The sequence below is a fragment of the Paeniroseomonas aquatica genome, assembly GCF_030409335.1.
GTDB classification, from domain to species: Bacteria; Pseudomonadota; Alphaproteobacteria; order Acetobacterales; family Acetobacteraceae; genus Belnapia; species Belnapia aquatica.
The window spans coordinates 1-54,587 of the sequence record NZ_JAUFPN010000180.1; the positions used below are offsets into that span (position 1 = coordinate 1).

Consider the following 54,587-nt stretch of genomic DNA (forward strand, 5'->3'; position numbering starts at 1 on the left):
GACCTTGGCGGCCTGGCCCCAGGTGCCGGGGGTGCCGAATAGGGCGGGGATGGCGCCGGTGCCGGTCGGCGGGGGCGGGGGCGCTTGGTTCACCGGGGGGGGTGCGGCGGCCTCGGTGAAGGCGAAGTCCATGGCCCCGGCGGAAAAAAGGGCGCCGGTGCCGCCGGCGACCGCCTTGCCGTTGTAGGTGATGCCGTCGACGTGGAGGTTGCGGTCGGTGGCCGCGGTGCCGCCCCAGGCGTCGTTGAGGAAGTCGATGGTGACCTTGTGGGCGCCGGCGGCCCAGTCGCCCTTCACGGTGATGACGTCGTCCTGGCCGGAGGCGGCGGAGGCGCCTGCGGTCAGCGTGCCGCCGATCCGGGTGCCGTCGACGCTGACGGTGTACTGGGCGCCGGCGAGGTAGACGTCCTGGCTGATCCTGAGCACCAGCGCATCGCTGCCGCTGCCGATGGTCGTGACCACCGGGGTCGTATCGACCGATGGCGGCGGGACCGGCGGGGGCTCCGGGACGCTTCCACCGGCGAGGCCGGCGACGGTATCCGCCATAGTGACCGCCAAGCGATCGGCGATGAGGATGGCATCCGCCTGGCCCATGTGGCTGCTATGCGCGTAGCCGTCGCCGTCCATGGCGATGTCGTCCATCGCCTTGTCGGCGAAGCTGGCGTTGAAGCCGCCGTCCGCCGACAGCTGGCGCATGCCGGCCTGGATCGCCTCGGGGCTGTTGCCCTGGGTGTAGTTGTACGGAACGTAGGTGAAGACGTAGGGCGTGGTCGCAGCGCCCTGACCGAGGGCCCCCCGCACCAGCGCGGCATCGGCCTTGACCTCGGAGACCCAGTGGTCGGTCGTCACCCCGGCCGTGTTGCTGTCGTACTCGTTGTGGATCCAGAGCGTGATCGTCGGATTGTCCCGGATGCTGGCGGGCTCGGCCTTCAGCACGTTCAGCAATCCCTGCTGCTCGCCATCGGTATCCCAGTTGAGGAAGGCGGTACCGGAGTAGATGGTGTTGTCGTCGCCGCCGTAGCTGGCGAGGACCTTGATGTCGACATCCGGCAGGCTCGCTTCGAGGCGCTGCTCCAGCTCGGAGGCACCGCCATCGGCCACGAAAAGCAAGGCATTGCTCTGGCCACGGATCAGCAGATTCACTTCTGTCGACATGGCGCACCCGATGCTGCCCGGGGGGAACGGCTGCCGTCGCCGGCAGGGGATGGCCCCAGGAAAAAAGCGTTCGGTGCACCCCAAATTGCTCACGACACCGTGAGAGGGTGTATATCGTATTCGGATGCGAGTGAAAAGATTAATCTACCTGTGGTTTTGTGGGCCCAGGTCGCAGACGGGTGACGGACTCAATATATCTGCGCGGCGATCCGGGCCTGGTAGTCCGCCTCATAGCGGTCCGGGTCGATCGAGGCGCCGGCCGTATGCGCCGCGATCATCTGCCCATTGGTCGGCAGGCCCGCCGGCCGCGGCCGGTCCCCCCAGAGCCGCGAGCGCATCACCGATTTGGCGCAGTGGGCGTAGATCTCCCGCACCGTCACCAGCAGCACCGTCACCGGCGGCTTGCCCTGCACGGCGAAACGGGCGCAGAGCGCCGGGTCGGCGGTGATCCGCGCCCGGCCGTTCACCCGCAGCGTCTCCCCGGCGCCGGGCACGACGAAGAGCAGCGCGACCTCCGGGTTCTCCAGGATGTCGTGGAAGGCATCGAGCCGGTTGTTGCCGCGCCGATCGGGCAGCGCCAGGGTGGTCGCATCGAGGGCGGTGACGAAGCCGGGCGCATCGCCGCGCGGCGTCGCATGGGCGCCCTGCGGGCCGCAGGTCGCCAGGATGCACCAGGGCGAGGCGGCGATGAAGGCCAGCGAGGTCGCCTCCAGCCGGTCCGTCACCTTGGCGAGGAAGCGCGGGTGCGGCGCCTCGTACAGCCCGGCCAGCTGCGCCGCGGTGGTGACCGCATGCGGATCCCCGCTCATCCCCGCAGCGCCTTGATCTGGGCCGGGTAGCTGCCGGGGTCCACCAGCACGTCGACCAGCGCCGGGCCGGGGGCGGCCAGGGCCTCGGCCAGCGCCGCCTGGTACTCCACCTCGTTCCGGGCGCGCAGGCCGAGGCCGCCGAGGGCGGTGAAGATGCCTGCGAAATCCGCCATCGGCCAGCCGAGCGCCGCCGGCGGGATCTCCCCCGCCTTCTTGATGTCGATGAGCGAGAGGGTGCTGTCGTTGAAGACCACGACGACGAGCTTCACCCCGAGCACGGCGGCGGTCGCCAGCTCGCCGAGCGCCATCAGCAGGCCGCCGTCGCCGGTGAAGGCCAGCGCGCCGCGCGCCGGGTCGTGCAGCGCCGCGGCGATGCCGGCCGGCAGGGCGAAGCCCATGGTGGCGAGGCCGTTCGAGATCAGCAGGTCGCCCGGCCGGCTGGCCTGCCAGAAGGTGGTGGCCGGGAACATGTGCGCCCCGGCGTCGACCGCGACGCGCGGATCGGCGCCGGCCGTGCGGCAGGCGGCCTGGGCCAGCTCGACCACCGCCTGAGGCGAGATGCCGCGGTTGCCGCCAGGCGCATTGGCCAGCGCCGTCCGCCAGCGGTCCCGGTGCGCCGCGATGGCCGCCGCGCTCCAGCCGCTGGGCATGGCGCCTTCCGCGAGGGTCGCCAGCGCCGGGGCCAGCGGCCCGTAGTAGGCCGCGGCCGGGGTCCGGTAGGCCAGCGGCCGCGGCGCCGTGCCGAGCTCGATGACCGGCGCGGCGAAGCGCCAGGGCTGCGGAATGAACTCCACCGGATCGGCCCCGGCCAGGATGATGCAATCGGCCTCGGCGAGGATCGGCGCCTCGGCCTGGCCGCCGGTGAAGACGCCGCCGAACAGCGGGTCGGCATCGGGCAGCACCCCCTTGGCCTTGTAGGTGACCAGCACCGGGCAGCCGAGGCTGGCGGCCAATTGCCGCAGCGCGGCGCAGACGGCCGGGTCGGTGGCCTCGAGCCCGGCGATCAGCACCGGGCGGCGGGCCCCGGCCAGCAGCCGGGAGGCCGCCGCGAGGGCCGGGCCCGCCACGGCGCCGGCGGCGGCGGTGCCGACCACCGGCAGGGCCATGGCCGGGGCCCGGGCGCCGGCGGCCGAGAGCTCGAGCAGCACCGGGCCGCGGGGCGCCGCCATGGCGGTCTGCAGCAGGGTGGCGGCCATCGGGCCGGCGGCCGCGCCGCTCTCGACCGCCCGCGCCGCGCCTTTCGTCACCGGCGCCAGCATCGCCACCTGGTCGAGGAACTGGTGGTTGGCATAGGCCCGTTCGGCGCCGCCGAAGCCATCGGCCAGCAGCAGCACCGGAGCCCGGTCGAGGCTCGCCTGGGCCATGCCGTTGGCGGCGTTGCTCACCCCGGGGCCGCGCGTCACCAGCGCCGCGCCCGGCCGGCCGGACAGCTCCGCCTCGGTCGCCGCCATGATGACCGCGGCGGATTCCTGCCGTGCCAGGATGAAGGGAATGCCGCGCGCGGCCGCCGCAGCGATGAGGTCGAGGCTGGAGCCGCCGCCCGGCACGCCGAAGATCCGCGCCACGCCGGCCATGGCCAGGGCCTCGGCCACGGCCTCGGCGCCGGTCATCGCGCCCGTCGTCCCGTCCCGCATCGCATCCGGCATCCGTCGCTTCCCCTGGTCGTGGCGGTCCAGCATAGCGGCGCTGTCGGCCGTCGCCAAAATCGGCGCTGCCCGTCCGAGTGGCGTGCCACCCCCGATGGCTGGGCAGGCGATGGGCAGAACGGTCGAGGCCTGGGCATTTCCCTGGCCCGCGGCGCTTGCGGGCAGGGCATGGTCCGTGCTGCTTTGCGGGTGCTGGGAACTAGTATGGGGGCCGCATCGTCCGTGTCGCAGGCAAAGACCGCCGCTTTCGACGAAATGCGGGCAGAGGAGGGCGTGCGCGCCGCCTATGCAGAGATCGACCGTTGGCTCCGCGCGACCCCGCGGGAACAGCTGGACAGCAAGCGGCACGAGGCCGAGCTGCTGTTCCGGCGCATCGGCATCACCTTCGCCGTCTATGGCGAAGGGGGTGACCCGGAGCGGCTGATCCCCTTCGACATCATCCCCCGCATCATCGCCCGCACCGAATGGGACCGCATGGCGACCGGCCTGCGGCAGCGGGTCCGCGCCCTGAACGCCTTCCTCGGCGACGTCTACGGCAAGCAGGAGATCCTGCGCGCCGGCCGTGTCCCCACCGCCCTGGTGCTCGAGAACGAGGGCTACCGGGCCGAGATGGTGGGGGTGGCGCCGCCGGGCGGGGTCTATACCCATGTCGCCGGCATCGACATGGTCCGCACCGGGCCCGACGAATTCTACGTGCTCGAGGACAATTGCCGCACGCCCTCCGGCGTCTCCTACATGCTGGAGAACCGCGAGGCGATGCTGCGGCTCTTTCCCAGGCTCTGCGCCCGGCACCGCATCGCCCCGGTCGGCCGCTACCCGGAGGAATTGCTGGAGACGCTGAAGGCCGTCGCCCCGCCGCGGGCCGGCGCCGATCCCTGCGTGGTGGTGCTGACCCCGGGGCCCTACAACAGCGCCTACTACGAGCACTGCTTCCTCGCCGACGAGATGGGGATCGAGGTGGTGGAGGGCGCCGACCTCGGCGTCGAGAACGACGTGGTGTTCATGCGCACCACCGCCGGGCCGAAGCGGGTCGACGTGATCTACCGCCGCATCGACGACGAATTCCTCGACCCGACGGTCTTCCGCGCCGACAGCATGGTGGGCGTGCCGGGGCTGATGGCGGCCTATCGCGCCGGCAACGTCGCCCTGGCCAATGCCCCCGGCGCCGGCATCGCCGACGACAAGGCGATCTATCCCTACGTGCCGGAGATGGTGCGCTTCTACCTCGGCGAGGAGCCGCTGCTGGCCAATGTGCCGACCTTCCTCTGCGAGCGGGAGGAGGACCGCAAATACGTCCTCGGCAACCTCGACAAGCTGGTGGTGAAGCTGGCCAAGGGCTCGGGCGGCTATGGCATGATGATCGGGCCGCACGCGACCTGGGACCTGCGCGAGGAATTCCGCACCCGCATCCTGGCCAAGCCTGGCGACTACATCGCCCAGCCGACGCTCGCGCTCTCGACCTGCCCGACGGTGGTGGACCAGGGCATCGCCCCGCGCCACGTCGACCTCAGGCCCTTCATCCTCTCCGGCGGCAAGGAGATCCGCATCGTCCCGGGCGGGCTGACCCGGGTCGCCATTCGCGAGGGCTCGCTGGTGGTGAACTCCTCCCAGGGCGGCGGCACCAAGGATACCTGGATCCTGGAGGACGAGGGCCCCGGCGAGGAGCCGCAGCCTGCCCAATCCCAGTCCCAGACGGCGGCGGGCTGATGCTCAGCCGCACCGCCGACAGCCTGTTCTGGCTCGCCCGCTACACCGAGCGGGCGGGCAACGTCGCCCGCGGCCTCGGCGTCGCCTCCCGGATGGCGGCGGTCTCCGCCCGCTTCGGCGCCGAGGCGGACGAATGGCGGTCGCTCATCACCGCCTCCGGCGGCGACGAGACCTTCTACAGGAAGTACGAGACGCCGGCCGCGGACTCCGTGGTGCACTGGCTGGTCTTCGACCCGGAGAATTCCTCCGGCATCATGTCCTGCATCGAGGCGGCGCGGCGCAACGCGCGGGCGGTGCGCACGGCGCTGACCGTCGACATGTGGGAGGCGCTGAACGACACCTGGAACCAGCTCCGCGCCATGCCGCCCGAGTCGATGGAAGGCGAGAAGCTGGTCGATTTCCTCGGCTGGGTCCGCGAGCGGGTGACGCTGTTCAACGGCGCGGCGCACGACACCATGCTGCGCAACGAGGCCTGGCGCTTCGTCCACCTCGGCACCATGCTGGAACGGGCGGACAACACCGCCCGGCTGCTCGACGTGAAGCACCACCTGCTGACCGCCGAGGCGGAGGGCGCGGTCGACTACGTGCAGTGGCAGGCGGTGCTGCGCTCGGTCTCGGCGCTGCGGTCCTACCAGTGGATCTACCGCGACCGGCTGCAGCCGCGGCTGATCGCCGAGCTGATGATCCTGCGGCCCGAGCTGCCGCGCAGCCTGATGGCCTGCTTTGCCGAGGTGGCCGAGACTCTGGAGGCGATCGCGCTCGGCCAGGGCGGCCGCCGCGGCGAATGCCACCGGGTCGCCGGCACCCTGCAGGCGCAGCTCCGCTTCGGCCGGATCGATGCCATCATGGAGGAGGGGCTGCATGGCTTCCTCACCACCATGATCGACCGCGCCGCGGCGCTCGGCGGCGAGATCGACGCCTTCTACATCCAGCACGCATGACCTATTGCGTCGGCCTCTACCTGCGGGAGGGCCTGGTGCTGCTCTCGGACACACGGACCAATGCCGGCGTCGACAACATCTCGACCTTCGGCAAGATGCAGGTGGAGGCGGTCCCCGGGGAACGGGTCCTGACCATGCTCTCGGCCGGCAACCTCGCAATCACCCAGGCGGTGTGGAACCGGCTGCAGGAGGGGGTCTGGCTGAACGGCGAGAAGCTGACCCTGCGCAGCGTCGATACCATGTTCCGCGCCGCGCAGCTGGTCGGCCAGGCGGTGCGGGAGGTCTTTGCCGCCGACGGCGCCTCGCTCTCGGCGCAGGGTGTCGGCTTCGATATCTCGCTGATGCTGGGCGGCCAGATCGGGGGCCAGGCCGGGGGCGGGCCGCCGCGGCTCTTCCTGATCTACTCGGCCGGCAATTTCATCGAGGCGACCACCGACACGCCCTTCCTGCAGATCGGCGAGCACAAGTACGGCAAGCCGATCCTCGACCGCGTGGTCGGCTTCGACACGCCGCTGATGGATGGGGTGAAGCTGGTGCTGATCAGCATGGACAGCACGCTGCGCTCCAACCTCACGGTCGGCATGCCGATCGACCTGCTGGTCTATCGCGCCGGCTGCTTCGCGGTGACGCTGCGCCGGCGGATCACCGAGGAGGATCCCTATTTCCGCTCGGTCGCCGAGGGTTGGTCGCAGGCGCTGCGCAACGCCTACCTGGCGCTGCCCCGGCCGAACTGGCCGGACCTGCCGGCCGCCGGCTAGCAGCCTTGCATCCGCGGGGCCCGGGGCCGATCCTGCGCCGGTAAGCCCGGGGAAACGCAATGCGCCGTCGGAGTCTCGCCGCCACACTGGCCACCCTGGGGGCCCCGCTGCGCGCCGTGGCGCAGCCCGCGCCGGCGGGGGCGCCCTGGCCGAGCCGGCCGGTCCGGATCGTGGTCCCCTTCGGCCTCGGCGGGTCCGCCGATGTCGCCGCCCGCTTCCTGGCCGACCCGCTGACCCAGGCGCTGGGCCAGCCGGTGGTGATCGAGAACCGGCCCGGCGCCGGCGCCGTCATCGGCACCGATGTCGTGGCGAAGGCGGCGCCCGACGGCCATACCCTGCTGCTGATGTCGAATACCCATACCGCGAACGAGACGCTGATCCCGCACCGGCCCTATGCGCTGCTGCGCGACCTGGTGCCGGTCGCCGCCATCAACATCGCCTTCCACGTGCTGGCGGTGCATCCCTCGCTCGGCGTGACGACGGTGCCGGCGCTGATCGCCAAGGCCAAGGCAGCGCCGGGCACGCTGGACTACGCCTCCTCGGGTCCCGGCACGCCCTACCACATCGCCTCCGAGGTCTTCGCCGCGCTTGCCGGGATCCGGCTGAACCACATCCCCTTCCGCGGCTCGAACGAGGCGCGGACGGCGCTGCTCGCCGGGCAGGTGCCGATCATGTTCGACGCCATCCCGACCATGCGCGAGCAGATCACCGGCGGGCGGCTCGTCGGCCTCGGCACCACCGGGCCGCAGCGCAGCCCACTGCTGCCCGAAGTGCCGACGGTGGTGGAGAGCCTGCCGGGCTTCGAGGCCTCCATCTGGCTCGGGCTGATGGCGCCCGCCGGGACGCCGCCGGCGGTGATCGAACGGGTCCATGCCGAGGTCGGCCGCATCCTGGCGGCCGGCCCGGCGCGGGACGCCATGGCCCGTGGCGGCGCCGAGCCCATGCCGATGTCGGTGGCCGGGTTCGGCGAGTTCCTGCGGCGCGACGTGGAGCGGCAGCGGGAGTGGATCCGCATGGCCAAGATCGAGCTCAGCTAGGGGCGCGGGCCCCGACCGAGGAGACGTCGCAATGGTGCAATTCACCCTGAACGGTGCCGTAGTGGCGCTGGAGGTGCCTGACGAGGCCTCGCTGCTGCAGGCGCTGCGCGGCCCCGGCGGGCTGTCCGGCCCGCGCTTCGGCTGCGGCAACGAGCTGTGCGGCTGCTGCATGGTCCTGGTGGAGGGGGTGCCGCGCTATGCCTGCACCCTCGGGGCCGGTGCCGTCGCCGGCCTGGCGGTGGTGACGGTGGAGGGGCTGGGTACGCCCGAGGCGCCGCATCCGCTGCAGGCCGCCTTCCTGGCGGAGCAGGCGGGGCAATGCGGCTATTGCCTCTCGGGCATCCTCGTCAGCGCGGCGGCGCTGCTGGAGCGCGACAGGTCGCCCGACGAGGACGCCATCCGCGCCGCGCTGGAGCCGCATCTCTGCCGCTGCGGCAGCCACAACCGGATCATCCGTGCGATCCAGGGGGCCACAACATGAGCCACGGTTTCGGCGCCGCCCTGAAGGTGGAGGACGGCAAGCCGCGGCTGCCGGGCAACCTGCATACCAACCGCCGGCTGTCGCAATGGCTGGCGATCCACCCGGATGGCCGCGTCACCATCACCCCGGGCAAGGTGGAGCTGGGGCAGGGGATCCTGACCACCCTCAGCCAGATCGCGGCCGACGAGCTGGACGTGGATTTCGCCCGCGTCACCGCACGGCCGGCGGCGACGCCGGACAGCCCGGACGAGGCGGTGACCAGCGGCAGCCTCTCGACCCAGGACAGCGGCAGCGCGCTGCGCCATGTCTGCGCCGCGGCGCGGATGATCTTCCTCGGCGTCGTGGCGCAGCGGGTCGGCGTGCCGCTGGAGACGATCCGCATCGAGGACGGCCGCTTCATCGGCCCGGCCGGGGAGATCGGCAGCTATTGGGCGCTGGCCGACCAGGCGCTGCTAGAGTGCGAGGCGCCCATCGCGGTGACGGCCAAGGCGCCGGGGGCGCGGCGCATCGCCGGCACCTCGGTGCCGCGCATCGACCTGCCGGACAAGGTCTTCGGCGCCGCGCGCTACGTGCACGACCTGCGGCTGCCGGGGATGCTGCATGCCCGGGTGGTGCGGCCGCCGGCGCGCGGCGCCGCCCTGGCGGCGCTGCGCGAGGGCCCGCTGCCGGGCGATGCGCGGCTGGTGCGGGACGGCAATTTCCTCGCCGTCCTGGCCTCGACCGAATGGGATGCGGAGGCGGCCGCCGCGCGCCTCGCCGCCCGCGCCGAGTGGGCCGCGACGGACACGCTGCCGGAGCAGGCGCTGCTGGCCGGTTGGCTGCGCGCGGCGGCGACGCGCGGCGAGCGCAGCGCCGTGGCGAGCCGCGCCGACCCGGCGCCGGCGGCGGCCAGGGCGCTGCGCCCCAGCTTCACCCGGCCCTACCTGGCGCATGGCTCCATCGCCCCCTCCTGCGCGGTGGCGCGGTGGGAGGGTGATGGCGTCGAGGTCTTCACCCATAGCCAGGGCCCCTACAACCTGCGCGCCGACCTGGCGAAGGCGCTGAAGTGCCCGCCCGAGAAGATCGTGGTGCGCCACCGCGAGGGGGCCGGCTGCTACGGCCACAACGGCGCCGACGACGTGGCGCTGGATGCGGTGCTGGTCGCCCGCGCGGCGCCCGGCGTGCCGGTTCGGCTGCTCTGGTCCCGGATGGAGGAGCTGGGCTGGTCGCCCGTCTCCCCGGCCATGCTGGTGGACATCGAGGCCGATCTGGACGCCGCCGGCAACCTCGCGGGCTGGCGCAGCCATATCGTCAGCAACGGCCATTCCTCCCGACCCGGGCGGGGTGCGGAGCCGACCCTGCTCTCGGCGGCGCTGCTGGCCGAGCCCTTCGCGGTCAAGCCGAGCATCAACCCGCCGATGGCGGCCGGCGGCGGCGCCCCGCGCAACGGCGTGCCCTTCTACCGCATCCCGGCACTGACGGTGGAGACCACGCGCCTGCTGGAGATGCCGATCCGCACCTCGGCGCTGCGCGGCCTCGGCGCCACCCTGAACGTCTGGTCGATCGAGAGCGTGCTGGACGAGGCGGCGGCGCTGGCCGGCGTCGATCCGGTCGAGTACCGCCTGCGTCACCTGGACGACCCGCGCGCGATCGCCGTGCTGGAACGCGCCGCCGCCATGGCCGGCTGGGCCGGGCGCTCCCGGCGCGAGGGCTGGGGCATGGGCGTCGGCGTCGCCCGCTACAAGAACTCCGGCGCCTGGGCCGCCGTGGTGGCGGAGGTCGAGGCCCGTGAGCGCATCCTCTGCCGACGCCTCTGGATCGCCGGCGACGTCGGCGAGGTGGTGAACCCCGACGGCGTCATGAACCAGTACGAGGGCGGCGCCATCCACGGCACCTCGGTCGCCCTGCTGGAACAGGTCGCCTTCGACCGCCGCACCGTCACCAGCGACACCTGGGAGAGCTATCCGATCCTGCGCTTCTCCGAGGTGCCGAAGGTGCAGGTGGAGCTCATCGACCGGCCGGAGCAGCCCTTCCTCGGCTCCGGCGAGGCCAGCATGGCGCCCACCATTGCCGCCATCGCCGGCGCCATCACCGAGGCGCTGGGCATCCGCCCCCGCGCCCTGCCCTTCACCCCGGACAACCTGGCAAAGGCCGAGGCATGAGCCGCATCCCGCTCACCATGGCGATGGCCGCCACCGACCGCACCCGGCCGGTGCTGGACGGCCGCGTCGCCATCGGCGGCGTCGACCTCAACCCCATCATCGGCGAGCCGGAGGACATCTTCCGCCGCGCCCTGCGTGACAAGGCCTTCGGGGTCACCGAGCTCTCGATGGGCAGCCATATCGTCACCACCGCGCGGGGCGACAGCGGCTATGTCGGCATCCCCGTCTTCCTCTCGCGGGCCTTCCGCCATTCGGCCATCTATATCCGCACCGACCGCGGCATCCGCACCGCGGCGGACCTCGCCGGGCGGACCATCGGCCTGCCGGAGTACCAGCAGACCGCGGCGCTCTGGGTGCGGGGGATCCTGCGGGAGCACTACGGCGTCGATACGCGCGGCATCCGCTGGCGCATCGGCACCGAGCGCATCGCCATCACCCTGCCGGCGGGCTTCGACGTGGCCCCGCTCGGCCAGGACCTGCCGACGGCGCTGGCGGAGGGGAGCATCGATGCGCTGATCGCGCCGCGCCCGCCGGCCTGCCTGACGGATGGCAGCGCCCCGGTCGCCCGGCTCTATCCGGACTACAAGGCGGAGGAGATCGCCTGGCACAAGGCCAGCGGCTTCTTCCCCATCATGCACTGCATCGCCATCCGGAAGGATGTGGCCGACCGGCATCCCTGGCTGCCGCTGGAACTGTTCCGCGCCTTCGCCAAGGCCAAGGCGCTGTCCCTGGCGGAGCTGCAGCTGGTCAACGTGCTGCGGGTCTCGCTGCCCTGGATCGCCGCGGCCTATGAGGAGCAGGCGGCGATCATGGGCGGCGACCCCTGGCCCTATGGCTTCGCCCGCAACCGGGAGGAGGTGGCGGCGATGATCCGTTACGCGGTGGCGGACGGCCTCGCGGCGCAGCCCATCCCGCCCGAGGCGCTGTTCCACCCGAGCACCCTGGCCGAGCCGGGCTGAGCGCCGCGGTCAGGCGCCGCTGTTGGTGCCGCCGGCATTGCCGCGGCCGTAGCTGGGCGGGCCGGAGGCCGGCTGGAGCGGGCCGCAGGCGGTAACGAAGGCGAGGCCGAGCAGGATCATCAGGCGGAGGAGGTGCATCCCGGCTGAACATCCGGGACCGGCCCGGGTGGCATCCCGGGCCCTTCAGCTTGGCGCGACCGCGGCCTCAGCCGGCCGCCGCCTGCCGCGCGCCGCGGGCGTATTGCCAGGCAATCATCGCCAGGGCCAGCGCCAGCGCCGGGAGAACAGCCAGGTTCAGCACCGCCCAGCCGGCCTGGGCATGCACCGCGCCCGAGGCGAAGGCGGTGCAGGCCACCGTGCCGAAGACGATGGTGTCGTTCGCGGCCTGGGCCCTGACCCGCTCGGCCGGGGAATGCGCTGTCGCCAGCAGGTTGGTCGCGCCGACGAACATGAAGTTCCAGCCGAGGCCGAGCACCCCGAGGGCGATGCCGAAATGGGCGAAGCTCTCCCCCAGCAGGCCGATGCCGACGCAGAGCGCGGTCAGCGCCGCCCCGGCGGTGATCACGGCGCGCACCCCGAAGCGGGTGATCAGCCGGCCGGTGAAGAAGCCCGGACCGAACATGGCGATGGCATGGATCTGGATGACCGTCGCCGAGGCGCCGACGCCGAAGCCGCAGAGCATCATCTCGACCGGGGTCGAGGTCATCAGCAGGTTCATCGTGCCATAGGCCACCATGCCGGTGACCGCGGCGGTGATGAAGGCCGGCCGCTGCATGATCTCCCAGACCGAGGCCCCGCCGGCATTGCGGGCCGGCGGCGGCGGCACCCGGACGAAGGCCAGCAGCGCCATGCAGACCAGCGGCAGGCAGGCCAGCACCAGATAGGTGCCGAGGAAGAGGAAGGGCGGCATGACGTCCCGTGTCGCCTTCACCAACTCGGGGCCCAGCGCCGCAGCGAGGATGCCACCGGTCATCACCAGGCTGATGGCGCGCGGCCGGTAAGCCGGGGTGGCGACCTCCGAGGCGGCGAAGCGGTAGTGCTGGGCGATGCCGAAGCCGAGCCCGGCCGGGATGGCGCCGATGCAGTAGAGGGTGAAATCGCCGAACCAGACCCCGGCGGCGAAGGTCAGCGACCCCGCCATGGCGCCGAGCGCGCCCAGGATGAAGCCCGGTTTCCGGCCGAGCCGGGCGAAGACCATGCTGGCCGGGATGGAGGCGGCCATGGTCGCGGTCATCTGGATGGCGACCGGCAGGGTCGAGAGCGACTTGTCCTCGGCCAGGGAATGGCCGATGAGCGCCGCCATCACCGCCTGGCCGACGGTGGCCGCCTGCATCAGGGCCTGGCAGCAGAAGAGCAACCAGACCTGCCGCTTCATGCGGCGTTCCTCGTCAGAAATGGCTCCATCCCCCCGCCGGCAGCGCCAGCGGGGCACCGTCCGGACCTTGGACCAGGACCTCTTCGGGTCCCTCGACGAATTCCCCGATCCGCGTCACCGGCGTGCCGGCGGCCGCGGCCCGGGCCTCGACCATGGCGGCCGCCCCGGGCGGCGCCACGAAGAGCAGTTCGTAATCATCGCCGCCGGTCAGCACCAGGGCCAGCAGCGCCGGGTCCGCCATGACCAGGGCGCGGGCCGCGGGTGAGAGCGGCACCGCCGTCGCCTCCAGTCGGGCGCCGACCCCGCCGGCGCGGCAGAGATGGCCGAGGTCCTGGACCAGCCCATCCGAGACATCCATCGCGGCGAGCGCAACCCCGGCCAGCGCCGCGCCGAGCGCCAGCCGCGGCCGCGGCAGCCGGTAGCGATCGGCGAGATGCCCCGCCGCATCGCCCGGCAGCCTGCCCTGCAGCACCCGCAGGCCGAGCGCCCCATCGCCGATGGTCCCGGAAACCCAGATGTCGTCGCCCGCCCGCGCCCCCTGCCGGCGCAGCGCCGCCCCGGGCGCCACGGTGCCGAGGATGGTGAGCGAGAGGCTGATCGGGCCGGGGATGGCGACGGTATCGCCGCCCAGCACCGCCAGGCCGTATTCGCGCTGGTCGGCGGCCAGCCCGGCGACGAAGCCGGCGATCCAGGCCTCCGGCAGGTCGCGCGGGAAGGCGGTCGTCATGAGGTAGCCGAGCGGCGCCGCGCCCATGGCCGCCAGATCCGAGAGGTTCACCCGCAGCAGCTTGCGGCCGATGGTCTCCGGCGGGTCGTCGGGGAGGAAATGCACCCCGGCGACCATGGCATCGGCTGCCAGTACCAGCTGCCGGCCCGGCGGCGGGTCCAGCAGCGCCGCGTCATCCGCCAGCCCGAGCGCTTCCGGCCCGGCGAGCGGCAGGAAGTGTCGGGCGATCAGCGCGAATTCAGCCGGTGCCGCCACCGGCTACCGGCCGCTGCCGGGGAATTCCTTCGGCCGCAGGCGGCGGGCGAGCGCATCGAGCATGCCATTGGCGAAGCGCGGCTCCTCGCCGCCGAAAAAGCCGTGGGCGATGTCGAGATATTCGTTGATCACCACCTTGGCCGGCGGGGCATTGGACTGGTTCTCGCCCTCGGCCGCCCAGAGCTCAGCCGTCGCGGCGCGCAGCAGGGCGCGCAGCACCGGGTCGAGCTTGCCCAGCGGCCAGTCGGCATCCAGCAGGCCTGTCAGGATCCCATCCAGCGTCTCGCCGTTCCTGGCGGCCTTGCGGACGATGGCGCCGAACAGCGGCAGGTCGGCCTCGGGGATCCAGCCTTCCTCGTAGCCGCCGCGGCCGGGCAGGGAGCCGATGCGGTGCTGCAGGAATTGCTGGATGACCGCCTCGGCGGATTCGCCGGTATAGTCGCTCTGGTAGAGCGCCTGCACCGCGGCGACCCGGGCGCCGGTGCGGGGGCGGCCCTTCGGCTTCGGCGCCGCCGGCTGCGGCCGGCCGCCCTGCTTCGGTCGGGGCGCCGCCGGGCCGGGCTTCGGGGCCGCCGGGGCGGCCTCCTGCCGCTGCTCGGCCTCCATCTCGGCGCGGAGCTTGTCGAGCTCGCTCTCGCCGCCTTCCTGGCCCATGGGCTTGAAGGTGCCGCTCACGACAGGCCCCAGCGGCGCCTCAGCGCCACCTGGCCAAGCAGCGCATGCGCCGCCTCGCCGCCCTTGTTGTGCCGGTCGGCGGCCGAGCGGGCCTCGGCCTGGCCGAGGTTCTCCACCGTCAGCAGGCCGAAGCCGATGGCGGCGCCCCGTTCGGTCGAGACGTTCATCACCCCCTGGCAGACCGCGTTGCAGATGAAGTCGTAGTGGTCGGTCTCGCCCTTGATGACGCAGCCGAGCAGCAGGAAGCCGTCGTAGCGGACCGGCTTCGGCCCCTTGGTCGGCTGGCTGATGGCCATGCGCAGCGCCGCCGGCAGCTCATAGGCGCCGGCGACATCCACCACGTCGACGGTGCAGCCTGCCGTCTCGAAGACCGCCTCGGCGCCGCGGCGCATGCCGGTGACCACCGCTTCGTAATAGGGCGCCTGGATCACTAGCAGGTGCGGCGCCGGCCCGGGTATCGGCTGGGCCACGCGCTCCGGCGCGTCGATCGTGCTCATCTGTCAATCCTTCTGGAGGAGTGCGCGGGTTTCCACCACGCGCAGCCCATAGCCCTCCAGCCCGACGATGGGCCTGGGGTTGTTCGATAGCCGCACCATGTCGCGCACCCCGAGGTCGGTCAGGATCTGCGCGCCGATGCCGTAGTCGCGGATCTCGGGCGGGGCGACCCGGCCGGCGTTGCGCTTGACCTGCTCGCTCATGTTGGTCAGCCGCCAGTCGCGGATGATGACCACCACGCCGCGGCCGGCCTCGGCGATCATGCGCATGCTGTCGTGCAGGTCGCGGGAGCCGGTGCCGACGACGGTGTCGTTCAGCAGGTTCGCGGCATGCATGCGCACATGCACCGGGCCGGGCGAGGCGACGTCGCCCTTCACCAGCGCCAGGTGCTCGGCGTATTCCAGGGTGTTGGTATAGACCACCAGCTTCCACTCGCCGCCGATGGCGTGGTCGATGTGGCCTTCCGAGACCCGCCGGACCAGCCGCTCGGTGCGGCGCCGGTGGCCGATCAGGTCGGCGATGGTGCCAAGCTTGAGGCCATGATGCTGGGCGAAGGCGACGAGATCGGGCATCCGGGCCATGGTGCCGTCGTCGTTCATGATCTCGCAGATCACCCCCGACGGGTTGAGCCCGGCCAGCCGTGCCAGGTCGACCGAGGCTTCCGTATGGCCGGCGCGGACCAGGGTGCCGCCGTCGCGGGCCACCAGCGGGAAGACATGACCCGGGGTCACGATCTGCTCGCGGCTCATCTCCGGGTTGATGGCGACGGCGACGGTATGGGCACGGTCGGCGGCCGAGATGCCGGTGGTGACGCCGTCCTTGGCCTCGATGCTGACGGTGAAGGCGGTCGCATGCCGGGTGCCGTTGGCCTGGGCCATCAGCGGCAGGCCGAGCTGCTCCACCCGGCGGCGGTCCATGGCCAGGCATATCAATCCACGAGCGAAACGTGCCATGAAGTTGATCGCGGCAGGCGTGGCGAACTGGGCGGGGATGACGAGGTCGCCCTCGTTCTCCCGGTCCTCGTCATCCACCAGGATGAACATCCGTCCGGCGCGGGCCTCCTCGATTAGTTCCTCGGTCGGGGAGATGAAGTCGGCGAAATTGACGGTCTTGGTCTCGATCGCGGGGGCGGACCCGGAAGCCGCGGCGGCAGTCATGCTCAGATCCCCTATGCGACGGTCCCGCGCGGCGGGGCCGGGCGGGCACTTGAATCACGGGCCATCGGGTCCGTCGACACCAGCCGGGCGACGTAGCGGGCCAGCGTGTCGATCTCGATATTGACGAAGCCGCCCGGCTGCAGCGTGGCGAAGGTCGTCACCGCCGCGGTATGCGGGATGATGTTGACCCCGAAGACGTCGCCGTCAACCTCATTCACCGTCAGGGAGACGCCGTCGATGGCGACCGAGCCCTTCTCGGCGACGAAGCGGGCGAGGCCGGGCGGCAGCCGGAAGCGCCAGCGGACCGAGCCATTCTCCGGCACCGCGGAGAGCACCTCGGCGACGCCGTCGACATGGCCCGAGACCAGATGCCCGCCCAGCTCGTCGCCCATGCGCAGCGGGCGCTCGAGGTTGATGCGGCTGCCGGCGACCAGCCGGCCGAGGGTGGTCTTGGACAGGCTCTCGGCCGAGGCATCGACCGCGAAGAAATCCCCGCCGAGCTGCACCGCCGTGAGGCAGCAGCCCGAGCAGGCGATGGAGGCGCCGATCACCGCCGGCGCCGGCTCGCCCAGGAAGGCCGGGGAGGTGCCGATGACGAGGCGCATGTCGCTCCCTTCGCCCAACGGCTGGATGTCCCGCACCGTGCCAAGGTCCGTCACGATTCCGGTGAACATGCTGCCTCCATTTCCTCGAATTCGCTGAGCCAGTCCTCACCCAGGGCACGGCTGGCGACCCTGCGGAATCTGGGCATGGCGGAAAGCAGGGCAAGCGGCAAGGGCTGGACGGCCGGAAGACCGTCGCCGCCCATGATCCCCGGTGCATGGAACCAGGCGAGCCGGTTGACGAAGCCGCCGCGCAGCAGCCCGGCGGCAAGCCCGGCGCCGCCCTCGGCGAGGACCCGGGTCACCCCCCGCTGCGCCAGCGCCCCGAGCAGAGCGCCGAGGTCGAGCCCGGCCCGCGCCACGCCGGGCCGGGCGCTGGGCACCGAGAGGATCTGCACCCCGGCGGCGATATAGGGCGCCAGCGTGCCGGGGCGCTGGTTGGTCCGGGTGGCGATCCAGGTCGGCACCTCGGCGGCGGTGGCGACCAGCCGGGAGGCGAGGGGGGTGCGAAGCCGGCTGTCGGCCACCACCCGGGCCAGCTTGACCCGGGCCATGCCGGGGATGCGGCAGGTCAGCTCGGGGTCGTCGGCCAGCACCGTGCCGCTGCCGACCAGCATGGCGTCGTGCCGGGCCCGCAGCGCATGCGCCTCGCGCCGGGCGGCGGGGCCGGTGATCCACTGGCTCTCGCCGCTGGCGGTGGCGATCCGCCCGTCGAGGGTGGTCGCCAGCTTCAGGGTGACCAGCGGCAGGCCGCGGGTGATGCGGTGGGCGAAGCCGGCATTCACCGCCCGCGCCTCGTCGCCCAGCAGGCCCAGCTCGACGATGACCCCGGCGTCGCGCAGGCGCTGCAGCCCGCGGCCGTCGACCCGGGGGTCCGGGTCGCCGGTGGCGACGACGACGCGCGCCACCCCGGCGCGGACCAGCGCATCGCAGCAGGGCGGGGTGCGGCCCCAGTGCGAGCAGGGCTCGAGGGTGACATAGGCGGTGGCGCCGCGGGCCGAGCCGGGGGAGGCAGCCTCGGCCCGGGCCAGCGCCTCGGCCTCGGCATGCGGCCGGCCGCCCGGCTGGGTCCAGCCCCGGGCCAGCACCTGGCCGTCCTTCACCAGCACGCAGCCGACCGCCGGGTTGGGCCAGGTATTCCCCAGCCCACGCCGCGCGACGGCCAGCGCCGCGGCCATGTGCTGGCGGTCCTCGGTGTCGCTCATGCGGCGGGACATGGGGGGGCAGGGCCGGTCAAGCTGGGTCGATGTCCTTGGGGGAGGGGGTAGGCCCCATGCCTTTACGGCAGATCGCGCCCGCTTGGTAAGGCGGCTGGAGGGATGGGCGCGGCGGCACCGGCCGGCCGGGGCGGGGCCGTGCCGGGCGGCGGCAAGGCCAGGGTGGCCTGCAGGCCGGGCCCGGCATCACCCAGCTTCAGGCGGGCGCCGTGCAACTCCGCCACCGCCGCCACCAGGGCAAGTCCCAGCCCGGCCCCGGGGCGGCTGCGGGCGGCGTCCAGCCGGTGGAAGCGCCGCAGCACCGCCTCGCGCGCTTCGGCCGGGATGCCGGCGCCGTCGTCGGTGACGGTGATCCGCGCCTCGGGCGTCAGCGCCACGGTGATGAGCCCTCCCTCCCGCCCGTGCTTCACCGCATTGTCCAGCAGGTTGGCCAGGGCCTGAGTCAGCAGCTCGCGGTCGCCGAAGACGGCGACGCCGGGGGCGAGGCGGGTCTCCAGCCGCTGGCCGCGCTCCTCCGCCGCCGGGGCATAGACCTCGGCGACCGTCACCAGCAGGGCGGAGAGGTCGAGCGGCGCGAAGCCGGCGCGGCGGGCGCCGCTCTCCACCTGGGCGATCCGCAGCAGGGCGGCGAAGATCTCCAGCAGTTGCTCGCAGTCGCGGATGGCGGCCTCGGTCGCCTCGCGCCAGCCGGCGTCGTCGGGCGCCCGCAGCGCCCCCTCCAGCCGCTGCCGCAGCCGGCCGAGCGGGGTGCGGAGGTCGTGGGCGATGTCGTCGGTGACCTGCCGCAGGGTCTGCATCAGGCTCTGCACCCGGTCGAGCGCGGCGTTGATCCGCCGCGCCAGCCGGTCGAATTCATCGCCGCCGGCGCGGATCGGCAGGCGATGGCCGATCTCCCCGGCCTCCACCCGGGCCAGGGCGGCATCCATCGCCGCCGCCCGGCGGGTGACGCCGCGGCCCATCAGCAGCCCGCCGGCCAGGCCGAGCAGCATGGCCGCGCCGCCGACCCAGCCGGCGGCGCCGAGCAGCAGTGATTCGAGCTGGCGCACCGGCGCCACGTCGCGCGCCACCACCAGGAAGCCGCCGCCGGGCAGGGCGGTGCCAAAGGCGAGCAGCTCGGTGGCCTGGGCCTCGGGCCCTTCCAGGCGCAGGTTCTCCCAGCCCGCGGCGCGCGGTGCCCGGGCCAGGTTGCCGGCGATGCGGCTGCCGTCGGGACCCGCCATCAGGTAGTACTGGGTCCCGCTGCGGTCCGCCGCCAGCCGCGCCTCGACCGAGACCGCGACCGAACGCGATCCGCCCAGCCGCGCCGCCTGGATCAGGACGCCGGCGTCCCGTTCCACCTCCTGCGCCAGTTGCCGCAGGGCGAAGCCGGTGGTCGCCCACCAGGCCACCGCCGAGAGCGCGGCGGTGCCGAGCAGGGTCAGCAGCAGGTGCAGCAGGGTGACCCGGAAGGCGGTGGTGCGCCACCAGCGGGTGGTGGGCTCCGCCGGCGCCACCGGCATGGGCGGCTCAGTCGGGGGCGCGGATGACATAGCCGGCGCCCCGCATGGTGTGGATCAGCGCCGGGGCCTCCTCGCCGCCGAGCTTGGCGCGGAGCCGGCTGACATGGGTCTCGACCACGCTGGTCCTGGGGTCGAAATGGAAATCCCAGACCCCCTCGAGGAGCATGGTCCGCGTCACCACCTGCCCGGTGCGGCGCATGAGGTATTCCAGCAGCCGGAATTCGCGCGGCTGCAGCTCGATGCGCCGGCCGCCGCGGGTGACCACCCGCCGCAGCAGGTCCATCTCCAGGTCGGCGACCCGCAGCGTGGTCGCCTCGGCGGCCATCGGCGGGCGGCGGGCCAGGGCGTTCAGCCGGGCCGCGAGCTCGGCGAAGGCGAAGGGCTTGCCGAGGTAGTCGTCGGCCCCGGCCTCCAGCCCCTCCACCCGGTCGCCGACGCCGGTGCGGGCGGTCAGGAACAGCACCGGCGTGCGCAGCCCGGCCGCCCGCAGGGCCCTGACCAGGCCGAGCCCGTCCAGGCGCGGCAGCATCCGGTCCACCACCAGCACGTCATAGCCTCCGCCGCCCATCGCCAGGTGCAGCCCGTCCGGGCCGTCGGCGGCATGGTCCACCACATGCCCGGCCTCGGTCAGGCCGCGCCGGATGAAGCCGGCCGTCTCCGGGTCATCCTCCACCAGCAGGATCTTCACGCAACCTCCGCCCACCATACGGATCGGTATGGTTCGGGGCAGGATGCGGGCAAACGCCATGCTGTTCCATGGCCCCCATGCCGATCCCCGCTTCGGGGACGACCTGAGGAGCCAGACACCGATGCCCCGCATCCAACCCCGCACCAAGATCCTAGCCGCCGGCGCCCTGGCCTTGGCCCTCGGCACCACCGCGCTGACCCAGTTCGCCCCCCAGGCCACCGCCCAGTCCGTGCCGGCGACGGCCGTGGCCCTGCCGCGCCCGGTCGGGCCGGACTTCGCCGACCTCGCCGCCCGCGTCGCCCCGGCGGTGGTGCGGATCAGCGTCATCGGCCATACCGAGGCGACCCCGGTCGACATGCCCCCCGAATTCCGCGGCACCCCCTTCGAGCGCTTCTTCCAGCAGCGCCAGGGCCCGCAGGAGCGCCAGGGTCCGCAGGGTAGCGGCCGCCGCACCATGGGCCAGGGCAGCGGCTTCATCGTCGACGGCGCCGGCTATGTCGTGACCAACAACCACGTGGTCGGCGAGGCCGATGCGGTGCGGGTCGAGCTGGCCGATGGCCGCCAGCTGCCGGGCAAGGTGGTCGGCACCGATCCCAAGACCGACCTCGCCCTGCTGAAGATCGAGGCCGGCGGCCCCCTGCCGACGGTCGCCTTCGGCAACAGCGATCAGCTCCGGGTCGGCGAATGGGTGCTGGCCATGGGCAATCCCTTCGGCCTGGGCGGCACCGCGACGGCGGGCATCGTCTCCGCCCGCGGCCGGCAGATCGGCGCCGGGCCCTATGACGACTTCATCCAGACCGATGCCTCGATCAACCCCGGCAATTCCGGCGGTCCGCTGTTCAACACGGCCGGCGAGGTGGTCGGGGTGAATGCGGCGATCTTCTCCCCCTCGGGCGGCAACATCGGCATCGGCTTCGCGGTGCCCTCCTCCCTGGCGCAATCGGTCATCGCCCAGCTCAAGGACAGCGGCCGGGTGGAGCGGGGCTGGCTCGGCGTCTCGATGCAGGCGATTGACCCGACGCTGGCCAGCGCGCTCGGCGTGAGCGACAGCAAGGGCGCGCTCATCGGCGCGGTGGAGACCGACGGCCCGGCCGCGCGGGCCGGGCTGCAGCCGGGCGACATCGTCACCGGCTTCAACGGCCGGCCGATCGTGGCGCCGCGCGACCTCGCCGAGGCGGTCGGCGCGGTGAAGCCCGGCGCCGCGGTCAGCATCGCCGTGCTGCGCGACGGGCATCAGCAGGAGCAGCGGGTCACGCTCGGCGACCAGCCGGACAGCCGCGAAGCCAAGGGCGGCCCGGCCGCCGCGGCGCCGGCGACCGGGCTCGGCCTGGCCCTGGCGCCGCGGGGCCGCGGCACCCCGGGCGGCGCCGGCCCCGGCGTGGTGGTGGCCGAGGTCCGTCCGGACAGCGTCGCCGCCGCCCAGGGCATGCAGCCCGGCGACGTGATCCTGCGGGCCGGCGACCGGGCCGTCACCCGTCCCGGTGACGTGGCCGAGGCGGTGACCGCGGCGCGGCGCGACAACCGCCCGGCGATCGCGCTGCAGATCGAACGGGACGGCGGCCGCGCCTTCGTCGCCCTGCCGCTCCGCGCCGGCTGAGCCTCTCCCGCCCCGGCGGTCCCCGCCGGGGCGGGCCTTGCCAGGCGGCACGGTGCTTGCTTCACAAACGGGCTCGCTTCCCCTACGGCATCCGGCCGAGGATCGTGGCGAGGCGGAGCGTGAGCGGCATGGGCAAGCCTGTGGCATGAGTAGGATGCGGCGGCTCGCGCGCCTGCTGCTCGGGGCGGTGGCGGGCGGCCTCGGGGGGGCCGGCTTCGCCGCCCTGCACCTGCCCTTGCCCTGGCTGACCGGCTCGCTGCTCGCGGTCGCGGCAGTGCGGCTCTGCGGTGCCCCGGCCGAAGCCTCCCGGCCGGCCCGCAATACCGGCTTCGTCGTGGTCGGCAGCGCGCTGGGCCTGTATTTCACGCCGGCCACCGCGGCGGTGCTGCTGGCCAACATGCCGCTGCTGGTCGCGGCGGCACTGCTGACCATCGGCCTCGGCGGCGGGCTGGCGCTGCTGCTGGCCCGCACCGGCCAGGTCGACCCGGCGACCGCCTGGTTCGCCTCCATCCCCGGCGGCGCCGCCGACATGGCCATGCTGGCGGAAGGCTACGGCGGCGCCGGCGCGCCGGTCGCGGTCGCGCAACTGCTCCGCGTCGTCTCCGTGGTGGTGCTGGTGCCCAATGCCATGGCGCTGACCGGCCTGCACGGCGACCATCCTCAGATCGCCGCCAGCCTGCCCTTCTCCATCCCCGGCTACGCCATGCTCTTCGGCGCCGGTCTCGCCGCCGCCTGGGTACTGCTGCGCTGCGGCCTGCGCGCCGGCTGGATGCTGGGGCCGCTCGCGGTGAGCGCCGCCATCACCGCCGCGGGCCATACCCTCTCGGGCGTGCCGCTCTGGCTGACGGCGGCGGCCCAGGTGGCGCTCGGCGCCAATCTCGGCGCGGGCTTCGACCGGGCGATGCTCGCCCGCACCCGCCGCTTCATCCCCGCCGCCCTGCTGCATGTCTGGCTGCTGATGGCCGGTTGTGCCGCCGCCGGCATCGGCCTCGCGTTGCTCACCGGCAAGCCGATGGGGGCGCTGCTGCTCGGCACCGCCCCCGGCGGCATCGCCGAGATGAGCCTGACCGCCAAGACCCTGGGGCTGGAGGTGGCGCTCGTCGTCACCATGCAGGTGACGCGGATTTTCCTGGTGGCGGCGCTGACGCCGCCGGTATTCCGGCTGGTGCACCGGCGGCACCTCGCCGCCGCGCCGGCCGCGGGGGACTGAGCGCGCGATGACCGACGACCCCTGCCTGCTCTCGGCCGCCGAGGCCGGCCGCCGCATCGCCGCCCGCCGGCTCTCGCCCGTGGCCTATGTGGAGGCCCTGCTGGCCCGCATCGCCGCGGTCGAGGACCGGGTCCATGCCTATATCACCGTGCTGGCCGAGCCCGCGTTGGCCGCCGCCCGCCGCGCGGAGGCCGAGATCGCCGCCGGCCGTTGGCGCGGGCCGCTGCATGGCGTGCCCTTCGCGGTGAAGGACAATTACTTTACCGCCGGGGTGCGGACCACCGCCGGCTCCCGGCTGATGCTGGAGACCGTCCCGGACAGCACCGCCCATATCGTCACCCGGCTGGAGGCGGCGGGCGCCATCCTGCTGGGCAAGCTGAACACCTGGGAATACGGCACCGGCAACGGCGGGATCTATTTCGACCTGCCCTTCGAGCCAGCCCGCAATCCCTGGGACCTCGCGCGCTTCACCGGCGGCTCCTCGACCGGCGCCGGGGCCTCGGTCGCCGCCGGCATCGCCCCCTTCGCGCTCGGCTCGGATACCGGCGGGTCGATCCGCCTGCCGGCCGCGGCCTGCGGGCTGGCCGGGCTGAAGGCGACCTACGGCCGGGTCAGCCGGGCCGGGGTGCTGCCGAATTGCTGGTCGCTCGATGTCACCGGCGCGCTCTGCTGGACCGCCGAGGACAGCGCCCTGGTGCTGAACGCCATCGCCGGGCATGACCCGGCGGACCCCGGCAGCGCGGCGGAGCCGGTGCCGGACTACCGCGCCGGGCTGCATGGCGGCGTCGCGGGGCTGACCATCGGGAGGGTCGCGGCCGAGGGCGTGACCACGGGCATCGACGCGGCGGCAGCGGTCCTCGAGCGGCTCGGCGCCCGGCTGGTGGAGGCGAGCCTGCCGGCGCCGCTGGCGGATTACCGCCGCGCCGCCAGCCTCATCAACTGGTCCGAATCGCTGTCGATCCACGAGCAGGACTTCCGGGAGCGCGCCTCGCTCATGGGCCAGGCGCTGCGCGACAAGATGACCTCCGGCAGCCTGGTGCGTGCCGCGGACTACCTCGCGGCGCAACGGCTGCGCCGGCAGCTGGCCCGCGGCATGGATGCGGTCTTCGGCGGCTGTGACCTGCTGCTGCTGCCCGGCGCTTTCGGCGTCGCGCCGCGGCTGGACGACGCCGCCGGCACCATGGCCTTCACCCGCGAGAGCGCCATGAACGTCGCCAACCTCTCGGGCCATCCCGCCATGTCCGTGCTCACCGGCTTCGATGCCGCCGGGCTGCCACTGAACGCGCAGCTCATGGGCCGGTACTTCGACGAGGCGACGGTGCTGCGCGCCGCCGCGGCGCTGGAAGCCGCCACCCCGCACCGCGCCCGCCGCCCGGCCCTCTAGGAGGACTCCCGTGATGACCGAACCGAGCCCCGAGGAAATCGCCGCCTTCGCCGCCCGGCACGGCCTGGCCGCATTGACGCCGGCGCAGCTGGCGCGCATGGCGGTGCTGGCCCGGACCGTTGCGGAGGCCGCCGCCGGCCTGTCCCGCGTCACCGACAAATTCGTCGAGCCGATGCCCGTCTTCCGGGTGCGCGGCTGAGAGGAGAACCGCCGTGGAACCCTGGCAACTTACCGCCACCGCCGCCACCGCCCTGCTGCAGGAGGGAAGGCTGACCGCCGAGGCGCTGACCCGTTCCTGCCTCGAGCGCATCGCCGAACGCGACCCGGTGACCAAGGCCTGGTCCTATCTCGATCCGCTGCTGGCGATCCGCAGCGCGCGGGAGGTGGACAAGACCTACGTGCGCGGCGTGCTGCACGGCCTGCCGCTCGGCGTGAAGGACATGATCGACACCGCCGACATGCCGACGACCCATAACTCCCCGATCTACCAGGGGCTGCAGCAAGGGCGCGACGCCGCCTGCGTCGGCATCGCGCGCGGCGAGGGCGCGGTGATCCTCGGCAAGACGGATACGGTGGAATTCGCCGCAGGCGGGCGCCGGGCGCTGACCCGCAACCCGCATGACGCGGCGCGCACCCCGGGCGGTTCCTCCTCCGGCTCGGCCGCCGCCGTCGCCGACGGCATGGTACCGCTGGCCTTCGGCACCCAGACCGGCGGCAGCACCATCCGCCCGGCCTCCTTCTGCGGCATCTATGCGATGAAGCCGACGCATGGGGTGGTGAATTCCGAAGGCGCCAAGCGCTATTCGCATACGCTCGACACCATCGGCTGGTACGCGCGGGCTCCGTCCGACCTGCGGCTGGTCGCCGAGGCCTTCCGGCTGTTCGGCATCGAGGCGCCGACCGGCAAGACCGTGCAGCAGCTGCGCATCGGCGTCTGCCAGGGGCCGAACTGGCACCTGGCCGAGGAGGAATCGCAGAACGCGCTGCTGCTGGCGGCCAAGCGTCTGGAAGCCGCCGGCGCCATCGTCGAGGAGCTGGCCCTGCCGCAGCCCTTCGAGGGCATCACCGAGGCCCAGCGCGTCGTGCTGCTCGGCGAGGGCCGCGGCGCCTTCCTGCAGGAATATCTCCAGGCCCATGGCACGCTGCATGCCGACTTCCGCGACCGGGTCGAGAATTTCGCGGATATCACCGGGCCGCAGCTGGCCGGCGCCTACAACCTCGCCGGCGACTGCCGCAAGCTCTGGGATGCGCTGTTTCCGCGCTTCGACGCGGTGCTGACCCCGGCGGCGGTGGGCGAGGCGCCGCTGGGCCGGCAGGATACCGGCAACCCGGTCTTCAACAGCATGTGGACGCTGCTGCACGTGCCCTGCATCGCCATCCCCGCCACCCGCGGGCCGCATGGGATGCCGGTTGGGGTGCAGATCGTCGGGCCGCGCTTCGGCGATGCCGCGCTGCTGGACGTGGCGGCGGCGGTCGCGCCGGTGATCGACGCCGAATAGGGCAGGGCCGGGGAGGCGGCTGCCTCCCCGGATCCGCCGCGCCCTCAGGCGAAGCTGCAGGCTTCCTCGAAGCTGAGCCGCGGCAGGCGGCCGAAGACGCCGCTCGGGTCGCCATGGCCGAGGTTCACCAGCCAGTTCGACTTGACCTTGGTGCCGGCGAAGAAGGCCTCATCCACCTTGGCCTTGTCGAAGCCGGACATCGAGCCGACGTCGAGCCCGACCAGCTTCGCCGCGATGGTGAGATAGGCGCCCTGCAGGGTGCCGTTGCGGAAGGCGGTCTCCTCGGCCAGCGCCGGGCTGGAGGTGAACCAGGACCGCGCATCGGCATGCGGGAACAGCTGCGGCAGCTTCTCGTAGAATTCCATGTCGGTGCCGACGATGACGCAGACCGGGGCGGCCATGGTCTTCTCGAGGTTCCCCGAGGAGAGCGCCGGGGCCAGCTTCTCCTTGCCTTCCTTCGAGGTGACGAAGACGAAGCGTGCCGGCGAGCAATTGGCCGAGGTGGAGCCGAATTTCAGGATGTCGTAGATCTGCCGCAGTTGCTCCTCGGAGACGGGCTGATCGGTCCACTTGTTCTGGGTGCGGGCGTTCAGGAACAGGGTATCAATGGCGGCCTGGTCGGTCATGCTGGTCTCCTTGGTCGATCTGCGATGGCATTACCGCGACGCGGGTGGCGAGACCAGCGCTCAGCCCTCGCCGGGCATGGCCGCGAGGCCGGCCAGCACCTCCGCCACCGGCAGGACATCGGCATACTTCACCGCCATGTCGTAGAGACTGGCGAAATGCGGGCTTTCGTGGCGATCCGCGACGGCTTCCTCCGGCACGATCATCCGGAAGCCGCAGGACAGCCCGTCCACCACCGTGGCGCGGACGCAGCCGGAGGTGGAGCCGCCGGTGATCACCACCGTATCCACCCGGTGGAAGGTCAGCAGGGAGCGCAGGTTGGTCTCGAAGAAGGCGGAGGCCATGCGCTTGTTGAACACGATGTCGCCCGGCGCCCGTTCCACCCGCGGGTCGAGCATGGCCCGCGGCGAGCCCTCCTTGATGTTCTGCAGGCTGTCCGGCGTATCCGACCGCGTGCCCCAGATTCCGCAATCCTCCCCGCTCGGGAGGTAGGCGACATAGGTCCAGACCACGGGGAAGGCCCGGGCCCGGCAGAGCGCGGCCAGCCGGTTCATGTGGCCGATCTGGTCGGGGTCGGTCTCATAGGCGGTCGGGTAGGCCGCCGGCTGGGTATAGGCGCATTGTACGTCGACGTTCACCAGCGCGGCGCGGCGGCCGAAGCCGAAGCGGCGGCGGCCGGGCGCCGCTTTGAGCGCGGCATAGAGCTGCCGCGCGGTCTGCCCGTCCTCGATCATCAGGCGGCCGCCTGGGTCACGTGCTTGCGGCATTGCATGAGCGGCTGGATGCGGGTGCCGAACTGGTCCATGCCGATGAGGAAGTCGTCGAAGGTCAGCATCACCCCCTGCAGCCCCGGCGTCTCCGCCAGCGCATCGAGCTGCTTCGCGATGGTCTCGTAGGAGCCGATGAGGCGGAGCATGTTGGTCGGCACCCGGTCGGAGCGGACCATGCGGCCGACGGTGCTGTGCGCCTCCGCCTTGGTGTCCGCCGCCGCCTGGCTGTCGCGCCAGGCCAGCGCCTCGAGGTCGGTGCCGGCGACGTAGTGGTGCCACTTGGCCATCGCCGCCGCGTCGGTCTCGTCGGCGATCACCATCATCAGCAGCATGGCGCCGCATGTGCGGCCCGAAGCCTTCGTCGCCGCCACCAGCCGCTCGGTATGCTGCGCCACCTGGGAGATGTCGTTGATGCCGCCGGCGCTGATGAAATTGTAGTCGGCGTATTCGGCGGCGAACTGCATCCCCCGGTTCGACTGGCCGGCCGAGATGATCTCGATCTTCTTCTCCGGCAGCGGGCTCACCCGGCAATCCGTCATCTGGAAGAAGTCGCCCTTGAGGTCGGAGCGGCCGGTGGCCCAGAGGTCCTGCATCACCTGGACGTATTCCGAGCAGTATTCGTAGCGCCGGGCGAAATGCGCCTCGCCGGGCCAGATGCCCATCTGCTCGTATTCCGCCTTCTGCCAGCCGGAGACGATGTTCACCCCGAAGCGCCCATGGCTGATGCTGTCGATGGTGACGGCCATCCGCGCCAGCACCGCCGGCGGGATGGTCAGCACCGCGACCGAGGCAAACAGCTTGATCCGCTTGGTCACCGCCGCCAGCCCGGCCATCAGGCTGAAGCTTTCGAGGTTGTGGTCCCAGTACTCGGACGGACCGCCGAAGCCGCGCAGCTTGATCATGGAAAGGGCGAATTCAAAGCCATAGGCCTCGGCCTTCTCGCACACGGCGCGGTTGAGGTCGAAGCTCGGCATGAATTGCGGCGAGGTACTGGAGATCAGCCAGCCATTGTTGCCGATGGGAAGGAAGATGCCGACGTCCATGAGGCCCGCTCCTGTTCCGGGAAATGGCAGCCTACCGGCTGGCCGGCCGGTGATGGAGGGGCGACGCCACCTGCCGTGCCACGAATCTCGCCCATGCCGACCGTTCCTGCGGCGCCCTTGGGCAGAGCCGCGCTCGAAGCCCAGAAACACGGCAATGGCACCCCTGCCGGCCTTCGCTCAAGGCGGCTGCGGGGCCTCTCCCCCGGCTCTGGGCTATGGTGCGGTGCAGCACGCGGTGGTAACCCGGCTGACCGCTGCCGGAGCCCCTGCATGCCACGCGTCTCCGCCCTCCTGCTGCTGGTCCTCGCCGCCATGTCCGCCTTTGGGCCGCTGGCGACCGACATGTACCTGCCGGCCTTCCCCGCCATCGCCGCCGGCCTCGCGGCCGATCCGGCCGCGGTGCAGAAGACCCTGGCGAGCTTCTTCGCCGGCATGGCCATCGCCCAGCCGGTCTTCGGACCGCTGGCCGACCGCTTCGGGCGCCGGCCGCCGCTGCTGGTGGGCCTCGGGATCTTCGTGCTGGGCTCGGTGGGCTGCGCCCTGACGCAGTCCATCGGCTGGCTCATGCTCTGGCGCTTCGTCCAGGGCTTGGGCGGCTGCGCCGGCATGGTGATGGCGCGGGCCATCGTCCGCGACGTCTCGGAAGGGCCGGCGACCATCCGGCTGATGTCGCGGCTGATGCTGGTCGTGACCTTGGCGCCGATCCTGGCGCCATCCCTCGGCGGCCTGCTGCTTGGCCTCGGCGGCTGGCGGGCGATCTTCTGGGCCCTGGTCGCCTATGGCGCCGGCCTGGCGGTGGTGGTCACCGCCATCCTGCCGGAAACCCTGCCGCCGGATCGGCGGCGGCGGGACGGGCCGCTCGGCATCATCATGGTCTATGCCCGGATGCTGGGCAGCCGGCGCTTCATGGGGCTGACGCTCTCGGGCGTGCTGCCGATGGCCGGGATGTTCGCCTACATCGCCGGCTCACCCTTCGTCTTCATGGAATTGCACCGGCTGCGGCCGGCGGATTACGGCCTGCTTTTCGGCGCCAATGCGATCGGGATCATGGCGGTCTCGCAGCTCAATGCCTGGCTTTCGACCCGGCAGCCGCCGGAACGGGTGCTGCTCTGGGGGCTCTGCTCGATGGCGACGGCGGGTGTCCTGCTGGTCGCCTTGGCCGGCAACGGCAGCTTCCTCGGCGTGGCCGTTCCGCTGTTCGTCTATGTCGCCAGTATCGGCATGGTGATGCCGATCGCCGCGGCGCTGGCCATGGCCTCCCAGGGGCGGACGGCGGGCAGTGCCAGCGCCCTGATCGGTACGCTGCAGTTCAGCGGCGGCGCCGTGGCGGGCGGGCTGGTCGGCGCCTTCTACGACGGCACGGCCATGCCCATGGCCATCGTCATCGCCCTTGCCGGGACAGGCGGGCTGCTGTCCCGGCTCTTCCTCCTGCGCTGAGGCCCGGGTAGGGGCGGCTTCAGGCCTCCGGACTGCGCTCGGCGGTCATGCCTTGCAGCGCCTCGCCCAGGGTCTTGACCTTGTCCGCGTTCTTGGAGTCGGCCTTGCCGGCGAGGGTGACGGTCTCCTTGCCGAGCTTGCCGACCAGCTTCTGCACGGCTTCGCCATCGATTGGCTCGGCCTGAAGCTGCTTCTTCAGGGCGCCGAGGTCGCGCAGGATGCCCTTGGTGCCGGGGGTGTCCATCTTCTCCAGGGTGGTCTCCCAACCCTCGATGTTCTTCACGGCGGCGCTGACGGTGAAGCCCTTCACGCCTTCCTGGATGTGCTTGATGGTCGCGGCGAACTGCGGCATGGACGCGGTCTCCTCGGGCGACGCGGGCTGCGCCGGTGCGGGAAGAAGGCGCGGCGCGCCGTCAGGTTGCGCGCCGAAATAAATAGCCCGGCAGGGTCTTGCCGGGCTTTTGCCTCGCCCAAAATCCCATGGTTACTCCGGCCGTACTTGCCGCCGGAGTACATGTTTCTGGATCTTGCCGGTGCTGGTCCGTGGCACTTCGGTGAATATCACCTGCTTGGGCGCCTTGTAGCCGGCGAGATGCGTCCGGACGAAGGCGATCAGCTCCGCCTCGGTCGCCTCGGCCCCCGGCTTCAGCTCGATGAAGGCGCAGGGGACCTCGCCCCATCTGTCGTCCGGCTTCGCCACCACGGCCGCCAGCATCACCGCGGGGTGCTTGTAGAGCGCATCCTCCACCTCGATGGAGCTGATGTTCTCGCCGCCCGAGATGATGATGTCCTTCGAGCGGTCGCGGAGCTGCACGTAGCCGTCCGGGTATTTCACCGCGAGGTCGCCGGTATGGAACCAGCCGCCGGCGAAGGCGGCCTCGGTCGCGGCGGGGTCCTTGAAGTAGCCCTTCATCACCACGTTGCCCTGCATCATCACCTCGCCCATCGTGGCGCCGTCGGCCGGCACCGGCGCGAGGGTGACGGGGTCGCGCACGTCGAGCGCCTCGAGCGCCAGGTAGCGAACGCCCTGGCGCGCCATGAGCCGCGCCTGGTCGCTGGCCGGCAGCGCATCCCAGGCGCCGTTCCATTCGTTGACCACGGCGGGGCCGTAGCATTCGGTCAGGCCATAGACATGCAGCACGGCGAAGCCCGCCGCCTTCATCCGACCCAGCACGGCTTCCGGCGGCGGCGCCCCGGCGACGACGAACTGCACCTGGTGCGACAGCGGCTTCTGCTCGGCCGCCAGAGTGTCCAGCAGCGTCGCCATGACGATCGGCGCGCCGCACATGTGGGTCACCCCATGCTCGGCCATCAGCGACCAGAGCGTGGCGCCGCGCACCGCCCGCAGGCAGACATGCGTGCCGACCACGGCGCAGACCGTCCAGGGAAAGCACCAGCCGTTGCAATGGAACATCGGCAGGGTCCAGAGATAGACCGGATGCCGCGCCATGCTGGCCGAGAGCACGTTGCCGGTGGCCAGCAGCTGCGCCCCGCGGTGGTGGTAGACCACGCCCTTCGGCCGCCCGGTGGTGCCGGAGGTATAGTTCAGCGCGATCGCATCCCATTCGTCCGCTGGCAGCGCCCAGGGGTAGGCCGGATCGCCTTCCGCCAGCAGCGCCTCGTAGTCCAGGCCGCCCATGCCCTGGGCGCGGGCCGCCTCGGGCGCCACGGGATCGTCCACCTCGATCACGATGGGCGCCGCGCCGCTGATCGCCAGCGCGGCACGTGCCACGGGGACGAACTCGCGGTCCACGATCAGGACCTTCGCCTCGCCGTGGTTCAGGATGTAGCCGATGGTATCCGCATCGAGCCGCGTGTTGATGGTGTTCAGCACGGCGCCGGCCATGGGCACGCCGTAGTGGCACTCCAGCATCTCCGGGATATTGGGCAGCAGCGCCGCCACCGTATCGCCCCGGCCGATGCCGCGCGCCGCCAGCGCCGAGGCCAGCCGGACGCAGCGGTCCCGCAGCTCACGGTACGGGCGGCGCAGCGCGCCATGCACCACGGCGACATGCTCCGGGAAGGTCGCCGCCGCGCGTTCGAGGAAGAGCAGCGGCGTCAGCGGCTGGTGGTTGGCCGCGACGCGCTCCAGGCCGATTGCGTAATCCCGTGCCGCCATGTCCCGCTCCCTTACCGATGCTGCCACTCCGGGCGGCGCTTGGCCACGAAGGCGCCGATGCCCTCGGCGGCATCCTCGGCCAGCAGGTTCTCTACCATCACCGCCCCGGCCGCGGCATAGGCTTCTGCCAGCGGCATCGCCTGCTGGGCGTTGAAGCCACGCTTGCCGAGCTGCACCGCGACCGCCGAGCGCGAGGCGATCTGCTGCGCCAGGGCGAGTGCGGTCGGCAGCACCGCCTCGGGCGGCATCACCCGGTTCACCAAGCCCATCCGCTGCGCCTCCCCGGCCGGGATCATCTCGCCCAGCAGCAGCATCTCCATGGCCGACTTGCGTGGCACCGCCCGGGCCAGCGCCACCCCGGGGGTGGAGCAGAACAGACCGATATCGACGCCGGGCGTGCAGAATTTGGCGGTGGTCGAGGCCACCACCAGGTCGCAGCTCGCCGCGAGCTGGCAGCCCGCCGCGGTGGCGATGCCCTGCACCGCGGCGACGACCGGCTGCGGCAGCGCGACCACCGCCTGCATGACCGTCCCGCAGGCCGCCATGATCCCGGCGAAGAAGGCCGCGCCGCCATCGGCGTCGGCGCGATGCGCGGTCACCTCCTTGAGGTCGTGCCCGGCGGAGAAGGCGGGGCCCTCGGCCGCCAGCACCACGGCGCGGATGTCGCGATCGGCCGCGACCTCGTCCAGCGCCGCCTGCAGGGCCGCCAGCATCCCGGTCGAGAGGCTGTTGCGCGAGGCCGGCCGGTTCAGGGTGAGGATGGCGACGGCCCCCTCATCCCGGCGCAGGACTGGTGGTGCATTCTCGTGCATGATGTGCCTCTCCATGCGCGGCAGTATCCGCCCGCGGTTGACCCGGCCGCAAGGGCAGGGGAGCCTGCCGCGATGCAGCATCCCGACCCCATCACCCCAGATCCTATAACGGTGGAGGTCATCGGCTCGGCGCTGGCCTCGATCACCGAGGAAATGGGCGAGGCCCTGGTCCGAGCCAGCTTCTCGACCAACATCAAGGAGCGGCGGGACTGCTCCACCGCGCTGTTCGACCGGCAGGGCCGCACCCTCTGCCAGGCCGAGCACATCCCGATCCACCTCGGCAGCTTCCTCGAGGCGCTGCCCGCCATCCTGGCCCGGCACGCGGAATCCGGCATCGCCCCCGGCGACGTCTTCGTCTTCAACGACGCCTATGCCGGCGGCGGCACCCATCTGCCGGACATCGTCCTGGCCGAGCCGATCTTCGTCGATGGCGCGATCCGGGCCTGGGCGATGAACCTGGCGCACCACGCCGACTTCGCCGATCGCGGCCATGCCCACATCTTCCAGGAGGGGCTGCGGATCCCGCCCGTGCGGCTGTATCGCGCCGGGGCGCTGCAGCCGGACATCCAGGCGCTGATCCTGCTGAACTGCCAGGTCCCGCGCGAGCGCCTGTCCGACCTCCGCGCCCAGATGGCGGCCAACCGGCTCGGCGTCCGGCGCTTCCAGGGACTCTGCGCCCGCTACGGCACGCCGGTGGTGCTGGCGGCATCCGAGGCGCTGCTGGACTATGCCGAGCGCCGCATGCGCGCCGGCATCGCCGGCATCCCCGACGGCACCTACGGATTCACCGACCGGCACGACGGCCCCGAGATCGACGGCGAGCTGGAGCTGTCGCTACGCCTGACCGTCGCCGGCGACGCCATGACGCTGGACTTCACCGCGCCGCCGCAGCTCCGCGCCGGGATCAACATGACGATGACGGCGCTGCTGGCGACCGTCTACTACGCCGCCCGCGCCGTGGTGGACCCGGAGGTGCTGCCCAATGCCGGCCTCGCCCGGCCGCTGACGGTGACCGCCACGCCGGGCAGCGTGCTGAATTGCCTGGCCCCGGCCGCGGTGCATTCGCGGCTCTCGACCTGCCAGCGGGTGGTGGACTTGGTCTTCGGCGCTCTGGCCCAGGCGGTGCCGGGCCGCGTCACCGCCGCGCACAACGGCGCCTGCACCATGCTGGCCTTCGCCGGCACCCAGCCCGGCAGCGGCGACCCCTGGGTCTACCTCGAGACCGTCGGCGGCGGCTTCGGCGCCCGTGCGACCAAGGACGGGCTGGACGGGGTGCATGTCCATACCACCAACACCTCCAACCTGCCGGTCGAGGCGCTGGAGCCGGAATACCCGCTGACCCTGGTGGAGTATGCGCTGGTCGACGGCTCCGGCGGCGCCGGCACCTGGCGCGGCGGCATGGCGCTGCGGCGGACCTACCGCGCCGAGGCGGCCTGCCGGATGGAGATCGACATCGCCCGCACCCTCTCGGCGCCCTGGGGCCTGGCGGGCGGCGAGGCGGGCGGCCGCGGCCGGATCGACTACGGCCCCGGCGTCGCGCCCTTCGTGAAGGGGCAGGGGAGCCTGGCGCCGGGGCAATGGATCGCCATCACCACCCCCGGCGCCGGCGGCTACGGACCGCCGGAAGCCCGCGATCCCGCGCTGCTGGCGCGGGACCGGCGGGAGGGCCGGGTCAGGCCGGGTTGAGCTAGGCCGGGGTGAACATCGTCGCCGGCGGGCTGTCGCCCGTCGTCGGCTTGAACACCACCTTCACCTTCTGGCCGATCTTGAGCGCATCCATGTCGCAATCGACGATGTTGGTGAAGATGCGCACGCCCTCGTCGAGCTCGACATAGGCGACGCAATAGGGCTCCTTCGTCCGCATCACCGTGTAGGTATAGATCGTGCCGGTGCCCTTGGCCGGCACCATCTCGACGTTGTTCGACAGGGTGAAGGGCGAGCAGCCCCGCGGATACCAAAAATGCTTGTTGGTATCCTTGCAGAGCCCGATCAGCAGCTTGCCCTCACGCGCCGCATCGAAATACGGCTTGTTGGTCGGGTCCACCTGGATGGCGGGCAGCGCCCGGTTGGAGGCCATGGTTGCCATGGGTCAGACCCTTTCCAGAACGACGGTTGCGCTGCCATGCCGGGTGCCGAGTAGCCCGCCCGTGCCATGCGCCAGCGCCAGGGTGCAGCCGGGCACCTGGACCTTGGGATGGGCCTCGCCGCGGAGCTGGCGGACCGCCTCGATCACCTTGGTCATGCCGCCGCGGTTCGCCGGATGGTTGTTGCAGAGCCCGCCGCCATCGGTGTTGAAGGGCAGCTTGCCGACGCCCGAGATCAGGTTGCCGTCGGAGACGAACTTGCCGCCCTGGCCCTTCTCGCAGAAGCCGAGGTCTTCCAGCTGCATCAGCACGGTGATGGTGAAGCTGTCGTAGATGCTGGCATATTGGATGTCGCTCGGCTTGACGCCGGCCTCCTCGAAGGCGCGCGGGCCGGAATAGCGGGCGCCGGAGAAGGTCAGGTCGGTATAGCCGGCATTCTGGTTCTTGGTCGCCTCGCCGGCGCCCTTCACCTTCACCAGCGGCCGCTTCAGCGACTTGGCGATCTCCGGCGTGGTGACGATCAGCGCGCCGCCGCCATCCGAGATGACGCAGCAGTCGAGGCGGTGCAGCGGGTCGGAGACCATCGGGGAGTTGATGACATCCTCGACGGTGACGACCTTCCGCAGCATCGCATGCTCGTTCCACTGGGCATGGTGGCTGGCGGCCACCTTGATCCAGGCGAGCTGCTCGCTGGTGGTGCCGAACTCATGCATGTGCCGCATGGCACAGAGCGCATAGGCATTGGCGACGGTCCGGCCATAGGCCATCTCGAAGGGATCGTCCGGGACATTGGCGCCCCAGGTGCGCGGCGAGGTGCCGGTCGCCATCGCCTCGGCCCGCGGCCGGCCGGCCAGGGTGATCAGCGCGATGCTGCACTTGCCCAGCGCGATCGCCTCGGCAGCATGGCCGACGTGCATGACATAGCTGCTGCCGCCGACATCCGAACTGTCGAGGTGCTTCAGCTTGGTGAAGCCGAGATAGTCGGCCATGTTCAGCGGTCCGAGGCCGGGGGCGGCGCCGGTGCAAAAATAGCCATCGATGTCGTCGTGGCTCAGCCCGGCATCCTGCAGCGCGCCATAGGCGACCTCGGCATGCAGCTGGGCGACGGATGCGTTGTCGGCCTTGCGTGTCGGGTGCTCATAGGCCCCGACGATATAGGCCTTGCCGTTGATGCTCATGGGGCTGGGCGCCCTCCCTCTCGATTAGATAGCAAGCGAAGGGTTAAGCCAAGCCGCCCCGCAGTCAAGCCGGGGGCGGGCTATTTCAGCCCGCCGCCCAGGAACTGGCGCAGCTCCGGCGTCTCCGGCGCGGAGAAGATCCGCTCGGAGGGGCCCTGCTCCCAGATGCGGCCCTGGTGCATGAAGACGGTGGTGGTGGCGACCCGCCGGGCGAAGGCCATCTCGTGCGTGACCAGCAGCATGGTCATGCCGTGCAGGGCCAGCCGCTCCATGGTCTGCAGCACCTCCCCGGTCAGCTCGGGGTCGAGCGCGCTGGTCACCTCGTCGAACAGCATCACCTTGGGCTGCATCGCCAGCGACCGGGCGATGGCGACCCGCTGCTGCTGGCCGCCCGAGAGGTTGTCCGGCCAGGCCTCGAAGCGCTCGGCCAGGCCGACCTCGGCCAGCGCCGCCTCGGCCCGGCGGCGCGCTTCCGCCTTGCCGACGCCGAGCACCACGCGCGGCGCCAGCATGATGTTCTCGCCGACCTTCAGGTGCGGAAAGAGGTTGTAGCTCTGGAAGACGATGCCGACGTCCTTGCGGAGGTCGCGCAAACCCTTGGCCGAGGCATCGAGGCCATGCCCCGCCACCTCGATCCGCCCGGCCTGGATCTGCTCCAGCCCGTTGATGCAGCGCAGCAGCGTGGACTTGCCGGAGCCGCTGCGGCCGATGATGGCGATGACCTGACCGCCCTCGACCGTGAGGTCGATGCCCTTGAGCACTTCCACCGCGCCGAAGCGCTTGTGGACGCCCTCAACCCGTACGACCGGCATTGAGCTTTCCTTCCAGGCGCCGGGCCAGCAGAGAGATCGGCCAGCAGATCATGAAGTAGATCAGCGCCACCGTGCCGAAGACCTTGAAGGGCTGGAAGGTGGCGTTGTTGATGAGGTTGCCGGCCCGCGCCAGCTCGACCACGCCGATGATCGAGACGATGGAGGTGTTCTTCACCAGCTGCACGATGAAGCCGACGGTCGGCGGCACCGCGATGCGCATCGCCTGCGGCAGCACGACGTAGCGGTACTGCTGCGCCCGCGACATGGCCAGCGCCGCCGAGGCCTCCCACTGCTGCCAGGCGACGGACTGGATCGCGCCGCGCCAGATCTCGCCGAGGTAGCCGCTGGCATAGATCGCCATGGAGACCGAGGCGGCGAAAACCGGGGGCATGTCGAAGCCGGCCAGCGACAGACCGTAGTAGGAGAGGAACAGCAGCATCAGCACCGGGATGCCCTGGATCATGCCGATCCAGCCCGCCGCCAGCGCCCGCACCGGAGCCAGGCGCGAAGCCCGGGCAATGGCGACGACGAAGCCCAGAACCCCGCCCAGCAGCAGCGCCAGCACGGTCAGCAGCAGGGTCCAGCGCGCCGAGGCCAGGATGAACAGGAATTCGGACTGGGAGAATTCGCGGATCATCGGCTGGCCTGGGTCCGCAGCCGGCCGAGCCCCGAGCCCTTGGGGAACATCACCGCGCCCAGCACCGCGAGCAAGCCACGCATCACCAGCGCCAGGCCGAGGTAGATCAGGGTGACGGTGATATAGACCTCAAAACTGCGAAACGTGTCGCTCTCGACATTGGCCGCCGTCGCCGAGAGTTCCTGCACCGAGATGAAGGAACAGACCGAGGTCGAGAGCATCATCAGCACGAACTGGCTGGACAGCGCCGGCCAGACCCGGGCGATGGCGGGGGCGATGACGACGTAGCGGAAGACCTGCCAGCGGGTCATGGCCAGCGACAGCCCGGCCTCGATCTGGCTGCGGTGCACGCTCTCGATCCCGGCGCGGACGATCTCGGTGGAATAGGCGCCGAGGTTCAGGATGATGGCCGAGAGCGCCGCCTGCTCCGCGGTCAGCCGCACGCCGATGGAGGGCAGGCCGAAGAAGATGATCAGCAGCTGCACCAGGAAGGGCGTGTTCCGCACCAGCTCGACATAGGCATCCACCGGCCAGCGCAGCGCCGGCGGCGAGAGGCCGCGCAGCATGGCCAGCAGGATGCCGAGCAGCGCGCCGAACAGGATGCCGATGCCCGAGAGCTGCAGGGTCAGCAGCGCGCCTTCGAGCAAGACGTCGCTGCGGGCGAAGACCGGGGCGAACTGGAACTGGAAACCCACGCCCTCAGAAGACCGGCAGGTCGGCCGGGATCGGGCTGCCGGTCCACTTTTGCGCGATGTCGTCCAGCTCGCCGCTGGTCTTCATGAAGTAGATGGTGTTCTGCAGCCACTGCCGCAGCTCGAACTGGTCCTTGCGGGTGGTCATGCAATTCGGCTGGTTGAACAGGTGGAACTTGCTCTCGATGCCGGCCTCGGGGCGGGTCTTGGCGATGTCGCCGCCGATGGTGTCGGGGATGCCGATGGCATCCACCTGGCCGACGATCAGCGCCTGGGCGCTGGTCGCGTCATCCTCGAAGCGCACCACGTTGGTCCCGCGCGGGGCGCGGCGCAGCAGCGCCTGTTCCTGCGGCGTGCCGCGCGGCACGCCGACGCGCTTGCCGGCCAGGTCCTCGATCTTGCCGATGGTGCTGTCCTTCTTGGCCATCACCACCATGCGGAAGGCGCTGTAGGGCATGGTGAACATCACCGCCCGGGCGCGCTCCGGCGTGGCGCCGAGCGTGGCACAGAGGAAATCGACCCGCCCGGCCTCGAGCGCCGGAATGCGCGACGGCGGGGTGAGGGAGGAGATCTCGGCCGGCACGCCCAGGTACTTGGCCAGCAGGTTGGCGACATCGATGTCGTAGCCGACCGGCGTGCCCTGGGCATCGACCATGCCGAAGGGCGGCGCGCCGGTGACGACGCCGATGCGGGCCTTGCCGCGCTTGACGATATCCGCTGTCGTGATCGGCCCGGCCTGCTGCGCCTGGGCCCCCCGCGTCAGGACGGCGAGGCCCGGCAGGGCGGCGGCGGCGGTGAACAGGCCGAGGCGCGAGATCATTCGTGTTTCCCCCTAAAGGATTGCTCTTGGCGCGGTCAGACCACGCTTGTCAGCCCGCCGTCAACATAGAGCAAATGACCATTTACATAGGTTGATGCCTCGGAGGCGAGGAAGATCGCCGCGCCGACCAATTCGGGCAGTTCCCCCCAGCGCCCGGCCGGGGTGCGCTTGCAGAGCCAGTCGTTGAAGGCTGTGTCGGCCTGCAGCGGCGCGGTCAGCTCGGTGCTGAAGTAGCCCGGCGCTATGCCATTGGCCTGGATGCCGTGCTGCGCCCAGTCGGCGCACATCGCCTTGGTCAGCATCCCGAGCGCGCCCTTGGTCGCGGTATAGGGGCCGGTGCCGGGGCGGCCGAGCATGCTCATCACCGAACAGGTATTGATGATCTTGCCGCGGCGGCGGGGAATCATCCGCTGCGCCACGGCGCGGGCGCAGAAGAAGGCGCTGTTCAGGTTGGTGGCGATGACCGTGTTCCAGGTCTCGACCGGCATCTGGTCCAGCGGCCCCCGCAAGTTCACCCCGGCATTGTTGAAAAGGATGTCGATCGGCCCGATCTCCGCCTCGATCCGGGCGACGCCGGCCTCGACCGCCGCCGGGTCGGTGACGTCGAAGCTGGCGATGTCCACGGTGAGCCCGGCTGCCCGCAGGCCGGTAGCCGCCGCCTCCAGCTTGGCCGCGTCGCGCCCGTTCAGCACCACCGCTGCCCCGGCCTCGGCCACGCCGCGGGCCAGCGCCAGGCCGATCCCCTGGCTCGATCCGGTGACGAGGGCCCGCCTTCCGGTCAGGTCGAATAGCTTGAGCGACATGCATCCATCCCCTAACAGCAGCCGCGAGATGAGCAGGGGAGGGGCGCTTGGACAAGCCGAAGGTTCTGGTCATGGGCATCCTGCCGGATTGGGACCTGCAGCCCATGGCCACCGATTTCGACCTCTGCCTGCTGTATGAGGCGGCCGACGAGGCCGCCTTCCTGGCGGAACACGCCCCGGAGATCCGCGCCATCGTCACCAAGGGCGAGATCGGCGCCTCCGCCGCGCTGATGGACCGGCTGCCGAGGCTGGAGATCGTCGCCTGCTACGGCGTCGGCGTGGACGCCATCGACCGGCCCTATTGCGCCGCCCGCGGCCTGCCCGTGACCAATACCCCGGACGTGCTGACCGAGGATGTCGCCGACCTCGCCCTCGGCCTGCTGCTGGCCGCGGCGCGGCGCATCCCGGCGGCCGATGCCTGGGTCCGGGACGGCTCCTGGGTGGCGCAGGGCTCCATGCCGCTGACCTCCCGGGTCTGGGGCAAGCGCCTCGGCATCGTGGGTCTCGGCCGCATCGGCCGCGCGGTGGCCCAGCGGGCGGAGGGTTTCGGCATGGCCATCGCCTATAGCGGCCGCACCCCGCAGGACGACGTGCCCTATGGCTTTCACGCGACCCCGGCCTCGCTGGCGGCCAATGTCGATATCCTGGTCTGCTGCGCCATGGGCGGGCCGACCACCCAGGGCCTGATCGACCGCGCCGCCCTCGAGGCACTGCCCGCGGGCGCCATCTTCGTCAACGTCAGCCGCGGCTCGGTGGTGGACGAGCCGGCACTGCTCGAGGCGCTGCGCTCCCGCCGGATCGCCGCCGCCGGGCTCGATGTCTTCTGGAACGAGCCGGCCATCGACCCCGAATTCGCCACCTTCCCCCACGTCGTGCTCGCTCCGCATGCCGCCAGCGGCACCGAGGAGACCCGGCGTGCGATGGGCCTGTTGATGCGGGACAATCTCGCGGCACACTTCGCCGGCCGGCCGCTGCCGACGGAGATCAGGCCATGAAGTCCATTGTCATCCACGCCCCGAAGGACCTGCGCGTCGAGGACCACCCGGAAGCCAGCCCCGGCCCCGGCCAGATCCGCATCCGCATCAAGGCCGGCGGCATCTGCGGCTCCGACCTGCACTACTACCTGCACGGCGGCTTCGGCGCGGTCCGGCTGCGGGAGCCGATGGTGCTGGGGCACGAGATCGCGGGCCTGGTGGATGCGCTGGGGGAGGGGGTCTCGGGCCTGGCGCTCGGCCAGCCGGTCGCGGTCAATCCCAGCCTGCCCTGCGGCGCCTGCAGGCAGTGCCTGGCCGGGCGGCCCAACCACTGCCTCGACATGCGCTTCTACGGCAGCGCGATGCGGCTGCCCCACGTCCAGGGCGGCTTCTCGGAATCCTTGGTCTGCGAGGCGGCCCGCGCCGTGCCGCTGCCCGAGGGCATGACGCCCGAGCTCGCCGCCTTCGCCGAGCCGCTCTCGGTCTGCCTGCATGCCGCCCGCCAGGCCGGGCCGCTGCTCGGCGCCCGCGTGCTGGTCACCGGCGCCGGGCCGATCGGCAACCTCGCCATCGCCGTCGCCCGCCATGCCGGGGCGCGGGAGATCGTGGTGAGCGACCTGCACTCCACCCCGCTGCTGACCGCCCGCCGGATGGGCGCCGACCGCACCCATTCGCTCACCGAGGATGCCGATGCGCTGCTGCCCTACGGGCTCGACAAGGGGCATTTCGACGTGGTCTTCGAGGCCTCCGGCAGCGGCGCGGCACTGGGCGCCGCCATCCATGCGGCGCGGCCCCAGGCGACAATCGTCCAGCTCGGCCTCGGCGGCGACGTCAGCCTGCCGCTGTCCTCGCTCGTGGCGAAGGAGATCACCCTGCGCGGCACCTTCCGCTTCCACGCGGAATTCGCCCTGGCGGTCGAGGTGCTGGCCCGCGGCGGGATCGACCCGACCCCGCTGCTGACGGCGACCATGCCGGCCGCCGAGGCGGTCGCCGCCTTCGAACTGGCGGCCGACCGTGGCCGGGCGATGAAGGTGCAGCTCGCCTTCTGACCCCGGCGCGGCTGGACGCGGCCGCGGTCCGTTGCGTACACCAGCGGGATGACCATCCCCCCCGCTGTCCGCGCCCATGCCGGGCTGATCCTCGCCGATACCATCGGCGCCATCATCGCCGGCCATGCCCAGCCGGAGGTCCAGGCCATCGCCGCCCGCCACGCCACCGGCGGCGTCCCGCTGCTCGGCAGCCGGCTGGCCGCGCCGCCGCCGATGGCCGCCTTCATCACCGGCCTCGCCGGCACCGCCTGCGAGCTCGACGAGGGCAACTACCCCGCCGGCGGCCATCCCGCGATCCATGCCATCGCCCCGGCCCTCGCCGAGGCCGCCGCCGGCGATGCGACCGGCGAGGCGCTGCTCACCGCCGTCGTCGCCGGCTACGAGGCCGGTGCGCGCGTCGGCCATGCCATGGCGCTGCGCCCGGCCGCGCATCCGCACGGCACCTGGGGCGTCATCGGCGCCGCGGCCGCGGTTGCCAGCCTGCGCGGCCATGACGCCGCCCGGACCCTGGGTGCGCTGGAGGTGGCGGCAAGCCTCGGCCTCGCCACCAGCGCCACCGCCTCGCTGCGCGGCGGCTCGGTCCGCAATGCCTATGCCGGCGCCGCGGCGCAGAACGGGCTGCTCGCGGTCGATCTCGCCGAGGCCGGCATCACCGGCGAGCCCGGCGGCATCGCCGTGGTCTTCGGCCAGGTCGTCGGCAGCGCCTTCGATGCCGCGCGCTACCAGGCCTCCGCCGGCCGCTGGTTCATCCTCGAGAGCTTCCTGAAGCAGGCGAGCTGCTGCCGCGAGACCCAGGGCGCGCTGGAAGCCATCGAGCTGCTGCTGGCCGAGGCCCCGATCGACCCGGCGGCCATCGCCGGCATCGAGGTCGCCACCTTCGCCTCCGCCGCGACGCTCGCCGAGACCGCGCCGGCCGCGCCCATCGCCGGCCGCTTCTCCATCCCCTTCACGGTCGCCACCCGCATCATCGCCGGCCATGCCTGGATCGAGGCCTTCGGCCCGGCCGCCATCGCCGACCCCGCCACACGGGCGCTGGCCGCCAAGGTCAGGGTGGTCGAGGACCCCGGCTACACCGCCCGCCAGCCGGCGGACCGGCTCTGCCGCCTCACCCTCCGCCTCGCCGACGGCAGCCGGCGCGAGCGGATCGTCCGCGGCACTCCCGGCGACCCCGACCGGCCGCTGCCGGAGACGGCGATGCGGGAGAAATTCCGCCGCAGCGTCGTGCCGGTCCTCGGCGAGCGCTGGGCCGGTCTCTGGGACATGGCCCGCGCACCCGATCGCCTTGCCCGGACGGCGGCGCTGTTCGACGCCTGCCGCCCCGGCTAGGCCGTGCCGGCCATGGTGGCCTCCATCTCTCGGCGGATGCGCACCGGCTCGCTGGCGGCGTCATAGGTGACATCGGCCCAGCCCACCGTCTCGCCGCGCTTCACCGCCCGGGTCAGCCGCACCCCATGCGCCAGCCCGATCGGCAGGGCGCCGAGGGCGAGCGACCGCGCCGCGGGGATGCATTTGCCCCAGACCATGGCGCCGCCCTCGCCATCCAGCACCTCGCCCTCGGCCAGGTCGCGCTTGGCGGTGCTGGCCACGTCGCCGCGCCAGGCCTCCGGCTGCCCGGTCGGCTCGCCGCGCAGCGCCGCGCTGGCGACCGAGACGCCGAGCTCCAGCCCGATCAGGTGGTAGGGCCGCCATAGCGCCGCGTAGCGGCCGGAGGGGTCGGTGTGCACGCCGTATTCGGCGAAGCACCGGCGGATGTAGTCGGTCTCGCCCTCGAAGACCGCATAGACCCCCCAGCGCAGGTCGCCGACCACCTGCCGGCCGTCCCGCTCCAGCGAGGAGATCACCTCCACCACGCCGCCCGCACCCGCGAAGACCTGCGGCAGGTCGTGCGTGGCACAGGGCGGGAAGCGCAGCCCGTCCTCCGGCGGCGCCAGGCCGGTGGCATTGGCGATGGCCGCCATCTCGATCCCCGACTTGGTGCCGTCGAGGAAGCTGTTGAACATCTGCGGATTCATGCCGCCGAGCCGCGCCTGCTCCTCGGTCAGCCCGTAATGGCCCCAGACGGTGGCCGGCGTGCTCTCGTGGTAGGTCGGCAGGTACTTGGTGCCCTTGCCGGCGGCGACGATGGGCAGGCCCATGGCGCGGATGGTGTCGACCAGCTCGCAGACCAGCGCCGGCTGGTCGCCGTAGGCCAGCGAATAGACCACCCCCGCCGCCCGGGCCTTGGCCGCCAGCAGCGGCCCGGCCAGCACGTCGGCCTCGACGTTCACCATGACCACGTGCTTGCCGTGGCGGATCGCCGCCAGCGCGTGGCGGATGCCCGCCGCCGGATGGCCGGTGCATTCGATGATGACCTCGATCCGGGGCTCGGCCATCAGCGCCAGGGCATCCTCGGTCAGGTGGGTGGCGCCGCCGGCCAGGGCCGCATCGAGCGAGGCGGCGGCATATTGCTCCGCTGGCCAGCCGATGCGGGCCAGCGCCTCCCGCGCCCGCGGCACCGAGAGGTCGGCGATGCCTGCCACCTGGATGCCGGGCGTGCGGGCCGCCATGGCCAGGAACATCGAGCCGAATTTGCCGGCGCCGATGACCCCGACGGTGACCGGACGGCCCTCCGCGGCGCGGCGTTGCAGCATCCGGTGCAGGTTCATGGCGTGCCCTCCCAGGCCCATTCGATGGCCGGCAGGCTACGGACACCCCGGGCCCCGGTCCATGGCCGATCCCATGGCCGATCCGGCTTGACGCCATCCGCGGCGGGGCGGATGGCTGAGGGCGGAACAGGGCAGGGGAGGGACGCCATGCGCGTCGGGGTGATCGGGCTGGGCAGCATGGGCATGGGCGCCGCGCTGAACCTGCTGAAGGCCGAGGGCATGCAGGTCGCCGGGGTCGACCCGCGCCCCGGCGCGCAGGCGGAATTCACCGCCGCCGGCGGCACCGGCCTCGGCCGCGCCGCCGACCTGCCGGAGGGGACCGAGGCGGTGCTGGTCCTGGTGGTCAATGCCCAGCAGGCGGATGCCGCGCTGTTCGGGCCGGAGGGCGCCGCGCCGCGCCTGGCGCCCGGCGCCGTCATCGTCGTCTCCTCCACCATGGCGCCGGAGGATGCCCGCAAGCTGGCGGCGACCGCCGAGGCGCATGGCTTCCTCTACGTCGATGCGCCGGTCTCGGGCGGTGCGGTCGGTGCCCGGGCCGGGGCGATGACGGTGATGGGCTCCGGCTCCGCCGCTGCCATGGAAAAGGCCGCGCCGCTGCTCGGCGCCATCGCCAAGAAGGTCTGGAACCTGGGCGAGGCGCCCGGCCTCGGCAGCACCATGAAGGTCGTTCACCAGTTGCTGGCCGGCGTGCACATCGCGGTGGCGGCGGAAGCCATGGCGCTCGGCATCAAGTCCGGCGTCGATCCGCGGATGCTGTTCGAGATCGTCACCGGGGCGGCCGGCAATTCCTGGATGTTCGAGAACCGGATGCCGCATGTGCTCGAGGGCGACGAGACGCCGCGCTCGGCGGTCGACATCTTCGTCAAGGACCTCGCCCTGGTCGGCGACCTCGCCCGCAGCGTCGCCTTTCCGGCGCCGCTGGCGGCCCAGGCGCACCAGCTCTTCGTCTCGGCGCGCGCTCAGGGGCATGGCGGCAAGGATGACGCCTTCGTGATCCGGGCCTACCAGGCCTTGAGCGGCATCGCCTTGCCCAAGGACACCTGACCCAGGCGGGCCCGGACAAGAACAGGGCACGAACATTAACCCTTGATTTCGGGTTCGGTCTTTGTTCTCCTCGGCGCCATGCCGATGACCTTTCACGGGTTCGACCCGCAGCACATCCCGCCACCGCCGCATGGGCCGAGGTCCCGTCCGCCGGCCCGGCCCTTGGGGCGCAAGGACAGGGGCGGGCTCAGGATCACCGTGGTCGGCCTCGGGCCGTTCCAGGAGGCCTGCCTCGCCGGCATGCTCGCCCTGGTGCTGTCCTGGGGATCGGCGGAGGTGCTGTTCCGGCTGGCCGAGGCGCGGGCCGCGCGACCTGAGGCGATTATATCGGCCTCCGTGCAACCCTGAATTGTTCACGGTTTCGCGTGTGGCCGGGCTTCCCGTAATCATCCATCACGGTTCCGAGCGCGTCAGGTAATGACACGTATCAAATGAAACCGTGAGGACAATCTGTGGAATTGAATATCCTGCTACGCGGCCAGTCGAATGCCCAGTTGATGGGCGATTACAATGGCGGCGCTCAGGCAATGGCAACGAAAGTCGAGTCTTTGCTTGGTTTCGACGGTGTCGGCGACAAGGTCAGCCTGGAGTATTCCAGCAGCAGCGCCACCGGCAATACGGTTTACAGCGGCACCTCCTTCCTGACGGAATGGCTCAACGCCAAGGGCGGCAACTGGCAGAACGGCTGGAGCGTGGACGAGCATGAGCAGAGCCTCCTCGACTTCGTCGGCCGCCTCTCCGCCGCCGACAAGGCCGAGCCCACCGCCGTGGTCTGGCTGCACAGCGAGTACGACAGCGGCAACGCAGGCCTGACGCCGGCGGAATTCGCCAGCGCGGTGCGTTTCGACGCGGCGCTGGTCCGCCAGGCCTTCGGCCAGGCCGCCACCAGCCTGCCCTACCTCTTCGTCAGCGCCATCCCCTATTCCGAGGGAACCGACGAGGGCCATCAGGCGATCCGCACCGCCATGGAGCAGCTCGCCGCCGACCCCGCCTTCAATGGCCGGATCGCGGCGCGCGCCCTCGACACCGACATGAATTTCCAGGACGTCACCGGCGACGGCAAGAACGACTACGGCGGCCCGCACCAGTCGAACGAGGACGGGCAGCAGACCGCCGACCGCATCGCCCTCTCCCTGGCGCAGACCTGGGCGCAGTACGCCAAGCCGGGCTCGCCGGTGGCGCTGCGGGCGGGGCAGATCGACGACCTCGGCCCGCAGGTCCTCTCGGCCGCCCCGGTCGGCATCAGCCAGATCGCCGTCAAGGTCGGCTTCGATTCCGCCCAGAAGCTGGCGGCGCTCGACGCCACCGCCGCCGCCGGCACCGGCTGGACGGTCCTCGGCAGCAACGGCGCCAAGCTCGATGCCACCGCCGCCAGCCTGACCGGCGCGGATACCCTGCTGCTGACCTTCGGCGCCGCGGTCCCGGCCGGCGGCACGCTCCACTACGGCCATGGCTACGGCCGGCTGGAAGCCGCCGACGGCTCCGGCCGCGGCCATGCCGTCTACGACAACGAGGGGCTGCCGGTCTGGACGGCGGCCCAGGGCGTCGCGGTGGGCGGCGCGGCCGTCGCCCCGGCCGCCGCCCTGGTCTCGCCGGCGGCACCGGCCGCCACCGGCCATCCGCCGGCCCTGTTCGGCAGCGCCGCCACGGGCTGGGACCATGCCGCGCAGGTCTGGACCGGCACCCAGGACTTCGGTGGTGCCAGCTACCAGACCTTCGGGTCGACGGCGCCCTGGGGCAGCCTGGGCGGCGTGCACCTCGCCCCGGCGAGCTGGAACCCGGGCTGGTCCACCCACCTGGCCTTCGACAACCTGCCCAATGCCGCGATCGACCTCCATGCCGCGGGCAGCCTGCCGCTCGACGTACTGCTGGTCTCGACCCGCGGCGGCGCCGTCACCCTGGGGGCCGGCAGCGACACCCTCACCTGGGTCGCCCAGAGCGACGCCCCCGGCGCGGGCAATACGCTGGTGGTGCAGGCCGGCGCCGGCAACGACGTCATCCACGCCACCGCTGCAGGCCTCTCCGGTCTGGACCGCTCCGACATCGCCAACGGCGGGGGCTACGACGGCCATGATTCACTGGCCCAAGTCCACCTGGGCGCCGGCACCGCGACCGTCACCGCCGAGGGAGCGGTGAAGCTGCTGGTCTTCGGCGGCACCGGGGCGGCGACCGTGGCCGGCGGCAGCCAGACCGACATCGTCCAGGTCAATGCCGGCGGCGGAACCTTCACCGGCGGCGGCGGCGGCGACAACTGGATCCTCGCCCCCGGCTCCGGCCATGCGGTGATCACCGACTTCACCGCCGGCCAGGACTGGCTGACCTTCACCGGCCTCACCGCCGCGCAGCTGACCATCCAGGCGGCGACCGAGGGCGGCGTCGCCGGCACGTCCATCATCTACGATGCGGCCGGCGACAGCGTCTTCCTCGCCGGCGCCGCGCCGGGGCCGCAGGACATCCTCTTCGCCTGAGGACCGGGCCGGGGCACCGCTGTCTTGGTGCTCCGGTAACCCGGGCGGGTGCAGGCTGGCCGCCTGCAGCCGGACGCTCCGCCATGGATCTCATCGAACACGCCACGCCCGTCCTCGCGGCACCGGGCGCCAACGGGGCGCCCGGACTGCTCCCCGCCATGACCGGCGCGGAGCAGTCGCTGCTGCGCGCCGCCGCGGAAGGGCGCCGCGCCGGGCTGGAATTCGGCTGCGGCGGCAGCACCGGGCTGCTGCTGCAGGCCGGGCTGCCGCGCCTGCTCTCGGCCGACAGCGACCTCGCCTGGCTCGGCCGGGTGCGGGAAGACCCGCGCTGCGGCGAGGCCGCGGCGGCGGGCCGGCTGCGCCTGCTGCATGTCGACATCGGCCCGACCGGCCCCTGGGGCTGGCCCACCGACCCGGCGGCGATGCCGCGCTGGCCGGCCTATTGGCGCGACCCCTGGGAGGCGGCGGGGGCGGTGGATCTGGTGCTGGTGGACGGCCGCTTCCGGGTCGCCTGCGCCCTCGCGGGCGTGCCGCGGCTCGGCGCCGATGCGGTGCTGCTGGTGCACGACTTCTGGCAGCGCGCCAGCTACCAGCCGCCCGTGCTGCGCCACTTCGACCTGCTGGGCAGCGCCGGCACCCTGGTGCTGCTGGCCCCGCGGCTGCCGATCGACGTGGCGGCGCTGGCGGTCGACCTGGCCGCGCATGGCTTCGATCCCGGCTGATGCCGGCGCCGGCCGATAAATCCGGGCCGGCTTAACCCGGTCTTCATCCCGCGGGAGGAGACTGGTCGCATGGTTCCGGACGAGCCGGGCCAGCGATCAGAGGGAAAACCCGAATGCCGCTGAACTCAGTCATCACCAACATCGGTGCCCAGGTGGCCTTGGCCTCCTTCAACCGAACCGTCGAAGACCTCACCGTCACCCAGAAGCGCATCTCCACCGGCTATCGCGTCGCCGACGCCACGGACGACGGCGCCGCCTTCGCGGTGGCGGAACGCATCCGGGGCGAGGTGGCCGCCAATACCTCGGCCAACGAGCAGCTCGGCGGTGCCAAGGGGCTGCTGGACGTTACCTCGGCCAGCCTGCAGAACGTCTCGAACGCCCTGCAGGAACTCCAGGCCGTGACGGTCAAGCTGGCGGACGGCACCATCACCGCCGAACAGCGCACCCAGTACCAGGCCAAGGCCGGCGAGCTGACCAAGAACGTCCAGTCCTTCATCAACGATGCCAACTACAACGGCAACAACGTCCTGAAGGACCCCACCACGCTGGCCAACAAGGTGGTCCGCAACGGCGCCGGGGACACCTATACCTTCAGCGGGTACAAGGCGCTCACCAACATCTTCAACACCGTCTCCGCGGCGAATACCTGGACCCGCGGCGATGCCTCCTCGGCCCTGACGAAAACCGGGGCGGTCGGCAAGGCCATCACCAATACGCTGACGCAGCTGAACAACTTCGGCAGCTACTCGAACTTCGTCGACGCCCAGGTGAACTACAACAAGGCGAAGATCGACGCGCAGCAGACCGGTATCGGCGCGCTGATCGATGCCGACCTCGCCAAGGAATCGGCGAAGCTGCAGTCCCTGCAGATCCGCCAGCAGCTCGGCACCCAGGCGCTGAGCATCGCCAACCAGGCGCCGCAGACCCTGCTGAGCCTGTTCCGCTGACCCGTCGCGCGTCCCTTCGCCACGTCCCTTAGGCGGGCCGCGGTGAGGCTGGCAGGAGGCCGGCCGACGCTGCACTCCGATCCCCCGCGCACCCCTCCAGGAAGGACCGCTGCGCATGAGCCACGATCCCGAGACCCATACCGCCTCGCTGTCCCCCGCTGCCCAGGGTGCCGCCGCCTATCGCCGCCGCCTCTCCGGCAAGCAGATGGAAGCCGAGGTCTTCGCCCGCGCCAACCGCGCCATCCGGGAAAGTGCCGCCGGCGGACCCCTGGCCCATGCCCGCGCCGTGGCGGACAACCGCCGTCTCTGGGATGCCGTCCAGGCCGCGGTGCTCGACCCCGCGAACGGCCTGCCGAAGGAGCTGCGCGCCCAGATCGCCGGCGTCGCCATGGCGGTGCTGCGGGAATGCGCCGCCGAACGGCCCGACCTCGAATTCGTCGCCGAGATGAACGACCACTTCGCCGCCGCGCTGTGGCGCTGACCGCCATGAGCGACACCTCCCAGGCCGCCCCGGAGGCCAGCCTCGGCGCCCGCCTGCATGCCAGCGCCCGCCAGCTGGTCCGGGACCACCGCCCGGCCGAAGCCCTGCCGATGCTCGACCGGCTCGCCCGGCTCCCCGGCCTCGACGCCGCCGCCGCCCTCCTGCGCGCCGAGGCCCTGGCCGCGCTCGAGCAGCTCCCCGCGGCGGAGGCTGCCGCCGATCTTGCCCTGGCCGCCGACCCCGCCTGGTCCGCGGCGCTGCAGCTCCGGGCCCGCATCCGCCTGGCCCGCGGCCAGGCGCGCGGCGCCATCGACGATGCCGCCGCCGCGGTGATGGCAACCCCCTGGGACGCCGGCGCCAAGGCCCTGCTCGGCACCGCCCTGCTGGAGGACCGCTGCTTCGACACCGCCATCTGGTTCCTCGGGGAGGCGATGCGGGCCGATCCCGCGAATCCCGGCACCCAGTCGCGGCTCGGCCAGGCCTTCATGCGGGCCGGCCGGCACGAGGCGGCGGCCGAGATCCTGGCGCATTGCGTGGCCGCCAGCGGCGGCGCCCCGGCACTGGTGGCGCTGCAGGCGCAGAATGCCCTGCTGGCCGGCGATGCCGCCGGGGCGGAGGCGATGCTGCGGGCGGCGCTGGCCGCCGGGGCGACGGATGCGGCGCTGCACAGCGTCCTCGCGCATGCGCTGCTGACGCATGGCCAGATGGCGGACGCGGCCCCGCATTTCACCGCCGCCGCCCGGCTCGCGCCGCGCGACGGCTACCTCGCCCATCTGGCCGCCGCCGCCAATGGCATCGGCACCGACCGGGCGACCGACAGCTACGTCACCGCGCTCTTCGACGGCTATGCGCCACGCTTCGAGCATTCCCTGCTGGCGCTCGGCTATCGCGTCCCCGGCCTGTTCCGCCGTGCCATCGAGCGGGCCCTGCCGGAGGTCGCGGCCGGCCGCGCCAGGCTGGGCCCGGTGCTCGACCTGGGCTGCGGCACCGGCCTCGTCGGCGTCGCCCTGGCGGATTACTTGGGCGGCCCGCTCACCGGCGTCGACCTCTCCCGCGGCATGCTCGAGCAGGCGGCGGCCAAGCATCTCTATGCCGAGCTGCTGCAGCTCGAGATCGGGGCGGCGCTCGACCGCGCATGGCCGCCGCAGGCGGTCGTCACCCTGGCCGATGTCCTCATCTACCTCGGCCAGCTCGAGCCGGTGATCGGTGGCTGCCGCCGCGCCCTCGCCGCGGACGGGCTGCTGGTCTTCAGCGCCGAGAGCTTCACGCCGGCGGATCCGGCCGGGCAGGGGTGGCGGCTGCTGCCGTCCGGCCGCTATGCCCATGCGCCGGCCTACCTGCGCCACTGCCTCGCCGCCGCCGGCTTCGCCATCCTGGAATGGCGGGAGGAGGACCTGCGGCTGGAGGCGGACGGCCCGATCGGCGGCGTCGTGGTCGTCGCCCGCCCGGTTGGTCACTGACATGACGGCCGAGGCCTACCGGGCCGGCCTCGAGGCCCTCGGTGCCGGCCAGCCGGCGCGGGCGGTCCCGCTGCTGACCGAGGCCCTGGGCGACCCGGAGCGGGGGGGCTATGCGGCGCTGAACCTCGGCATGGCGCTGCAGGCGCTGGGCCGGCTGGCCGCGGCGGTGCCGCCGCTGCAGCAGGCCATGGCCGCCCTGCCGGACCACGCCGAGCCGCCCTTCCGCCTCGGCACCATCGCCGGGCTGCGCAACGATGCCGCCGCGGCCGCCGCCCTGTTCCGATCGTCCCTGGCGCGCGACCCCGCCCATGTCCCGGCCCTGGCCGCCCTGGCTGCCCTGGCCGAGGAAGCCGGCGACACCGGCGAGGCCCGCGCCCTGCTGGCCCGCGCCCAGGACTGCGACCCGGCGGAGCCGGAACTGGCCCTGGCGCTGGCCCGGCTCGACCTGGGGCAGGGCGAGGCCGCCGCCGCTGCCGGCGGGGCCGGCGCGGTCCTGGCCCGCCGCCCCGCCCATGCCGCCGCGGCCCGCCTCCTCGCCGAGGCGCTGCAGGCGGAGCTGGGTTCCGAGGCCGCGCTGGAGCGGGTCGCCGCCGGGGCGGCGGCCGATCCCTTCGCCGCCGGCTGGCCGCTGGCGGCCGCATGGCTGCTGGAGGCCGCCGGCCAGCCCGAGGCCGCCCTGGCCGAGCTTCGCCTTGCCGCCCAGCTGGCGCCCGGGCAGGCGGATGTCCTGGCCGCCCTCGGCCATGCCCTGGCCGGGCTGGACCGCCATGTCGAGGCCGAAGCGATCCTCCGGCAGGCCATCGCCGCCCGTCCCGGCGACCTCGACCTGCGCAACCGGCTGGCGACGGTGCTCTGGAAGGGCAATCGCCTCTCCGCCATGCTGGAGGTGCTGGAGGCCGCCGTCGCCGACTTCGGCCCGCATGCCACCCTGCTGCTGAACCAGGCCCTGGCGCTGAACGCGATCGGCGAGCAGGAGGCCGGCCTTGCCGCGGCCGAGGCGGCGATCCCCGGCGGCGGCATCGCCGCCCTGGTGAACCGCATCGCGGTGCTGCCCTACCACCCGGTCGCGGGTACCGCCCTCAGGCTGCGCGAGGCCGCGGAAGCGATCGGCGCCGCGCTGCGCCCGGTGCCGCCCCTGGTCCGGGGCCGCCGGCCGCAGGGGGGGGCGCTGCGGCTCGGCCTGCTCTCGGGCGGGCTGGGCCAGCATCCCGTCGGCTGGCTCACCCTGGCCGGGCTGGAGGCGCTGCCGGAGGCCGGGTTCACCCTGGTCGCCTACAGCCTGAAGCCGCGCACCGACCCGCTGGCCCGGCGCTTCCAGGCCCGCTGCGCGCAGTGGCACGAGGTCGGGGCGCTCGACGACGCCGCCATCGCCGCCCGCATCGCCGCGGATGGCATCGACATCCTGCTCGAGCTCGGCGGCTATGGCGAAGGCGGCCGGCCCTTCGTGCTGCAGCATCGCCCGGCCCCGCTGCAGGTCAAATGGGTCGGTGCCCAATTCGCCAGCCTGGGGCTCGCGGCCTGCGACGGGATGCTGACCGACCGCTGGGAGACCCCGCCGGGCGCCGAGGCCTTCTATACGGAGCAACTGCTGCGGCTGCCGGACGGCTACGTCTGCTACCTGCCGCCGCCCTATGCGCCGCCGGTCGGCCCGCTGCCGGCGCTGGCCGGCGCCGGGGTCACCTTCGGCTGCTTCAACAACCTCGCCAAGCTCACCGCCCCGGTCCTGGCCGCCTGGGCCGCGATCCTGGCAGCCCTGCCGGAGGCCTGCCTTATCCTCCGCACCCATGCCCTGGGGGAGGCGGCGACGCGGGATCGCACCGCCCGGCGGCTGGCCGCCGCCGGCCTGCCGCCGGACCGGGTGGCGCTGGAGGGCGGGCTGCCGCACCGCCGGCTGATCGAGGCCTACGGCGGCATCGACATCGCCCTCGATCCCTTTCCCTATACCGGCGGCCTGACGGTCTGCGAGGCGCTCTGGATGGGCGTGCCGGTGGTGGCGATGGCCGGGGACAGCTTCTGCGCCCGACACGCCCTCAGCCACCTCAGCAACCTCGGCCTGGGCGACTGGGTCGCCGGGGACCACGCCGGCTACGTCGCCCAGGCCATCGCCCGGGCCCGGGACATCCCGGCGCTTGCCGCCCTGCGCCAAGGGCTGCGCGCCCGGATGGCGCAATCCCCGCTCACCGACGCGCCCCGCTTCGGCCGCAACCTGGCCGGGCTCCTCCGCCAGGCCTGGATCGCCGTGCCGGAGGCGTGACTGGACCCAGCCGGGTTTTCGGGTTGCGGTAACGTTCTCCTCACCAAGGGCGAAGCAGGCCCCATGTGGTTGGAACCGTCAGCGCCATTTCGCTGTTCGACATCCAACCGAGGCCGCCTGCCCGGCGGGAGACGAACCAGGAGCGCCCATGACCATCCTCGACACCCGCCTGGCCGCGGCCCCCGCCGCCAGCCTGGCTGGGCGCTACGCCGCCCTCCGCAACCGTACGGAGCGACTGGCCGCCCCGCTTTCCCCCGAAGACCAGACCATCCAGTCCATGCCGGATGCCAGCCCGACCAAGTGGCACCGGGCGCACATGACATGGTTCTTCGAGACCTTCCTGCTGCTGCCCTACCAGCCGGGCTACCGCCGTTTCCGTGAGGAATTCGGCTTCCTTTTCAACTCCTACTACGAGGCCGCCGGCCCGCGGCACGCCCGGCCGAAGCGGGGCATGCTGACCCGCCCCTCGGCGGCGGAGGTCGGCGCCTATCGCGCCCATGTCGATGCCGCCATGGACCGGCTGCTGCGCGACCCGCCGGCCGAGGCCCTGCCACTGATCGAGCTCGGCCTGCAGCACGAGCAGCAGCACCAGGAATTGCTGCTTACGGACATCCTGCATGCGCTGTCGCAGAATCCGCTGCTGCCGGCCTATGACGCCGATTGGCGCGATCCGGCGGCATCCCCCGGCCTGGCCCGGC

At 72.3% G+C, this 54,587-nt stretch carries 53 protein-coding genes (1 of these 53 running past the window's edge); 26 read left to right on the forward strand and 27 right to left on the reverse strand.

From position 1 onward, the window contains the following. From QWZ14_RS19865 to QWZ14_RS19875, 3 genes are all read right to left on the reverse strand, one after another. A partial coding sequence (locus tag QWZ14_RS19865) for a carbohydrate-binding domain-containing protein (RefSeq protein WP_290318577.1) occupies positions 1 to 1,155 on the reverse strand: 1,155 nt, incomplete at its 3' end. A 188-nt stretch (positions 1,156 to 1,343) separates the two neighbouring features. Further along, positions 1,344 to 1,964 (reverse strand): pyridoxamine 5'-phosphate oxidase family protein, encoded by a 621-nt coding sequence (locus tag QWZ14_RS19870; protein ID WP_290318578.1) that lies wholly within the window; start codon positions 1,962 to 1,964, stop codon positions 1,344 to 1,346. Further along, positions 1,961 to 3,610 (reverse strand): thiamine pyrophosphate-binding protein, encoded by a 1,650-nt coding sequence (locus QWZ14_RS19875; protein ID WP_290318580.1) that lies wholly within the window; start codon positions 3,608 to 3,610, stop codon positions 1,961 to 1,963. The genes QWZ14_RS19870 and QWZ14_RS19875 overlap by 4 nt, the downstream gene beginning before the upstream one ends. Positions 3,611 to 3,883: 273 nt before the next feature. Between QWZ14_RS19875 and QWZ14_RS19880 the strand changes: the two genes are divergently transcribed. The 7 genes from QWZ14_RS19880 to QWZ14_RS19910 are packed head-to-tail and all read left to right on the forward strand — an operon-like array spanning position 3,884 to position 11,634. Beyond that, positions 3,884 to 5,317, forward strand: a complete 1,434-nt coding sequence (locus QWZ14_RS19880) for a circularly permuted type 2 ATP-grasp protein (protein WP_456307261.1) — start codon at positions 3,884 to 3,886, stop codon at positions 5,315 to 5,317. Continuing rightward, positions 5,317 to 6,258, forward strand: coding sequence for an alpha-E domain-containing protein (locus tag QWZ14_RS19885; RefSeq protein ID WP_290318581.1), 942 nt, complete (start codon positions 5,317 to 5,319; stop codon positions 6,256 to 6,258). The genes QWZ14_RS19880 and QWZ14_RS19885 overlap by 1 nt, the downstream gene beginning before the upstream one ends. Then, positions 6,255 to 7,016 (forward strand): peptidase, encoded by a 762-nt coding sequence (locus QWZ14_RS19890; RefSeq protein WP_290318582.1) that lies wholly within the window; start codon positions 6,255 to 6,257, stop codon positions 7,014 to 7,016. The genes QWZ14_RS19885 and QWZ14_RS19890 overlap by 4 nt, the downstream gene beginning before the upstream one ends. A 59-nt stretch (positions 7,017 to 7,075) precedes the next feature. Then, complete coding sequence (locus QWZ14_RS19895; protein ID WP_290318584.1) at positions 7,076 to 8,053, forward strand: Bug family tripartite tricarboxylate transporter substrate binding protein; 978 nt, start codon at positions 7,076 to 7,078, stop codon at positions 8,051 to 8,053. Positions 8,054 to 8,084: 31 nt separating this feature from the next. Further along, positions 8,085 to 8,534, forward strand: a complete 450-nt coding sequence (locus QWZ14_RS19900; protein ID WP_290318587.1) for a (2Fe-2S)-binding protein — start codon at positions 8,085 to 8,087, stop codon at positions 8,532 to 8,534. Then, positions 8,531 to 10,675 (forward strand): xanthine dehydrogenase family protein molybdopterin-binding subunit, encoded by a 2,145-nt coding sequence (locus QWZ14_RS19905; protein ID WP_290318589.1) that lies wholly within the window; start codon positions 8,531 to 8,533, stop codon positions 10,673 to 10,675. The genes QWZ14_RS19900 and QWZ14_RS19905 overlap by 4 nt, the downstream gene beginning before the upstream one ends. Continuing rightward, positions 10,672 to 11,634, forward strand: coding sequence for a substrate-binding domain-containing protein (locus QWZ14_RS19910; RefSeq protein ID WP_290318590.1), 963 nt, complete (start codon positions 10,672 to 10,674; stop codon positions 11,632 to 11,634). Before QWZ14_RS19905 ends, QWZ14_RS19910 begins: the two co-directional genes overlap by 4 nt. A gap of 9 nt (positions 11,635 to 11,643) precedes the next feature. On the opposite strand, the gene QWZ14_RS19915 is transcribed toward QWZ14_RS19910, so the two are convergent. The 10 genes from QWZ14_RS19915 to QWZ14_RS19960 all read right to left on the reverse strand — a co-directional run bounded on the left by QWZ14_RS19915 (position 11,644) and on the right by QWZ14_RS19960 (position 20,324). After that, complete coding sequence (locus tag QWZ14_RS19915; RefSeq protein ID WP_290318591.1) at positions 11,644 to 11,772, reverse strand: hypothetical protein; 129 nt, start codon at positions 11,770 to 11,772, stop codon at positions 11,644 to 11,646. Between the two features lie 67 nt (positions 11,773 to 11,839). Continuing rightward, positions 11,840 to 13,009, reverse strand: coding sequence for an MFS transporter (locus tag QWZ14_RS19920; protein ID WP_290318592.1), 1,170 nt, complete (start codon positions 13,007 to 13,009; stop codon positions 11,840 to 11,842). A gap of 13 nt (positions 13,010 to 13,022) precedes the next feature. Beyond that, positions 13,023 to 13,991, reverse strand: coding sequence for a thiamine-phosphate kinase (gene thiL / locus QWZ14_RS19925; protein ID WP_290318593.1), 969 nt, complete (start codon positions 13,989 to 13,991; stop codon positions 13,023 to 13,025). A 3-nt stretch (positions 13,992 to 13,994) separates the two neighbouring features. Continuing rightward, on the reverse strand, positions 13,995 to 14,666 hold the full coding sequence (gene nusB / locus QWZ14_RS19930) for a transcription antitermination factor NusB (RefSeq protein WP_353959327.1): 672 nt from the start codon (positions 14,664 to 14,666) through the stop codon (positions 13,995 to 13,997). After that, positions 14,663 to 15,163, reverse strand: a complete 501-nt coding sequence (ribH, locus tag QWZ14_RS19935) for a 6,7-dimethyl-8-ribityllumazine synthase (protein ID WP_290318594.1) — start codon at positions 15,161 to 15,163, stop codon at positions 14,663 to 14,665. Before ribH ends, nusB begins: the two co-directional genes overlap by 4 nt. Positions 15,164 to 15,166: 3 nt before the next feature. Continuing rightward, positions 15,167 to 16,318: a 3,4-dihydroxy-2-butanone-4-phosphate synthase gene (ribB, locus tag QWZ14_RS19940; RefSeq protein ID WP_290318595.1), complete on the reverse strand. Its 1,152-nt coding sequence runs from the start codon at positions 16,316 to 16,318 to the stop codon at positions 15,167 to 15,169. 11 nt (positions 16,319 to 16,329) lie between these two features. Continuing rightward, positions 16,330 to 16,992 carry a riboflavin synthase gene (locus tag QWZ14_RS19945; RefSeq protein WP_290318596.1) on the reverse strand — a complete coding sequence of 221 codons (663 nt, stop codon included), beginning with the start codon at positions 16,990 to 16,992 and terminating at the stop codon, positions 16,330 to 16,332. After that, positions 16,974 to 18,125 (reverse strand): bifunctional diaminohydroxyphosphoribosylaminopyrimidine deaminase/5-amino-6-(5-phosphoribosylamino)uracil reductase RibD, encoded by a 1,152-nt coding sequence (gene ribD / locus QWZ14_RS19950; protein ID WP_290318597.1) that lies wholly within the window; start codon positions 18,123 to 18,125, stop codon positions 16,974 to 16,976. Before ribD ends, QWZ14_RS19945 begins: the two co-directional genes overlap by 19 nt. A 74-nt stretch (positions 18,126 to 18,199) precedes the next feature. Next, entirely contained in the window at positions 18,200 to 19,636 is a 1,437-nt protein-coding gene (locus QWZ14_RS19955; protein WP_290318598.1) for a sensor histidine kinase, read from the reverse strand. Between the two features lie 7 nt (positions 19,637 to 19,643). Continuing rightward, positions 19,644 to 20,324, reverse strand: a complete 681-nt coding sequence (locus QWZ14_RS19960; protein WP_290318599.1) for a winged helix-turn-helix domain-containing protein — start codon at positions 20,322 to 20,324, stop codon at positions 19,644 to 19,646. Positions 20,325 to 20,445: 121 nt separating this feature from the next. Between QWZ14_RS19960 and QWZ14_RS19965 the strand changes: the two genes are divergently transcribed. The 5 genes from QWZ14_RS19965 to QWZ14_RS19985 all read left to right on the forward strand — a co-directional run bounded on the left by QWZ14_RS19965 (position 20,446) and on the right by QWZ14_RS19985 (position 26,014). After that, on the forward strand, positions 20,446 to 21,921 hold the full coding sequence (locus QWZ14_RS19965) for a Do family serine endopeptidase (protein ID WP_290318600.1): 1,476 nt from the start codon (positions 20,446 to 20,448) through the stop codon (positions 21,919 to 21,921). 154 nt (positions 21,922 to 22,075) lie between these two features. Then, positions 22,076 to 23,131 carry an AbrB family transcriptional regulator gene (locus tag QWZ14_RS19970; RefSeq protein WP_290318601.1) on the forward strand — a complete coding sequence of 352 codons (1,056 nt, stop codon included), beginning with the start codon at positions 22,076 to 22,078 and terminating at the stop codon, positions 23,129 to 23,131. Between the two features lie 7 nt (positions 23,132 to 23,138). Then, positions 23,139 to 24,515, forward strand: coding sequence for an amidase (locus QWZ14_RS19975; RefSeq protein WP_290318603.1), 1,377 nt, complete (start codon positions 23,139 to 23,141; stop codon positions 24,513 to 24,515). Between the two features lie 13 nt (positions 24,516 to 24,528). Beyond that, positions 24,529 to 24,714 (forward strand): hypothetical protein, encoded by a 186-nt coding sequence (locus QWZ14_RS19980; RefSeq protein WP_290318605.1) that lies wholly within the window; start codon positions 24,529 to 24,531, stop codon positions 24,712 to 24,714. A 13-nt stretch (positions 24,715 to 24,727) separates the two neighbouring features. After that, on the forward strand, positions 24,728 to 26,014 hold the full coding sequence (locus tag QWZ14_RS19985) for an amidase (protein WP_290318607.1): 1,287 nt from the start codon (positions 24,728 to 24,730) through the stop codon (positions 26,012 to 26,014). A 44-nt stretch (positions 26,015 to 26,058) separates the two neighbouring features. On the opposite strand, the gene QWZ14_RS19990 is transcribed toward QWZ14_RS19985, so the two are convergent. Genes QWZ14_RS19990 through rutA form a run of 3 tightly spaced genes read right to left on the reverse strand, consistent with a single transcriptional unit; the run spans position 26,059 to position 28,451 of the window. Then, positions 26,059 to 26,640 carry a malonic semialdehyde reductase gene (locus tag QWZ14_RS19990; RefSeq protein ID WP_290318608.1) on the reverse strand — a complete coding sequence of 194 codons (582 nt, stop codon included), beginning with the start codon at positions 26,638 to 26,640 and terminating at the stop codon, positions 26,059 to 26,061. 60 nt (positions 26,641 to 26,700) lie between these two features. Further along, positions 26,701 to 27,372, reverse strand: a complete 672-nt coding sequence (locus tag QWZ14_RS19995; RefSeq protein WP_290318609.1) for an isochorismatase family protein — start codon at positions 27,370 to 27,372, stop codon at positions 26,701 to 26,703. Next, complete coding sequence (gene rutA, locus QWZ14_RS20000; protein ID WP_290318611.1) at positions 27,372 to 28,451, reverse strand: pyrimidine utilization protein A; 1,080 nt, start codon at positions 28,449 to 28,451, stop codon at positions 27,372 to 27,374. Before rutA ends, QWZ14_RS19995 begins: the two co-directional genes overlap by 1 nt. A 270-nt stretch (positions 28,452 to 28,721) precedes the next feature. On the opposite strand from rutA, the gene QWZ14_RS20005 reads away from it, so the two are divergent. Next, complete coding sequence (locus QWZ14_RS20005; RefSeq protein ID WP_290318613.1) at positions 28,722 to 29,888, forward strand: multidrug effflux MFS transporter; 1,167 nt, start codon at positions 28,722 to 28,724, stop codon at positions 29,886 to 29,888. Between the two features lie 19 nt (positions 29,889 to 29,907). Here the strand turns inward: QWZ14_RS20005 and QWZ14_RS20010 are convergent, their stop codons facing one another. The 3 genes from QWZ14_RS20010 to QWZ14_RS20020 form a co-directional block, all read right to left on the reverse strand. After that, positions 29,908 to 30,240, reverse strand: coding sequence for a hypothetical protein (locus QWZ14_RS20010; protein ID WP_290318615.1), 333 nt, complete (start codon positions 30,238 to 30,240; stop codon positions 29,908 to 29,910). Positions 30,241 to 30,372: 132 nt separating this feature from the next. Continuing rightward, on the reverse strand, positions 30,373 to 32,007 hold the full coding sequence (locus QWZ14_RS20015; RefSeq protein ID WP_290318616.1) for an acyl-CoA synthetase: 1,635 nt from the start codon (positions 32,005 to 32,007) through the stop codon (positions 30,373 to 30,375). Between the two features lie 11 nt (positions 32,008 to 32,018). Continuing rightward, positions 32,019 to 32,834 carry an enoyl-CoA hydratase gene (locus tag QWZ14_RS20020; RefSeq protein ID WP_290318617.1) on the reverse strand — a complete coding sequence of 272 codons (816 nt, stop codon included), beginning with the start codon at positions 32,832 to 32,834 and terminating at the stop codon, positions 32,019 to 32,021. Between the two features lie 57 nt (positions 32,835 to 32,891). Here QWZ14_RS20020 and QWZ14_RS20025 point away from each other — a divergent pair, with 57 nt between their 5' ends. Next, the gene (locus QWZ14_RS20025; RefSeq protein ID WP_290318618.1) at positions 32,892 to 34,505 is read left to right on the forward strand and encodes a hydantoinase B/oxoprolinase family protein; all 1,614 of its coding nucleotides are present in this window, start codon (positions 32,892 to 32,894) and stop codon (positions 34,503 to 34,505) included. Position 34,506: 1 nt separating this feature from the next. On the opposite strand, the gene QWZ14_RS20030 is transcribed toward QWZ14_RS20025, so the two are convergent. The 7 genes from QWZ14_RS20030 to QWZ14_RS20060 all read right to left on the reverse strand — a co-directional run bounded on the left by QWZ14_RS20030 (position 34,507) and on the right by QWZ14_RS20060 (position 39,845). Next, positions 34,507 to 34,905, reverse strand: a complete 399-nt coding sequence (locus QWZ14_RS20030) for a Zn-ribbon domain-containing OB-fold protein (RefSeq protein WP_290318619.1) — start codon at positions 34,903 to 34,905, stop codon at positions 34,507 to 34,509. 3 nt (positions 34,906 to 34,908) lie between these two features. After that, complete coding sequence (locus tag QWZ14_RS20035; RefSeq protein ID WP_290318620.1) at positions 34,909 to 36,081, reverse strand: thiolase domain-containing protein; 1,173 nt, start codon at positions 36,079 to 36,081, stop codon at positions 34,909 to 34,911. A gap of 80 nt (positions 36,082 to 36,161) precedes the next feature. Beyond that, positions 36,162 to 36,893: an amino acid ABC transporter ATP-binding protein gene (locus QWZ14_RS20040; RefSeq protein ID WP_290318621.1), complete on the reverse strand. Its 732-nt coding sequence runs from the start codon at positions 36,891 to 36,893 to the stop codon at positions 36,162 to 36,164. Continuing rightward, on the reverse strand, positions 36,874 to 37,530 hold the full coding sequence (locus QWZ14_RS20045; protein ID WP_290318622.1) for an amino acid ABC transporter permease: 657 nt from the start codon (positions 37,528 to 37,530) through the stop codon (positions 36,874 to 36,876). The genes QWZ14_RS20040 and QWZ14_RS20045 overlap by 20 nt, the downstream gene beginning before the upstream one ends. Beyond that, entirely contained in the window at positions 37,527 to 38,225 is a 699-nt protein-coding gene (locus QWZ14_RS20050) for an amino acid ABC transporter permease (protein WP_290318624.1), read from the reverse strand. The genes QWZ14_RS20045 and QWZ14_RS20050 overlap by 4 nt, the downstream gene beginning before the upstream one ends. A 4-nt stretch (positions 38,226 to 38,229) precedes the next feature. Further along, positions 38,230 to 39,042, reverse strand: a complete 813-nt coding sequence (locus QWZ14_RS20055; protein WP_290318625.1) for a transporter substrate-binding domain-containing protein — start codon at positions 39,040 to 39,042, stop codon at positions 38,230 to 38,232. A 35-nt stretch (positions 39,043 to 39,077) separates the two neighbouring features. Next, positions 39,078 to 39,845 (reverse strand): SDR family NAD(P)-dependent oxidoreductase, encoded by a 768-nt coding sequence (locus QWZ14_RS20060; RefSeq protein ID WP_290318626.1) that lies wholly within the window; start codon positions 39,843 to 39,845, stop codon positions 39,078 to 39,080. A 47-nt stretch (positions 39,846 to 39,892) separates the two neighbouring features. Here QWZ14_RS20060 and QWZ14_RS20065 point away from each other — a divergent pair, with 47 nt between their 5' ends. Genes QWZ14_RS20065 through QWZ14_RS20075 form a run of 3 tightly spaced genes read left to right on the forward strand, consistent with a single transcriptional unit; the run spans position 39,893 to position 43,194 of the window. Next, positions 39,893 to 40,840 (forward strand): 2-hydroxyacid dehydrogenase, encoded by a 948-nt coding sequence (locus QWZ14_RS20065; RefSeq protein ID WP_290318627.1) that lies wholly within the window; start codon positions 39,893 to 39,895, stop codon positions 40,838 to 40,840. Then, entirely contained in the window at positions 40,837 to 41,868 is a 1,032-nt protein-coding gene (locus tag QWZ14_RS20070; RefSeq protein ID WP_290318628.1) for an L-idonate 5-dehydrogenase, read from the forward strand. The genes QWZ14_RS20065 and QWZ14_RS20070 overlap by 4 nt, the downstream gene beginning before the upstream one ends. 48 nt (positions 41,869 to 41,916) lie before the next feature. Next, positions 41,917 to 43,194, forward strand: coding sequence for an MmgE/PrpD family protein (locus QWZ14_RS20075; RefSeq protein ID WP_290318629.1), 1,278 nt, complete (start codon positions 41,917 to 41,919; stop codon positions 43,192 to 43,194). On the opposite strand, the gene QWZ14_RS20080 is transcribed toward QWZ14_RS20075, so the two are convergent. Next, the gene (locus QWZ14_RS20080) at positions 43,191 to 44,513 is read right to left on the reverse strand and encodes an NAD(P)H-dependent oxidoreductase (RefSeq protein WP_290318630.1); all 1,323 of its coding nucleotides are present in this window, start codon (positions 44,511 to 44,513) and stop codon (positions 43,191 to 43,193) included. The genes QWZ14_RS20075 and QWZ14_RS20080 overlap by 4 nt on opposite strands. A gap of 147 nt (positions 44,514 to 44,660) precedes the next feature. On the opposite strand from QWZ14_RS20080, the gene ltnD reads away from it, so the two are divergent. The 9 genes from ltnD to egtB form a co-directional block, all read left to right on the forward strand. Beyond that, a complete protein-coding gene (gene ltnD / locus QWZ14_RS20085; RefSeq protein ID WP_290318631.1) occupies positions 44,661 to 45,557 on the forward strand; it encodes an L-threonate dehydrogenase in 897 nt (298 codons plus the stop codon). Between the two features lie 84 nt (positions 45,558 to 45,641). After that, positions 45,642 to 45,905, forward strand: a complete 264-nt coding sequence (locus QWZ14_RS20090; RefSeq protein ID WP_290318632.1) for a hypothetical protein — start codon at positions 45,642 to 45,644, stop codon at positions 45,903 to 45,905. Between the two features lie 179 nt (positions 45,906 to 46,084). Next, complete coding sequence (locus QWZ14_RS20095) at positions 46,085 to 48,025, forward strand: hypothetical protein (protein ID WP_290318633.1); 1,941 nt, start codon at positions 46,085 to 46,087, stop codon at positions 48,023 to 48,025. An 83-nt stretch (positions 48,026 to 48,108) separates the two neighbouring features. Then, positions 48,109 to 48,747, forward strand: coding sequence for a hypothetical protein (locus tag QWZ14_RS20100; protein WP_290318634.1), 639 nt, complete (start codon positions 48,109 to 48,111; stop codon positions 48,745 to 48,747). 113 nt (positions 48,748 to 48,860) lie between these two features. Continuing rightward, the gene (locus QWZ14_RS20105) at positions 48,861 to 49,694 is read left to right on the forward strand and encodes a flagellin (RefSeq protein WP_290318635.1); all 834 of its coding nucleotides are present in this window, start codon (positions 48,861 to 48,863) and stop codon (positions 49,692 to 49,694) included. Between the two features lie 115 nt (positions 49,695 to 49,809). Then, entirely contained in the window at positions 49,810 to 50,175 is a 366-nt protein-coding gene (locus tag QWZ14_RS20110; RefSeq protein ID WP_290318636.1) for a flagellar biosynthesis regulator FlaF, read from the forward strand. A gap of 5 nt (positions 50,176 to 50,180) precedes the next feature. Beyond that, positions 50,181 to 51,635 (forward strand): tetratricopeptide repeat protein, encoded by a 1,455-nt coding sequence (locus QWZ14_RS20115; RefSeq protein WP_290318637.1) that lies wholly within the window; start codon positions 50,181 to 50,183, stop codon positions 51,633 to 51,635. A 1-nt stretch (position 51,636) separates the two neighbouring features. After that, on the forward strand, positions 51,637 to 53,889 hold the full coding sequence (locus tag QWZ14_RS20120; protein WP_290318638.1) for a tetratricopeptide repeat protein: 2,253 nt from the start codon (positions 51,637 to 51,639) through the stop codon (positions 53,887 to 53,889). 148 nt (positions 53,890 to 54,037) lie between these two features. Further along, positions 54,038 to 54,587: the start of an ergothioneine biosynthesis protein EgtB gene (gene egtB, locus QWZ14_RS20125; protein WP_290318639.1), read on the forward strand. Its footprint extends 656 nt past the window's final position; only the first 550 of its 1,206 coding nucleotides appear in the window; it begins with the start codon at positions 54,038 to 54,040; its stop codon lies beyond the right edge, outside the window.

Excerpts from the sequence above, each read along its gene's own strand:
- ribD (WP_290318597.1), bottom strand. The coding sequence starts at position 18,125 with ATGAGCGACACCGAGGACCGCCAGCACATGGCCGCGGCGCTGGCCGTC.
- QWZ14_RS20005 (WP_290318613.1), top strand. The coding sequence starts at position 28,722 with ATGCCACGCGTCTCCGCCCTCCTGCTGCTGGTCCTCGCCGCCATGTCC.
- QWZ14_RS19915 (WP_290318591.1), bottom strand. The coding sequence starts at position 11,772 with ATGCACCTCCTCCGCCTGATGATCCTGCTCGGCCTCGCCTTCGTTACC.
- QWZ14_RS19995 (WP_290318609.1), bottom strand. The coding sequence starts at position 27,372 with ATGATCGAGGACGGGCAGACCGCGCGGCAGCTCTATGCCGCGCTCAAA.
- QWZ14_RS19890 (WP_290318582.1), top strand. The coding sequence starts at position 6,255 with ATGACCTATTGCGTCGGCCTCTACCTGCGGGAGGGCCTGGTGCTGCTC.
- ribH (WP_290318594.1), bottom strand. The coding sequence starts at position 15,163 with ATGAGCACGATCGACGCGCCGGAGCGCGTGGCCCAGCCGATACCCGGG.
- ribB (WP_290318595.1), bottom strand. The coding sequence starts at position 16,318 with ATGACTGCCGCCGCGGCTTCCGGGTCCGCCCCCGCGATCGAGACCAAG.
- QWZ14_RS19975 (WP_290318603.1), top strand. The coding sequence starts at position 23,139 with ATGACCGACGACCCCTGCCTGCTCTCGGCCGCCGAGGCCGGCCGCCGC.
- QWZ14_RS20015 (WP_290318616.1), bottom strand. The coding sequence starts at position 32,007 with ATGGCGGCACGGGATTACGCAATCGGCCTGGAGCGCGTCGCGGCCAAC.
- QWZ14_RS19875 (WP_290318580.1), bottom strand. The coding sequence starts at position 3,610 with ATGCCGGATGCGATGCGGGACGGGACGACGGGCGCGATGACCGGCGCC.
- QWZ14_RS20055 (WP_290318625.1), bottom strand. The coding sequence starts at position 39,042 with ATGATCTCGCGCCTCGGCCTGTTCACCGCCGCCGCCGCCCTGCCGGGC.
- QWZ14_RS20075 (WP_290318629.1), top strand. The coding sequence starts at position 41,917 with ATGACCATCCCCCCCGCTGTCCGCGCCCATGCCGGGCTGATCCTCGCC.
- QWZ14_RS20010 (WP_290318615.1), bottom strand. The coding sequence starts at position 30,240 with ATGCCGCAGTTCGCCGCGACCATCAAGCACATCCAGGAAGGCGTGAAG.
- QWZ14_RS20025 (WP_290318618.1), top strand. The coding sequence starts at position 32,892 with ATGCAGCATCCCGACCCCATCACCCCAGATCCTATAACGGTGGAGGTC.
- QWZ14_RS20030 (WP_290318619.1), bottom strand. The coding sequence starts at position 34,905 with ATGGCAACCATGGCCTCCAACCGGGCGCTGCCCGCCATCCAGGTGGAC.
- QWZ14_RS19965 (WP_290318600.1), top strand. The coding sequence starts at position 20,446 with ATGCCCCGCATCCAACCCCGCACCAAGATCCTAGCCGCCGGCGCCCTG.
- QWZ14_RS19905 (WP_290318589.1), top strand. The coding sequence starts at position 8,531 with ATGAGCCACGGTTTCGGCGCCGCCCTGAAGGTGGAGGACGGCAAGCCG.
- QWZ14_RS20120 (WP_290318638.1), top strand. The coding sequence starts at position 51,637 with ATGACGGCCGAGGCCTACCGGGCCGGCCTCGAGGCCCTCGGTGCCGGC.
- QWZ14_RS19910 (WP_290318590.1), top strand. The coding sequence starts at position 10,672 with ATGAGCCGCATCCCGCTCACCATGGCGATGGCCGCCACCGACCGCACC.
- QWZ14_RS19870 (WP_290318578.1), bottom strand. The coding sequence starts at position 1,964 with ATGAGCGGGGATCCGCATGCGGTCACCACCGCGGCGCAGCTGGCCGGG.
- QWZ14_RS20115 (WP_290318637.1), top strand. The coding sequence starts at position 50,181 with ATGAGCGACACCTCCCAGGCCGCCCCGGAGGCCAGCCTCGGCGCCCGC.
- QWZ14_RS20090 (WP_290318632.1), top strand. The coding sequence starts at position 45,642 with ATGACCTTTCACGGGTTCGACCCGCAGCACATCCCGCCACCGCCGCAT.
- ltnD (WP_290318631.1), top strand. The coding sequence starts at position 44,661 with ATGCGCGTCGGGGTGATCGGGCTGGGCAGCATGGGCATGGGCGCCGCG.
- QWZ14_RS20040 (WP_290318621.1), bottom strand. The coding sequence starts at position 36,893 with ATGCCGGTCGTACGGGTTGAGGGCGTCCACAAGCGCTTCGGCGCGGTG.
- QWZ14_RS20105 (WP_290318635.1), top strand. The coding sequence starts at position 48,861 with ATGCCGCTGAACTCAGTCATCACCAACATCGGTGCCCAGGTGGCCTTG.
- QWZ14_RS19885 (WP_290318581.1), top strand. The coding sequence starts at position 5,317 with ATGCTCAGCCGCACCGCCGACAGCCTGTTCTGGCTCGCCCGCTACACC.
- QWZ14_RS19895 (WP_290318584.1), top strand. The coding sequence starts at position 7,076 with ATGCGCCGTCGGAGTCTCGCCGCCACACTGGCCACCCTGGGGGCCCCG.
- QWZ14_RS19900 (WP_290318587.1), top strand. The coding sequence starts at position 8,085 with ATGGTGCAATTCACCCTGAACGGTGCCGTAGTGGCGCTGGAGGTGCCT.
- QWZ14_RS19980 (WP_290318605.1), top strand. The coding sequence starts at position 24,529 with ATGACCGAACCGAGCCCCGAGGAAATCGCCGCCTTCGCCGCCCGGCAC.
- QWZ14_RS19945 (WP_290318596.1), bottom strand. The coding sequence starts at position 16,992 with ATGTTCACCGGAATCGTGACGGACCTTGGCACGGTGCGGGACATCCAG.
- QWZ14_RS19990 (WP_290318608.1), bottom strand. The coding sequence starts at position 26,640 with ATGACCGACCAGGCCGCCATTGATACCCTGTTCCTGAACGCCCGCACC.
- QWZ14_RS19955 (WP_290318598.1), bottom strand. The coding sequence starts at position 19,636 with ATGCCGGTGGCGCCGGCGGAGCCCACCACCCGCTGGTGGCGCACCACC.
- QWZ14_RS19920 (WP_290318592.1), bottom strand. The coding sequence starts at position 13,009 with ATGAAGCGGCAGGTCTGGTTGCTCTTCTGCTGCCAGGCCCTGATGCAG.
- QWZ14_RS20080 (WP_290318630.1), bottom strand. The coding sequence starts at position 44,513 with ATGAACCTGCACCGGATGCTGCAACGCCGCGCCGCGGAGGGCCGTCCG.
- QWZ14_RS20035 (WP_290318620.1), bottom strand. The coding sequence starts at position 36,081 with ATGAGCATCAACGGCAAGGCCTATATCGTCGGGGCCTATGAGCACCCG.
- QWZ14_RS20060 (WP_290318626.1), bottom strand. The coding sequence starts at position 39,845 with ATGTCGCTCAAGCTATTCGACCTGACCGGAAGGCGGGCCCTCGTCACC.
- QWZ14_RS20020 (WP_290318617.1), bottom strand. The coding sequence starts at position 32,834 with ATGGAGAGGCACATCATGCACGAGAATGCACCACCAGTCCTGCGCCGG.
- QWZ14_RS20045 (WP_290318622.1), bottom strand. The coding sequence starts at position 37,530 with ATGATCCGCGAATTCTCCCAGTCCGAATTCCTGTTCATCCTGGCCTCG.
- QWZ14_RS20095 (WP_290318633.1), top strand. The coding sequence starts at position 46,085 with ATGGCAACGAAAGTCGAGTCTTTGCTTGGTTTCGACGGTGTCGGCGAC.
- QWZ14_RS19970 (WP_290318601.1), top strand. The coding sequence starts at position 22,076 with ATGCGGCGGCTCGCGCGCCTGCTGCTCGGGGCGGTGGCGGGCGGCCTC.
- QWZ14_RS20110 (WP_290318636.1), top strand. The coding sequence starts at position 49,810 with ATGAGCCACGATCCCGAGACCCATACCGCCTCGCTGTCCCCCGCTGCC.
- QWZ14_RS20070 (WP_290318628.1), top strand. The coding sequence starts at position 40,837 with ATGAAGTCCATTGTCATCCACGCCCCGAAGGACCTGCGCGTCGAGGAC.
- rutA (WP_290318611.1), bottom strand. The coding sequence starts at position 28,451 with ATGGACGTCGGCATCTTCCTTCCCATCGGCAACAATGGCTGGCTGATC.
- QWZ14_RS20100 (WP_290318634.1), top strand. The coding sequence starts at position 48,109 with ATGGATCTCATCGAACACGCCACGCCCGTCCTCGCGGCACCGGGCGCC.